The organism is Eubacterium sp. An3 (genome assembly GCF_002159465.1).
Taxonomy (GTDB): domain Bacteria; phylum Bacillota; class Clostridia; order Lachnospirales; family Lachnospiraceae; genus Anaerobutyricum; species Anaerobutyricum stercoris.
The window spans coordinates 287371-345041 of the sequence record NZ_NFIR01000001.1; the positions used below are offsets into that span (position 1 = coordinate 287371).

Sequence of the window (57671 nt, forward strand, 5' to 3'; positions counted from 1 at the left end):
AAGGCGTATAGTCTGGGATATTACGGAAAAGAAGAAAATGTGTCTATTGCCGCTAAATTAAAACAGGCGTTTTCCGAGTGGATTGAAAACGGACACATGGACTTTGATGATGAGAATACCTGTATCTTGTGTATTCGTTTGACAGAAGGGATTCTCTTTTCTGAGGGAGTGCGGTATGAGATTGCATTCTGACAGATGAAAGATATTTATGACAGAAAAAGAAAGAAGCGGGATTACATATACCGCCCCTTATTGTTTTATAAGATAGTCTCAAAAGTTTTTCAGCCGCGCCACTGTTTTCTTACAGTGCCTTTTCCAGCAGTCGAGCCATTTGTTTCTCCATCTGTTCTCCCGGCAGAGTGCAGCCGTGCTGCCGAAGTTCGATGGAAGGCTTTGTTTTTCCGTGAAAATCGCTGCCGCAGGTAACGAATAGTCCGTGCTGCCGGGCGGCAGACAGTGTCTCGTTGATCTGTGTCTGGGAATGGTAGCTGCTGTATGCTTCGATGCCATCAATGCCAAGTCCAATGATTCCTTCGAGGAGCTGTTTTTTTCCTTTCAGGTTGATGTGAGGATGTGCCAGCACCGCCAGACCGTCATTTTCGTGGATGATTTCGATGATCTGTTCCATGTCAGGATAATACATTTCCGCATAGCAGGGTTTTCCCTGTGAATAATAATCCCAGTAAAAGTTCACATATGGATTATCGCTGCGGGCGCCGCCTTCCCGGTACGGAAGTAAAAGAGGATGATTCTTGTACTGCGGTTGAGATAAAAGGAATTCCGCAAACATTTCTCCGGTCCAGGTTTCCGGCCAGTAACTGCCGGCAGCCATTTGCTCCATGTCGGCTTCCGTCACATCGAATCCCAGCTCCCGGGTTTTTTCCAGCATATGCAGGGAGACGGACTGACCCTGCCGGCGGATGCTGTTTTCGATTTCGGCAAAAATGCGGTTTTGCCAGCGGATGCCGTACCCAAGCATGTGAAAGTTTGTGTTTTCATAGGTGCAGTCAATTTCTATGCCGGGAAGAAAGGCGATGCCCGACGCGCGGGCGGCTTCCAGCGCTTCGTCTGTGGCCCGGACTGTGTTATGATCCGCGATGGACATGATAGAAATGTCCTGCTCTGTACATTTCTTCACCAGTTCTGAAGGGGAGAATTCCCCATCGTTGCTGTAATAACTGTGCATATGTAAATCAATCATGATAGCCTCCTGTGGATAACCTGAAAAATGCAGAGAAAAATGTGGCGTAATGTGGCGTTGCCACTGTTTGTCTCTGAGAATATAATTAAGATTTATGATAAGAATATCGCCATATAAGTATTGAAACAAGGCGATTCTGGACATATACTATAACAAAAGCGACCATTACTGTGTTTGAGTGTTTTTTGACGGCCATTAGGGAATATCTGTCAGCAAAAACATTGTGATTGGCCGGAATATGATGAAAAGTGTCATCGCGATTGAGTGGAATATGATAAGGAGTATAAAAATGGGACTGAATACATGTTCGATAAATATTAATCCCAGCCGGAAAGAGCTGAAACCCCACGGGAGCATTGAATTTCCCTGTGCGGGATACTGGGACCGGTATAGTGAACAGACAAGGCGGGAGTTTCCGTGGCACTGGCATGAGGAAATGGAAATCATATACATAAAAAGCGGAGCGCTCACGCTGCTGCTCCCGGCGAAAACGTATCATTTGAATGCGGGAGACTGTTTTATCATAAACTCAAATATTCTCCATTACATTTCAGCGGCGCCGGAATGTGAACTGCAGTCGCTGGTCTACCATCCGAAGCTGGTGGCGGGCGAGAAAGAATCAGCTTTCTCGGTAAAATACATTTTGCCCCTCATCAATCATCCGTCGTTTGACGGATATTATCTGGATGGCGAGACCGGACAGGAACAAATCGGGTGCTTTGCCAGGGCGTTTGAAGCGCTGGCCGGTGATGTTCCGGGCTTTGAATTTACGGTTCGGGAAAATGTATCGAAGATCTGCCTGTTTCTCTGCGGGCAGTTCCCGGAAACCGACGGAAACGGGAAAACAGGAAGCGGAACAGGAAACCGAGCAGGAACCAGGACGGGGCTGAATCAGGATAATCTCCGGATGCAGGAGATGCTGGAATTTATCCATCATCATTATCAGGAGAATATCAGTCTGTCGGACGTTGCCGGAGCGGCGGCCCTTGGAGAGCGGGAATGCCTGCGCTGTTTCAGACGTAATCTTCGGATGTCGCCCATGCAGTACGCGCTCAAATACAGAGTGATGCAGGGAGCGGAGCTTCTGCTCAGAGAACCGTCCAGGAGCATTTCGGAGACGGCGGTGTCCTGCGGTTTTGACAGCCCCAGTCATTTCTCCAAAATGTTTAAACGGTTTTACAGCTGCACACCGCGGGAGTACCGGAAAGAGAAGCTGGCGTACCGGGAGTTTCCGGGAAATACAATGGAAGGATAGAGAATGTATATTTCAACGGAGAATAACTTCCAATAAGATAGAAATATACGCAAGGTATATAGATGAGCCTTGTACAGTATAAGAATAATTTGATATAATGATTATTAAGATAAATACTGTCAGGAATGAGTGACGTCAGGACTCGATGCAGATAGTATAAAAGGAAGTAGTGTTCGGGAATTGTAAAAACAGGTGCTGCATGGACAGGGAAGGAGAGTTGCAGATGGGTCGGTATTTGAATTTGGGAAATGCGGGATTTGCATCCATCCGTAAAGGATTATATGTTGACAAATCAATGTTGATTGATTTTGTAAACAGTACCCTTGGAACAAAAGAAAAGCTGACCTGTGTCAGCAGACCAAGACGTTTTGGCAAGTCATTTGCCACGCAGATGCTGTGTGCCTATTATGATAAAGCTTGTGATTCGTCTGAATTATTCAGGGATTTAAAGATAGCAGATACAGAAAGTTTCGAAAAGTACAGAAATCGCTATAATGTTATTTATCTTGATATTACATGGTTTATATCTACTGCAGAGCATGTGGAAGATACCGTGAAGTATATGCAGCGGGAAGTCATCAAAGAGCTGCAAAATGCCTTTCCTGACAGCACAGTGGAGCAGAAGTCTTTGCCTGTTGCATTAAGTGATATCAGTGACAGGACAGGAGATAAATTTATTGTTATTATCGATGAATGGGATGCTTTGTTCAGAGAGGCAAAAGAAAATGTGGTTCTGCAGAAAGAATATCTTCAGCTGCTGCGTGGAATGTTTAAAAGCAGCGTGACAGATAAGATGATCGAAGCAGCTTATATGACCGGAATCCTTCCTATCAAAAAGTATGGTACGCAGTCGGCGCTGACAGATTTTCAGGAGTACACAATGATACAGCCGGCAAAGCTGGCGGAATATGTTGGATTTACAGAAGAAGAAGTAAAAAGGCTGTGTGAAGACTATCAACTGGATTTTGACGAAGCAAAAAGATGGTATGACGGATATTCTTTCAGCAGGATACCATCGGTATACAGTCCGAATTCTATCATTCAGGCAATAAAAAACGGAGAATTTGGCGATTATTGGACAGAAACAGAGACGTATGAATCTTTAAAATATTATATAGATATGAACCTGGATGGTTTAAAAGAGGCTATTATTTCCATGCTGGGAGGGCTTCAATGCAAAATTAATACAAGAACCTTCCAGAATGATATGTCAAATATAAAAAACAAGGATGATGTTTTGACATTGTTAATCCATCTGGGATATCTGGCCTATGATTCGAAAAGCAAAGAAGTTTTTATTCCTAATCAGGAGATTTCTGATGAATTTAAAAATGCGGTGGAGTACAGCGGATGGGAAGGAATCTCGGCGGCGCTGCAGGCATCGGAGGAATTATTGGAGGCTACCATTCGGATGGATGCCGAAACCGTAGCTGCTGAACTGGACAAGGCTATGCCGATATGGTATTTATCCCACGGAAACATGTAAGTAAGCCGGCTTTGATAGTTGAACTGAAATGGAACCATTCTGTACAGGGAGCCATTAAACAGATAAAAGAAAAGCAATATGCCGGTGCGTTGGAAGATTACATGGATAATCTGCTTTTGGTTGGAATTGCCTATGATAAGGAAAGTAAAAAACATGAATGTATGATTGAAAAATATGTACAATAAAATGAACTGAAAACATCACAATAAAACAGAAAAATATTACCATAAGTCGACAACAAAAACGGACTGCCGCAAAGCATATTCTCAGGAATCAAAATATCGTATGTCACAGTACACACGATATTTTGAGAGGGCATATGCTGTTGCAGCAGTCCTTGTTGTTTTAAGACGTTTCTATAATACAAAAGCTCTCCGAGAAGGATGCGCCTCATGCGAAATAGAATTCTGTCGTTAAAGCGACCGCGTTCGGCGCGAGAGTTTTTTCTGGTTCGCTATTTCGTGTCCATTCGCGTCACGATCATATGGATCACATACGGAATCAGGATCACAGGAATGGCGAGATAGGCGATGATGCTGTACGCCCGCTGAATCAGCGTCAGCAGCCCGAACTGGGCGATGCCGAAGTCCACGATGCAGCAGATGAGGGCGGCGAGGATTTCTTTGCGGGAAATGCGCAGGCCGGTTTTGTCTGCATTGTTTTTGTCAGCGGCAGCTTTACCCTGCGGCTGCGGCGCTGCTGTTTTCTCTCCGGATCCGCAGATTCGTTTTACCATGGCGGCGACCATGTTGACTGCCGTTGATACGGCGCCAAGGATGATCAGGATGGAAATGAGCGGCGTCATGAAGGAAGCGCCCACGCCGTTTTGTACCATGAAAAGGGTCGGCACGTCCTGGGTGGCTGCTTCCGGGTTGGTGTATACAGTCATCAGACCGAGAACTACCATGACCATCATCAGGGCGTTGACCACGAAGCCGACGCCCATGCTCTTTACGGCGTCGCCCGGATTCTCAAAGGATTTGGCGTGCTGGACGAAGACCGCGATGTTGGAGAGCTGGAAGGTTCCGTAGATAAACGCGGAGTAAAGGGCGCTGGACAGCGGCAGCTTCTGGGCGGTCATAGCGTCCATGGCGTCGGCAATCTGCGGCAGGCCGGCGATGATATTTGGAATGTACACAATCAGCAGGCCGGCAATGATGCAGATGGACAGCACGGATGCCACCTTGCGCACCAGGTCGGTGCCGAAAATGGCAACCACAAAGATAAAGACGCCGATGATAAGGGTACAAAGCAGGTACGGCAGTCCCGTCAGAGCGCTCAGTGTCGCGCCGCCGGTGGCGAAGGCCACGGCGGGAGCCACGCACATGACGCAAATGTACAGAACCTCAAAGAGGTTGGAAAAAACGGGAGCGAATCTGCCGTAAAAGGCGTTGTTGTAGGAACGGTAATCGTAAACTTCATGTTTTCTGGCAAAACGCAGGCTGTAGGCGAAGAAGATCGCATTGTACAGCATGGCAAAGACCGGCATCAGCAGACAGTAGATACCGTAGCGCACATAATAACTGTAAATCTGTGCGCCGGAGGCGAAGCCGCCCCCGAAATGTGTGGTAAACCACACGAAGGATACGCCAAGGATAATGGCGGCTGATTTTTTATTTTTCATTGTTTTCTTCCCTTTTCTTTTTTATTTCATTGCTCTTTCTTTCAGACGCTCCATGGCATCGCTGAGCATTTCCACAGTAACTTTATACGGATAATGTGCCACATCGGACATATCCGGAATCCGGTTCATACATTCCGTCCACTGTTCTTCGGTAATCTCAATTTCTTCCAGAGAAACTGGCAGACCCACCGCCCGGTTCAGCTCATAAACCTTCTCAAATTCATCGTACTGTCCGTCCACAAGGAGAGCCAGCAGTACGCCGAAGCCCACCACTTCTCCGTGGAGGTGCCGTTCCTCGATGACCGGATAGGAAGTCATGGCATAGAAAATGGCGTGGGCAAGACCGCTGTTGTAATCCGGCGTGAAGTCCTTTGTCAGGAAAATGGAAGCAATTCCTGTGGTCACCACGATGGCGAGGATGACCTGCTCCACATCGTAGGTACAAAGCCCTTTCTGATGGTCGGCGAAAGCCTTCGGGCCGTAATCCATGAGCGGATCCCGGCACATGCGGCTCACAGCCACGCCCAGGGAGGTAAAGTGCTCCAGGCGCTCATTCCGGGAAGAAATGGTCGCCTCATAATATTTGGCGTAAGTGTCTCCGATGCCCGCCCACATGTACTGGCTCGGAGCTTTGGCGATGATTTCCGTGTCGATAAACGAATGCATCACCGGACGCACGAAGAAATGAGGCTTTAAAAATGTGCCGTCATCGTTGTACATGATGGAGACCGACGTGCAGGCGGAGCAGTTGGAGGCGATAGTCGGGAAAGCAAACACCGGTTTATCATCGGTGATGCAAAGACATTTCACCGTGTCAAGGGCTTTGCCGCCGCCCACGCCGAAGACCATATCGGCCTCCTGATACACCGGCAGAGCGCGGAACTTTTCCACCGTGGCGTAGGTACAGTCCTTGCCGAACAGCTCTTTGCCGATAATCTCAAGATTTGTTTGTTCCACATAGGAGGCGATCTTATTATAGGCGGCAGCCAGCGCTTTCTCGCCGCCAATCACAAGAACCTTCTTTCCATAGGACTCGCAGACCGGTCCGATTTTGTCATAAATGGTACTGCCGATGGAATAATTCGGCAGATGCACTTCATAATTTTCCAGCTTCATATATATTCTCCTTTCCTAATGAGGAACAATCAGAGTTCCGCAGGCGGAACTCTGGCGCCGAGCGCGGTCGCTTTTGCGACAAATTTCTGCTTCGCGCGAGTGCGCATCCTGCCCGGCGGGCTTTTTTGTTTCAAAGAATTTCCAACGGAATATTTTTTGAAATAAAAAAAGCCCTTGTCCCTCGCAAAATATTGCAGGGACAAGAGCGATACATTTCATAATTACTCCTGCGGTGCCACCCGGCTTGATGCACTTACCGTGCACCCACTCATGCATACTGACATATGCTTGTTTTGATAACGGAGTGAAATCTCCGGCCCGCCTACTCATTTGCTAATGTGTCAGTCATGCGCCATGATACAGTCCGCTCAATCTGCGGCGCCATCCGGCGGCATAATGATTATCAGCACATTTTCAGCTCGCCCTCAGAAGTCCATTCTCTCCGGTTTTGACATGCCGCAATTCCACCGCCTGCGGCTCTCTGAAAAGCATCCGCCAGAGGTACTTACTCTTCTTCACAGGTTTAATAAGACTTTAGCACGAAAAAGAGGAAATGTCAATTTAAGACCACAAATTAATACTTCAGAAATGCCGCAAATTAATACTTCAGAAACATTTGGCAAACAAACCGGAAACAGAAGGAGCGTAATCTTACAGTCAGAAACGGAAAACAAAAACAGCAGAGAGTCGAAACAGAGATTACTGATAAGGAAATGTCCGAAAAGGTGGCTTGGAAGGGAAGGAGAGTAAAACTTGGCAAAATCAAAATTAGTAAAGGCAAATGAAAAGATCGCAGAGCATGTGGTGGCCGGCTACAAAAAAATCGAAAACGGAGTGGTCGGCGGCTTCGGAAAGATCTCAGACGCATTTGTGGATGAGTTCCTCACGAAGGATGGAGAGTCCGTGGAGGAAGCGAAGGAACGTCTGGCGCGGGAGCAACAGGCGAGAAGGAAGGCTCCGGAAGAAGTTGAGGCAGAAGAAACATTTGCAGAGAAATAAAATCAACAAAAAAGAAAGGAATGGAAAAATGAAAAAAAGTAATTTTGTAGCAATGATTCTTGGAACAATCGGAGGCATTTTATTTGCGCTCGGCATGTGCATGACGCTGATTCCGGAGTGGAACGCGTCACGGCCGGGCGTCGTCATGGGTGTGATTGGAGCTGTTGTGCTTCTCGTCATGGTGCTGGTATGGAGAAAGATGGAAAATAAAGCGCCGATTAAAGTATCGGGCAAGACCATCGGGGCTGTTCTCATTGGAATTATCGGCGCGCTGGGACTTGGCGTCGGCATGTGCATGACCATGGTTTGGAGCAACATGGTGCCGGGAATCGTCATCGGACTGGCGGGCATTGTGGTTCTCCTCTGCCTGATTCCATTTGTGAAAGGATTAAAATAAGCCGTATGACAGGAAATGTCCGGAAAGACGGACGGCCATTGGAAGAAAACAACGGCAGAAGCCCGGGACGCCTATGATGAAATGTATAACCAGATTTATGATCTGATTATTTCAGATATTATGATGCCGGAGATCGATGGATTTGAATTTGCGCAGACCGTGCGGAAGGTCAATAAAAGAATTCCGATTCTTTTCATGTCCGCCAAGGATGATCTGCCGTCCAAGCAGAAGGGATTCCGGCTGGGAATCGACGACTACATGGTAAAACCGGTGGAGCTGGACGAGCTGGTGCTCCGGGTCCGCGCGCTTTTGCGGCGGGCTAACATTGAAATGGAAAGAAAGATCGCCATCGGCAATCTGGAACTGGACGCCGACGCTATGAGTGCGGAGGTGGACGGCGAGGAGATCAGTTTGACCATCCGGGAATTCAACATCATTTACAAGCTGCTCTCCTATCCGAAGAAAACATTTTCCAGGGCGCAGCTCATGGACGAATTCTGGGACGTGGACAGCGACACCAGTCTCCGGGCGGTGGATGTCTATATGACAAAACTGCGCAATAAATTATCCGATTGCGACGGATTTAAAATCGTCACAGTCCGGGGCGTGGGCTATAAGGCGGTGCTGCAATGATGGCGGAGAAGAATGCCGGGCGGAACGAAGGGCAGGAAAGGGCGCTGATGAGGAAACGCCCGGCGGAGTCAGCGGTCAACGGCAGCAAAAACGAGAGAGTCATAAAAGACAGCCTCTTTCCGGTCTCCCTTTTCGGAATCTTTCTTGGGGTCTTGTTTCTCATGTCCGGAATCCATGTGGGACTGATTGTGATGATGAATGAGCGGGGATGGAACGAACTGGTTCAGACCATTGTTCCTATGATATATTGGGCGGTCATCGCTGTGGGATTGACGCTTTTTACAAGAAAGAAAATGAAAAACACCTACGAGGAGCCGCTTCACCGCCTGGCGGAAGCCACAAAGCAGGTGGCGGAGGGAGATTTCTCCGTGTATGTGCCGACAACTCATACGGCCAATAATCTGGATTATCTGGATGTGATGATTCTGGATTTCAACAAGATGGTGGAGGAGCTTGGCAGCGTGGAAACGCTGAAAACGGATTTTGTGTCCAACGTTTCCCACGAAATGAAAACACCCATCGCCATCATCAAGAACTTTGCCGAACTTCTGCAGACCGGAAAAGGAACAGAAGAAGAAAAAATGGAATTTGCCAGAGGGATTGAGGAAGCGGCTAACCGTCTTTCCAATCTGATCAGCAATATATTAAAGCTCAATAAACTGGAAAATCAGACCATCGATGCGGAGATGGAGCAGTACGACCTGTGCGGACAGCTGGAAGAATGCATCCTGAACTTTGAGAGCCTTTGGGATGAAAAGAAGCTGGAACTGGAGGCGGACATGGAGGGGCGAGCCTTTGTGCGGGCAGACAGAAGTCTTCTGGAGCTGGTGTGGAACAATCTCATATCCAACGCCATTAAATTTACAGAGCCGGGCGGTCAGGTGACCATCCGCCAGACAAAGACAGGAGAATATGTGGAAGTGTCGGTGGAGGACACCGGCTGCGGCATGAGCCGGGAAAGTCTCCGGCACATTTTTGATAAATTCTATCAGGGCGATACTTCCCACTCCGGGGAAGGAAACGGTCTGGGACTGGCGCTGGTGAAACGGATTCTGGTACTCATGGGCGGAGAGATCACCGTGGACAGCGAAGAAGGAAAAGGAAGTACATTTATGGTGCGTCTGCCTGCGGCGGACAAAACGGGCCGGGGCAGGTAGTGTCTCTGCAGAAGGTTTCAGAGGAATGGCCCTGGGTAACAGATCGGAACAGGGAAGTTACTGAAAGGTTGTCAAAAAACAGGAGGTGTGAATGTGGAAAGAGAAACGAGAAAATATAAAGAATTTATGTCCTATGAGTATAAAGAAGTGACCGTCGATATCGGGCAGGCTTCCTTCCTCATGGACGGCTACGCCAACTTCGGCTGGGAGGCGGACGAAAATGTGATGCCGACCAACTTGGACACGAGCCTCCGGAAACGGGGCGCATCTCAGCTTGGAAAAATTACGATCCGGCTCAAAAGAGACCGCCGGATTATCAATAAAACGGAACTTACCAGACTCCAGAGAAACTTCGAGGCTTATGTGACCGAAATCGAGCATCTGGAAAAGGAGAAAACATCGTTCCCGACCATTCGGGCAATCACCATGGGGATTGTGGGAACCGCCTTCATGGCAGGCTCCACATTTGCAGTGACGGCGGAGCCGCCGCAGATTCTCCTGTGTATTATTCTGGCGATTCCCGGATTCCTGGGATGGATTTTCCCGTATTTCTTCTATAAAAGAGATGTGAGAAAACAGACCGCCAGGATCAGTCCGCTCATCGAAGAAAAATACGATGAAATTTACAAGATCTGTGAGAAGGGGAATAAATTGCTTAACGGGAAATGATATCTTGTACACAGAATAAGAAATGGTATAATACAGAAAGAAAAATGAGGTTGTACGATATAAGTATAAAAAGAAGGACGGATACCAATGATAAAAATGTGTATAGTATGCATTGCGGCGGGGCTGGCGTCGGGAGTCGGGGTCGGCTTCGTGGGAATGTCCGCAGCGACTGTGCTATCGCCCATGCTCATTGCATTTCTTGGCTGCCCTTGGTACGAGGCTGTGGGCATCGGACTGATGGCAGACGTGCCGGCCGCCGCCATTGCGGCGAGAACCTACAAAAAACACGGCTATGTGGATTTGAAAAACGGCAGATTCATGCTGGCGGCTGTTCTGGTCATGGTCATCATCGGCAGCTATCTCTCCCAGTATATGCCGGACACCGAGATGGGGTTGTTTTCTGTGGTCATGACCCTCTTCATGGGGGCGAAATTCGTACTGCAGCCGGGCGGCAGCGACAGCCGGCGCAGCTTCCTGCGGGAAGGGCAGAGGGGTAAGATACTTTCTCTGCTTGCGGGCGCTTACATCGGACTGTACTGCGGATTTGTCGGCCTTGGCGGCGGCCTCATGATGCTTTTTGTCCTCAATGTGATTCTTGGCTATGAGCTGAAAATGGCGGTGGGAACCAGCGTCTTTGTGATGACCTTCACTGCATTTATCGGTGCCGTATCCCATTTTGCCTTCGGAGACGTGACAGGATACATTATCCCGATGATTATTTGCACCGTCGTCACATTTATCTGTTCGGCCGTATCCTCCTCCATTGCCAACAGAATTTCTGCGGAGCGGGCGCACAGGATTACGGGCGTGGTACTGCTGGTTCTGGGAGCCATCATGATCGTTGCCGAATGGGAAAATGTGGTGAGTACGTTTTATATAGTTATGAAAATGCTCGGAGCATAAGACTGATGATAAGGCAACTATATTTGTCAGGACTCAAGATGCAGATAGTTATCTTTGCCAGGCAGCACTGTGCGGCTCTCACAGCGACAGCGCGCACTGCACGATTGGCTGGATACTTTCCTTGCTGGTGAAATCAACGCAGGAGCCGTAAGTATCCAGCAGCTGCCGGTCTTCCTCCCGAAGAGAATCCCTGTCCTTTCTGGCGAGAGACTTGCGCAGCATAGCCATCATGGACTTATGTACAAAGCTCAGTTTGTCATAGTCGATGCCGCCGCGAAGATGAAACAGATGAAGGTGTTCAAACATTTCCGGGGAAAGAACTTTGGACAAAGATTTTCTGATATGAGCGGTATTGTCCGGATCTTCCGGATCAGCCAGACCGCAGGTAAAAAGAATCACCTCCCGGTCGCGGAGCAGCTCCCAGTTTTTGGTGAGCAGCTTGATACCGCTGACTCCTCCGGCGTAAAGGCCGCCGCCGTAAATGACCACATCGTAGTTGGTGAAATCTTCCGGCTTGAAAATATCTTTCTCATAAAAGGAGCAGGACAGCGCTTCCGCGATCCATTCTGCATATCTTCTTGTTGAGCCGTATCTGGATTCGTAAATTACAACAATTCTTTTCATGAAATTCTCCATTCCGCCGTTTATAAGAACGGCATTTTGTAAAATTATAGTCAAAATATTGTCGCGTCAGACCCATTTCCTCCTATATAATATATTGTTATGATAGGAAAATCAAGGCAGGCAGTGTTATGATGTTTTACTGAAAATATCAGTATATTTGTTGCATTCATATAAGAAGAATAGTATAGTTAATTTATAAAAAATGTATAAAAGCTGATGATTTTCTGTGTCAGAATTTGTCATTATGATAAGTTTCTGTGTATAGTCAGCCTACCAAAAACATATGTTGCGAGGAGAAAAAATATGACAAAAGAAACGAAAAAAATACAGGAGATTCACCGTCTCCGCCCGGAGTGCATTACCTGCGCCTGCGACAAATATCTGAGAAAGTATCCGGAGGATGTCCCGGAAGAAGCTAAGATTGATTATATGCAGAGAGTTATGGCTCTGATTGCTGAAGCGCCAAAAACCGATGCGATACCGGTCATTGTCAGGGATATTGATAAAGTGCGCAGGGAAATGTTCGGGGAGGCCGATAATTATACCAGAATCAAAATACATTTCAATCAGATCATGATGGAGAAGGAGGAGGAATTCAGGCGGCAGATTGCCGAAGCGGCGGATCCGCTGAAAATGGCGCTGCAGTTGTCCATGATTGGCAATTATATTGATTTTGGAGCTATGAAGAATGTGGACGAAAAAAAGCTGAATCAACTTCTGGGGACAGCAAAGGAGCAAAAGGTGGATGAAGATACATATTCTCGTCTGCAGCAGGATTTGAGTAAAGCGGAACGTTTTGTATTTTTCACGGACAACTGCGGGGAAGTGGTTCTTGATAAGCTTCTTATTGAGGAAATAAAAAAACGGTATCCACAGATTTCTGTGTCTATCGTAGTCCGAGGAGCGGAAACATTAAATGATGTTACCCGCATGGACGCCGCGCAGGTGGGGCTGGGAGAAATCGCCTATGTGGTAGATAACGGCAATGATGTGGCAGGTACCTGGCTGCCGGAATTATCGGAAGAAGCATTGGCGCGGATGGAGTCCGCAGATGTGATGATGGCAAAGGGACAGGCGAATTTTGAGACGCTGCGCTGCTGCGGCAAAAACATTTATTATCTGTTTTTATGTAAATGTCACATTTTCTCGGATATGTTTGGTGTCGAGCCATTTTCGGGGATGCTGGTTCATGAGCGTGATACAAGGAACAGCTGAGGAGGAGAGTTATGAGAACAATATTAGGAATCGATCTGGGCACATCCAGCGTAAAAGCAATGTTGCTGGATGTGGACGGGGGAGTGGTCGGAGTAAAGGCAAAAGACTACGGTGTGGATATTCCCTATCCTGGCTGGGCGGAACAGAGTCCGGAAATGTGGTGGGACTCCCTTGTGGAAGTTCTTGGCTGTCTGCGGGAAATGTACCGCGATGCCTTTGAGGCCGTCTGCGCCGTGGGATATTCCGGTCAGATGCATGGTCTTGTGCTGACAGGGGATGACGGATATCCGGTGCGTCCCGCCATCATCTGGCTTGACCAGCGGGCGGGCAGGCAGCTGGAGCAGATCAGCGCTGTCCTGCCGGAAGAAGAGATGGGACGGACATTCTGCAACCGCGTCAGCAGCGGATTTGCCTTTCCGTCACTGCTGTGGGTGAAAGAAAATGAACCGGATGCCTTTGCCCGTGCGGCTCATGTGCTGAGTCCGAAGGATTATCTGCGCTATAAAATGACGGGAGAGATCGGCGCGGAAGTGGTAGACGCCTCTTCTACGACCATGTTTGACACGGCAAAACGGGACTGGGCCTGGGATGTTCTGGAACGTTTCGGCCTGCCTGCCCGGCTGTTCCCGGAGGTAAAAGAGTCGGCGGACATTGCCGGAACCATCAGTCCGTCCTGCGCCGCGAAAACAGGTCTTCCGGCAGGGATTCCTGTCATATACGGCAGCGGTGATCAGCCGGCCCAGAGCATTGGAAACGGCGTTATCAAAAGTGGTCAGATTATCTGCAACATCGGAACCGGCGGCCAGATTTCCGCATTTTCGGAGAAGCCGTCTTTTGATAAAAAACTGCGCACTAACACTTTCTGTCATGCGGTCCGCGGCGGTTACACCATCTTTGGCGCCACCCTGTGCAGCGGTATGTCCTTAAACTGGGCCAAGAACAAAGTGCTGCATGTGGACAGCTATGAGGAAGTCAACGCACTGGTATCGGCAGTCCGCCCGGGAGCGGAAGGGCTCATTTATCTGCCGTACCTGTCCGGAGAGCGGACGCCCCACATGAATCCGAACGCCAAAGGCGTGTTCTTCGGCATGACCCTCGGGCAGGAACGGGGACATTTCCTCCGGGCGGTCATGGAAGGCGTGGCTTACAGCCTGAAAGACTGCCTCGGTATCATACAGGAACTGGGCATCGACGCCCCGGAAATCATCGCCTCCGGCGGAGCCGCAGCCTCCCCACAGTGGCTTCAGATCCAGGCGGACATCTTAGGCAAACCCGTCCGGGCAAGCCGGGTAAAAGAACAGGCCTGCCTCGGAAGCTGCCTGCTGGCAGCCGTAGGCGCTGGCATCCTTCCTTCCCTGGAAGAAGCCTGCGGAAGATTTGTCTCCATGGACGAGCGGATATATCTCCCGGATCAGCGAAACGCGGACGTCTACCAAGAAGGCTACAAGAAATACCGGAAGCTGTATGAGCGGCTGTGGGATGTGATGGAGGAGTGAACATAACACGTCGGAGTCGTGTGTTCAATAAATAATTTACTCACTGAGCGCGCACACAGCCATCCCCGGTATCATATAGAGAAGCGGAAAACGCACTGCTACAAAAATACGCACTGGTTCCAGGACGAATACGCAGACTTCCAGAATGACCAGCAGAATGAGAACGACGGCTAGCCAGCGGGAGCGCTTCTCGCGGGACAGCAGCGCCAAACGTTCCTTTACCCGGGAGAAATACCGGATAATCATGTTGGCAAAGGCTATTCCGCAGATAAAGTAGAGAACCGGGAATGCCACATACATTCTGAGGTTCAGGTATACAGGATGCCTGCTCCAGTCAAGAATCGGGAAGAAGGCCGCAGCCACAAAGAGAAGCCCGATGATCATAATGATACAGCTTATCGTTAATAATTTGTCTCGGTTGATACTCATGATAATCCCTCCATTTCATGGTAAGTATCGTTCTGGAAATAAAACATAACAGAAAATATATTTTCAACAATAATAATATCATAAAAATATAGAAAAGAAAATCTTTATTTTTGTTTTTTAAAAAAATATGAAAAAACGTATGGGGGTGTTGTTGTTATGAAAGAAAATTCTATGAAAGTAATGCTGGAAATGAGCCAGGGCAGTAAGCTGTCCATCTGCCAGGGCGACATCACGAAGCTGGATGTGGATTGTATCGTTAATGCGGCCAACCGCTCCCTTCTGGGAGGAGGAGGCGTGGACGGCGCCATCCACCGGGCGGCGGGGCCGGGACTGCTGCAGGAGTGCCGGACGCTTCACGGCTGCGAGACAGGACAGGCGAAGATCACGAAAGGGTATAATCTGAAGGCGGCCTACGTCATTCATACGGTGGGGCCGATCTATTCCGGCAAACCGAAGGACGCGGAGCTTCTGGCGGATTGTTACTGGAATTCTCTGGAGCTGGCGAAGGAGCACGGCGTCAGAAGCATTGCGTTCCCGGCTATCTCTACGGGAGTGTACGGGTATCCGCTTAAGGAAGCGGTTCCCATAGCGGCGGAGACCGTGTGGCAATGGATGAAAGAGCATGAGGGTTATGCCATAGAAGTGATTTTGTGCGGATTTGACCGGCAGACCTGCGAATTGTATGAGGAGTTTCTGTCCTGACTGATGTGTGAGTGAAGAATATCCCATGATCAGGAAAAAGATTTCTGATTGTGGGATTTTTTCTGTCATTTATTCTGTCATTCCTGCTCTGTTTCTGTTCTTTGGAAATCCGAATAATGTTGCTAAAATGGCACAGTATAACCAAAAGCTGAAAATGTACAGATGTACAGGAGCATACATTAAAGAGTACAGGAGGACAGAGATGAAAGAAATAAAAGAACGAAATGCCGGGACAGGGCGGAAAAATACGCCGGGACAGAAGGAGAATCCTACGCTCAATGAACTTATGGCCATAAATCCTGATTTGGTGGGATGACTTACGGTCGATGAAACTCACATCGACTATCCGATGGTGCAGGGCGGGGACGACATGGAGTACATCAACAAAAATGTGTACGGCGAATTTGCGTTTTCCGGTTCCATTTTCTTATCCTGCGTCAACAACCGGGTCATTGTATTTGGAAGATTAGATGACACAAGCAAGACAGAAGAAGGAGGTGTCTTAACAGAAAATGAATAGAAGAAGACGCAGATGGGAGACCCGATTCCGCCGTTACGGAAGCTGGCAGGGTATCCTCCAGGCCGGAAAACGGAAAATGTCCTACCGCAGCGCGCTGGAATTTCTGCACTATATAATGGGATACATCAAAGAATAATATGAGATCGTCATTATTGAAGTGCCCCTTTTGTTAGACAAAATAGAGGTCTGATGAAAGGGGTTTTTTCATTTAAATACAATTGCAATTGTGATAATATAATATATGAGGTGAAGGTGTTGAATCATAAACATTCGAAGGAGAATGAACCAGAACGAAAAAAATCCCAAAACACCACACCGATAAAGATTGAAGATAACGAAAAACCAAAGCGAACAATCAAAGACAGCGTTTTCCGCAATCTGTTTTCATAAAGAATATGGAAGAACAAAAGAAGCGGCGGAAAAACTGGTGGAATACTGCATTGCGCATAATATTTTAACAGAGTATCTGAACAGGAAGAAGGAAGAGGTGACGAGTATGATTGGAGTAATTTTTGATGATACCATTCACAGACAGAGGATGCAGGAAGAGGCAGAGGCCCGCGGGGAAGCTAGAGGAGAAGCTCGAGGGGAAGCCAGAGGAGAGGCCCGAGGAGAAGCACGCGGGATTGCCATAGGAACAATCAAAGGAGAAAAGCAGGGGCAGATAAAAAAGGCCAGAGAGACAGCACTGCGTTTGTGCCGGATGGAATATGATGCGGAAGCTATCGCTGAGATTGTGGATATGCCGGAGGAGCAGGTGAAGGAGTGGCTGGCAGAGAGTTACGAGGATAGTATTGACAAATGATATTTTTTCAGCGCAGCAGTTTTGTGATTGCTGCGCTACTTTTCTGTTTAAAATGTGAAGAGCATACCTAATCTGTATTTCTGATAATTCTCCAGGAAATCCTTGTTTTTGAGCACAAAAGAAGATATAATTATTTTATAAAAAGTTGGAGATAAATATAAAAGAAAACTGTGAAGTAGATAAGGAGAGAACAATATGAAAAAAAGAGGGATTTTTCTGTTGCTGGCTGTATTTCTGGTCTGCATTACATTTACGGCGACTGGTCATGCGGCGGGAACTTTTACGGAGTCAGGATCAACGAAGATTGCTGATTATGGGTATGCGGTTAAATGTCATACCGTACCGAACGGCGATGGAAGTACGACGGTGATGTATTCGGTGTGGAACGGTACGCAGCTTTCTTTGTATGTGGACCGTTTTTCTGCCTCGGGAAGCAGGCTCAGCCACAGAAGTGTTCCGCTTCCGGGAAAGAGCTGGGGCGGCACGGTGTACCATGGGCCGGACGGATGCTATTATGTGGCTACCGGCAATGGCTCAGACATTGCATTTTATATTTCAAAATACAGCGCCGACTGGAGGCAGATGGGAGTGGCGAGCATTAGTAAGAAAGACGTTTACACTTCCCTGGCTTTTGAGGCCGGAAACAGTGATATGACACTGGTTGGCAATACCCTGATCGTCCACACGTCCAGGCAGATGATGAGCGGACATCAGGCCAACGCCACATTTTATATTGACAAAAATACAATGCGCCCTATTACGGTGGAGACCGGATTTAACTATGTCAGTCACAGCCTGACGCAGTTTGTCAGAAGCGATGGTAATCAGGTGATGATGGTCGATCTGGGAGACGGCAGTCCGAGGGATGTTCTTTTTCAGACGTATACGCTGCGGACGGATGCCGTGTACAATAAGGATGCCCAGAATTACCGACGCTTTTCGCTAATTGATATTAAGGGTGGCAACGGCAATTCGCACACGGGTGTAACTGTGGATGGATTTGAGCTGGGAAGCAGTAACCATGTGGTTGTGGGAACATCCATTCCGCACGATACTTTTGCTTCCGACAGTGCATTTTCGGCTTACCAGGGAGGTAATAATATTTATGTGAGCCTCATTGATAAGAATCTGCAGGGATCAACGTTCAAATGGCTCACTTCCTACAGCAATACACAGGTCAGAAATCTGGAATGTATCAGAATAAATGGCGACCGGTTCCTTCTTCTTTATGGTACGGAAGATGTGTCCGGGAATCAGAAGACCTGCTATATGATGATAGATTCGAGAGGAAATGTACAGCGCACCGGCAGCATAGCGAGAACGTTTTTCTGCAGCTCCGAGCCGTCTCTCAATGGAAATGTACTGACCTGGTGCCATTACGTGGAATCAAAGCTGGGACATTTCCTTATTATGAATCGCTGGAATATCGCGACGGGAGAGTTTTCGGTTTGTAATCTGGATACGGGGATAAAGTCCAACATCAGGAAATTGGACAGCAAAAAGAAACATACTATTACCTCCAGGAAAGTAACTTCGCTGCTGATGACTGTGTATTCGGATGTTCTGAAAGATGGCCCTGCCATTACCCCTGCTGTGTGGACGTCTTCGAATCCGAAGGTGCTGGAGATTCTTGATGAGGAGAAGATGCTCAATGATTCTGTTCTAAGATATGGCGAACCAGCGCAGATTGTCTCCACAAGAGTGAAGGCGAGAAAGTCCGGGAAGGTAACGGTTACCTGTCAGATTGGCGATAAAACAAGAAAAATCAAGGTAAAGGTCAAGGTAAAAGCTTCAAAGAAAAATAAGGCAGCCAAAAAACCGGCTAAAACCGCCATTACCAGGCTAAGTCCAAAAGGCAAAAAGGCAATGAAGGTCACCTGGAAGAAGAAAAAAGGTGTGACAGGATATCAGATCTGCTATGCGGCGAACAAAAACTTCAGGAAGTCCAAAAAGATCACCATCAAAAAGTCAGCAACTACTGCCAGGGTAATCAAGGGTCTGAAAAGAAAGAAAACCTATTACGTGAAGATCCGAACTTATAAAAAGGGGAAGAAAAACGGAAAGCAGACAAAGGTATATTCAAAATGGTCTGCGAAAAAGAAGATCAGACTGAAGTAAGCTAAGACTGAAATAAGGGAGCAGGGATTTGTGCTCCACAAGATAATATACCCAATCCGCATTTCTGACAATCGAAAACAGGCATTAGACGGTGCTCGTGAACCGTGCTATATTGAAGTCATCTGTAAAAAGTATTCAAATATAAAACGGAGGCGAGAGAATGACGATTGACGAGGTCAGTGAAAGATATCAGATACCAGCAGAGATTTTGCGAGAGTATGAGGGATGGGGATTGTGCGGCGCTGATTCTGTTTCGTGGCAGTGCGGAAAGCAGGATCTGGAGCGTCTGAGCCTGATCATGACTCTCCATGATATTGGATTCTGTAAGGATGAGGTGGAGGAGTATATGCGCCTTGTTTTGGAAGGAGAGTCTACCAGAGAAAAGAGACTGCGGATACTTGATGATAGAAGGGGTGCGGCTCTCGATGACATTCACCGGAGGGAGCAGAAGCTTGAGCAGCTCGATTACCTGCGGTTCCGGATGCAGAAAGAGCAGAAGGAGCAGTCGGAGCGGCGGCCCGGTGACCCCAAATAAAAACAGCCTGCCGGTTTATGGAAGAAGCAGGACGCTCTCCATGAACCGGCAGGCATTTGTTTTATATTTTTTATTTTAAGTACATTCTCGCCTCATACGGACGCAGTACATTGGCGTCTGTCACATCTGCATAGTTTGAGATGAGCAGCTTGCTGCCTTCCGGAATCAGGGAAGCGGCGTCGATGCTGCGCTCGTTGCCGTAGAAGTTGCAGATGACGGTCAGAGTCTGGCTGTCATTAGTTCTGCGGTAAGCGAAGATCTCCTTGTCGTCCGGCAGGAGCATCTCGAATACGCCGTCCACGATGACAGGAGTCTCTTTGCGGAGCCGGATGAGCTTCTTATAATAGGAGAAGACGGAGTCTTCATCGTGAATCTGAGAAGCGGCGTTGATCGTCGGGTAATTCGGATTAACCGGCAGCCACGGTGTTCCGGTGGTGAAACCGGCCTGTGCGGCGTCGTCCCAATGCATCGGGGTACGGGCGTTGTCGCGGCTCTTGGCGTAGAGGGATTCCATGACTTCCTCCTCCGGATGGCCGGCGGCAATCCGCTCTTTATAGGCGTTCAGAGTCTCCAGATCGTTATACTCGTCGAGGGACAGGCGGGTGTTGGTCATACCAAGCTCTTCGCCCTGGTAAATGTACGGAGTGCCCTCCATACCGTGCAGCAGGGTGGCGAGCATTTTGGCGGAGATTACGCGGTATTCTTCACTGTCGTTGCCCCAGCGGGAGACGATTCGCGGCAGGTCGTGGTTGTCCCAGAAAAGGCTGTTCCAGCCTACACCGTGAAGGCTCGTCTGCCATTTGTTCATGACATCCTTGAACTGAAGGAATGGCAGCGGCATCAGATCCCATTTGTCTCCGTCCGGCTGCTGGTCGAGGGAGATATGTTCAAACTGGAATACCATGGACAACTCGCTTCCGTCCGGATTGCTGTAGAGGAGGGCGTTCTCCGGTGTTGCGCTCCAAGCCTCTCCGACGCTGACCAGACCGGCTTTGCCGAAGGTATTCTGGCTTAATTCGCGGATAAATTTATGAAGATCAGGACCGTTCACCATAATCTTCTCATCCGGAAGTTTGCCGACATGGTCGATAACGTCAAGGCGGAAGCCTTCTATGCCGCGGTCAATCCACCAGTTGATCATTTTATAAAGTTCCTGGCGGACTTTCGGATTCTGCCAGTTGAGATCCGGCTGTTTTTTGGAGAACTGATGCATATAGAACTGATTAAGCTCCGGAACCCACTGCCAGATGGAGCCGCCGAAACCGGAAGTCAGGTCGTTCGGAGGGCATCCTTCCTCGCCGTCCCGCCATACATAGTAATCATGATAAGGATTATCTTTGCCTTTCAGAGCTTCCTGGAACCAGTAATGTTCATCGGAGGTGTGATTCAGTACCAGATCCATGATGATACGGATGCGATGCTTTTTGGCTTCAGAGATCAGGCGGTCCATATCTTCCAGACTTCCGAAGATCGGGTCAATATCCTGGTAGTCGGAGATGTCGTAGCCGTTATCATCCTGTGGAGAACGATAAACCGGGGAGAGCCAGATGGCGTCAATGCCCAGATCTTCCAGGTAATCCAGGCGGCTGATGATTCCCGGGATATCGCCGATACCGTCTCCGTTGGTATCCTGAAAACTCTTCGGATAAATCTGATAGATGACTGCTTTTTTCCACCATTTGTTGTCCATATGTATAATCCTTTCTGCTGTTCATATTTTTTTATTTCAACATTTTTATACTACCGTCGGGAGGATATGTAAAGCCCCTTTTCCTATCCTTTTTTTGTATTTCTTTCCTGAAAAAAAGAACAAAAAATTATCATAAAAAAAGCTGCGTTGCGCAGCTTTATTCCCTCGGTTTCCCGCAGCTCTCCCGGATGCAGAGTGTACATGGCAGGGTGATGCGCACCGGAAGCGCCTCCTGCTGTGTGAAGCTGTCGGTCATCTGGGTCACGTAATGGGCGGCGTACTGCCCCATCTGGAAAGCGGGCGCATGGATGGTGGTCAGCGGAGGATTTAAGAATCCCGCAGCGCTGATGTCGTCGAAGCCGACGATGGAAATGTCGTCGGGCACCCGGTAGTCGTATTTGTAAAAGGCGCGCATGGCGCCGATGGCGATGGGGTCGCTGGCGGCAAATACCGCTGTGGGCAGTGGTTCGGCGCCCTGTTTATGGGTCTGGATCAGTTCCAGCGCCATGTGGTAGCCGGACTCCACGGAGAATTCTTCTTCTTTCATATAAGGTTCCCAGCAGAGATCGTGCTGGGTGCAGTAGCGGATAAAAGCGTCCTTGCGTTCCTCAAAATAGATGGTGGAATCGGTGAGCTGCTCTTTGCCGCCCAAGTAGGCGATGCGACGGTGGCCGAGGCCGGTCAGATAGTCCATGGCGTCGTAGACCGCCTGTCCGAAATCCAGGGTGATGGTGTTGCAGTTGATCTGAGGAGTGCGCATGTCAAGGAAGAGAACATGGGAGGAGAGACTCTGCAGCTCTTTTTTCTGGCGGTCGCCGTATTTGCCGATGCATATGAGGGCCGGGACGTCCCGCAGCGTGTCCATATAGTTGTGATCGCTTTCAAATGCACGGATTACTTCGATTTTTTTCTCTGCGCAGTATTGCTCAATGCCGCTTCGGATATCCTGATAATAGGGATCCTCCGTCTCGTCCAGCAGCGAAATCCACTGGAAGATACCGATGGTCATGGATGGAGTGCTGGTTTTCTTCTTATTATAATGTAATTCCTGCGCGATGCGCAGAACATTTCTTCTTGTGGTGTCGGTGACGCTTAATGTTTCATCCTCATTGAGAATCCGTGATACGGTCGCCGTAGATACGCCTGCCCGTTCCGCGATATCCTTTAATGTTGCCATGGGCTCCTCCTATTACTTTATTTTGACTGTATGGTACGCTTATATTAAATGGTCGGATTTTTACTATAAAACATTATAACAAAATCAGTAAAAAAGGGAAGGGTTTTTTACTAAAAAATAAGTAAATTTTATAGTAAAACAAGAGTAAAAATGATTGACAAATTTACTAAAATAATTTACTATAGAGCCATAAGAAACCGTGAGAACAGAGTGCTGCTCCGGAGAGCGGAACGGCGCAGCAGCCGGGAAAGAAACTTAAGGCCGGCAATCAATCATAAAACGAAAAGGAGAAGACGACAATGGCGAAGAAAACAGGGGTATTAAAGGAAGAGTTCAGAAACGGAGTACATAAGGATCTGCTGATGGACATTTATCTGGATGAAAATGTTCTGGAATATCAGACAGAACGTTATATCAAGGCGCTGGAGAGCTACGAGGAGCTGTACGGCGAGCAGGAAGTAGAGATTTACAGCGCACCGGGACGAAGCGAAGTGGGCGGCAACCACACAGATCATCAGCACGGCAAGGTGCTGGCAGCCTCTATCAACCTGGATATCATCGCTGTGGTTTCCCCTAGAGAGGACGGCGTGATCGAGGTAAAATCCGAGGGATATCCGAAGACCGTAGTGGAGCTTTCTTCTCTGGAAGTGGACAAGAAGGAAGAGGGAACTTCTACAGCATTGATCCGCGGCGTGGCTGCAAGAATCAAAGAGATGGGACATAAGATCGGCGGTTTTCAGGCATACGCCACCAGCGATGTGCTGAGCGGTTCCGGTATGTCCTCCTCCGCAGCTTATGAGGTTATGATCGGAACAGTTCTTTCCGGTTTATACAATGACATGCAGCTTGATGCGGTGGATATCGCCAAGTTTGGACAGTATGCAGAAAATGTATATTTTGGTAAACCATGCGGCCTGATGGATCAGACAGCTTCTTCCGTGGGCGGTCTCATTCACATCGACTTTGCAGATCCGGCCCACACCTATGTAAAGAAAATTGACGTGGACTTTGAAGCTTACGGACACTGCCTGTGTATCACAGATACCAAGGGTTCCCATGCGGATCTGACCGACGACTACGCAGCAATTCCGGCCGATATGAAGAAGGCAGCGTCATATTTTGGCAAAGAGGTGCTTCGTGAGGTGGATGAGAAAGAATTCTACGGCAGACTGGCAGAGCTTCGCGAGAAACTGGGCGACCGTTCCGTTCTCCGTGCCATCCATTTCTTTGAGGAAGAGAAGAGAGTGGACGAGGAGATCGCAGCTCTGGAAAGAGGCGACTTCGATGCATTTAAGAAATGGGTGAAAGCATCCGGCGCTTCTTCCTTCCAGTACCTGCAGAATGTATTTACTGTAAAAGATCTGGACGGCCAGGGACTTTCCGTGGGACTTGCTGTCAGCGACGCGGTGCTCGGAGAAAGAGGAGTCAGCCGTGTACACGGCGGCGGATTTGCCGGAACCATCCAGGCGTTTGTGCCGGGCGACGTGGTAGAGGAGTACAGAGAAGCGCTGGATAAAGTATTCGGCGAGGGCAGCTGCCACGTCCTGAAAGTAAGAAAATACGGCGGAATGAAGGTACTGTAATTGTAATAAACAGAGGAAAGGGAGTAAGCGATCTATGGGCTTATACAGAGAAATTGCGAAACTGGTAGAATACGGACTGCAGACAGGACTTGTGGTGTCGGCAGATATAAGATATACCATCAATCAGCTTCTGGAGATATTTAAAGAGGATGAATACGAGGAGCAGGAGGTCTCCGGTGAGGAGATCGCGCTGCCGGAAGTACTTGACGCTCTGACAGATATTGCCTTTGAGCGTGGAATCATCGACAGCAATGATATCGTCACGAGAGATTTGTTCGATACAAAGCTCATGGGTGTTTTGACGCCGCCTCCATCTAAAATCATTGAAGAATTTGAAGATATATATGGCGAGAATCCGCAGAAGGCTACGGATGCTTTCTACAAGTTCAGCCAGGATAATAACTATATCCGCAGAGACCGGATTAAGAAAGATATCCGCTGGAAGGTGGACAGCCCGTACGGAAAGATTGATATCACCATCAACCTGTCCAAGCCGGAAAAGGACCCGAAGGCCATTGCTGCGGCAAAGAATGCGCCGCAGAGCGCTTATCCGAAGTGTCAGCTCTGCATGGAAAATGAAGGCTATGCAGGCAGGATGAATCATCCGGCAAGACAGAATCACCGAATTATCCCGATTCAGATTAACGGGAGCCGCTGGGGATTCCAGTATTCGCCGTATGTGTACTACAATGAGCACTGTATCGTATTTAACGGACAGCACGTTCCGATGAAGATCGATCACAATGCATTTGTGAAGCTGTTTGACTTTATCAAACAGTTCCCGCATTATTTCCTGGGCTCCAACGCCGACCTTCCGATCGTGGGCGGTTCCATTCTGAGTCATGATCATTTCCAGGGCGGACGGTATCGTTTTGCCATGGCAGATGCGGATATGGAGAAAACAGTGACGATTCCGGGTTATGAAGATGTGCAGGTGGGTATCCTTCACTGGCCGCTGTCTGTCATCCGAATCCGTCACCAGGATGAGAAACGGCTCATTGAGCTGGCAGATCATATTCTCGAAAAATGGAGAGGCTATACCGACGAGGATGCATACATTTTTGCGGAAACTGATGGCGAACCGCATAATACGATTACGCCGATTGCCAGAAAGAACGGCGAGGTGTTCGAATTGGATCTGACCCTGCGTAATAATATCACCACAGAAGAATGCCCGCTGGGACTTTATCATCCGCACAGTGAATATCATCATATCAAGAAGGAAAATATCGGTCTCATTGAGGTGATGGGACTGGCCGTGCTGCCGTCAAGACTGAAAGGCGAGATGGAGCTGCTGGCTGATTGTCTGGTGAAGAAGACGCCGATCGAAGATCACGAGGAGCTCATCAAGCATAAAGAGTGGGCGGAGAAGATTCAGGCGAAATATCCGGACATCAACGATTCCAATGTGATGGATATTCTGAAAGAAGAAATCGGACAGGTATTCGTGGGAGTGCTGGAGGACGCCGGCGTGTATAAATGTACAGAAGAGGGCAGAGCGGCCTTCGACCGGTTCATCGCCGTACTGTAACATCAGAGATTTTTCATATAATTTATAACAAAAAGGACCGTTTTGAGTGTCATGGCGTCGTGGAACTGCCGGATATCCAGACCGGTCTCTTTTTGTATCTGCTCCAGGCGGTAGATGAGCGTGTTACGGTGCATGTGCAGCCGGCGGGTGGTCTCGGCGATATTGAGATTGTTGTCCAGAAAACAGTTGATGACGTGGACTGTTTCCGGCTGGAAAAAGTCAGGAGAGTCTGTGCCCAGCACTTCTTTCAGATACGCGCTGCACCGTTCCCGGGAGAGACCGTAGATGAGGCGGCCGATGCCCAGCTTATTATATGGATAGACATACTGGCCGGGATAGAAGATCTTGCCGACGTTCAGGGCGAGGCCGGCTTCCTGATAAGCACCCGGAAGCTGGTTGAGGTGCTCTGTGACAGCGCTGTAGGAAACGTTGACCCGGATGAGCGCTTCAGTGTTTAAGAGATCCATCACCAGGTATGCTGTTGAGTGCAGCTCTTCTTCCGTGACCTCTTCTGCAAATGTGCAGACTATGGCAAGCTGGCAGGAGGACATGGGAACCAGCCATGTGTAAGCGGTATCAGGAAAAGCGTGTTTTAAAATTGTCATGACAGAGTTGTCCATGGTTTCGTTCGTCTCTGCCAGAAATACGGAGCGGTATGCAGCCAAAGGAATATGGAACCGTTTGGCAGTATGGATGAGCTCATGGGTCTCGATGTCGCCGGTAATCCACCGTTTGTAGATAGCTTCCTTGCTGTTTGTTTCTTTATAGGAAGAAATCAGGGCGTCAAGCTGATGCAGCACGTAGGAGGCAGCTTCTTCCGCCTCGGAGTCCGACAGTCCTTCCGTGTCCGGCAGATCCATATGAAAGGACAGCCCGGTAATCCGTTTCAGTTCATCAAGTTTTCTCTTAACATTTTTCTGCTCTGCGTTGCCCATGGGATATCCTCCTGTTCCGTTAGTGATTCTATGGTAAATTGTACACTTTTATGGAAGAAAAACCAAGAGACGAAATGTAAAATTTTGCGGAAAAACAAAAGTGAGAATTTGCAAAATTGTATGGAAAAAGAAAAAAAGAACGAGCAGAGCCCTGGGTGAAATGAGGAGGACCCAGGGCATGCGTTCTTTAGAAAAAGAGAAAAACTGTTAATGCCGCATTGTCATGCCAACAGACCCGCCGCTTTGGCGGAACGCCTGCCGCATGCCGTCTGCAGGCGTCTAATTGGTGATGGTAACTTCTGTTTCTTTATCGAATAAATGAATTTTTTCCATGTCTAATGTAAACTTAGCATCCATGCCGGATTTCAGCTTGGTGCTGGAGCTTACACGTGCTGTCATCTGTGTGCCTTCCATATCGAAGTACAGATAAACCTCTGCACCCAGCAGCTCGTAGAACTTAATCTTGGAGTTAATGTTAAGGCCAACCGGAGCGCCGGCGTCATCTGCCTCGTAGATATCTTCCGGACGGATACCAAGGATAACGGTCTTGCCGTTGTAGTTTCCATCGATCAGAGCCTGTTTCTTGGAATCAGGAACTTTCATTTCGCTGTGTCCAACCTTCAGGGTTACATCGTTGCCGGAAACCTTAACCTGTGCATCCATGAAGTTCATCTGAGGAGATCCGATAAATCCTGCTACGAACAGGTTGCATGGCTTATCATACAGGTTCTGAGGCGTATCTACCTGCTGCATGATACCGTCTTTCATAACGACGATTCTTGTACCAAGAGTCATAGCCTCTGTCTGGTCATGGGTTACGTAGATGATGGTAGCGCCCAGGTTCTGATGAAGCTTGGAGATCTCAATACGCATCTGCACACGAAGCTTTGCATCCAGGTTGGAAAGAGGCTCGTCCATCAGGAATACTTTCGGGTTACGCACGATGGCACGTCCCATGGCAACACGCTGTCTCTGACCACCGGAAAGAGCGTTTGGCTTACGGTCAAGAAGTTTGTCAAGGTCAAGAATCTTGGCAGCTTCACGAACCTTCTTGTCAATCTCATCCTTTGGCACCTTGCGGAGCTTTAAGCTGAATGCCATGTTGTCATATACGGTCATATGCGGATACAGAGCGTAGTTCTGGAAAACCATGGCGATGTCACGGTCCTTTGGTTCGATGTTGTTCATCAGCTTGCCGTCGATACGGAACTCACCGTCGGAAATGTCTTCCAGACCGGCAATCATACGAAGTGTGGTGGACTTACCACATCCGGATGGTCCAACGAAGATGATAAACTCTTTATCTGCAATCTCCAGATTGAAGTCTGTTACGGCATGGTAACCGTTCGGGTAAACTTTCTGAATTCCCTTTAAAGATAATGTTGCCATAGAAATGTATCCTCCTTAAAAAATGAATGTCTGTACGACTATGTGAATATATGAATAGATACCGCCTGGTACGTGTGCTGATAGAAAATGCTGTATGTATTCATATATGAGTAACCGTTTTTGCTGTCTTCCTTAGTGTAAACTAAACGAATAAAATGAGCAATGACACAAATAACTAAAAATTCTCCGGATTTATGGTTAAAGACAACACTTTGTCGGAATTGCCGGGCAACGCCGCCCTACTTTCCGGCTGTGCCGCCGCCATATTCAAAAATACAGTATTCGTAAGCGTTGATGATTTCCGTATCTTTGTATTTATCATAACGGTGAAAATCACAGCCATAATTTTTGTGCACATGCCCGTGGATGAAATAACGGGGCTGGTAGCGGTCCAGCAGGTGGCAGAAGGTCTCAAAGCCCCGGTGGGGCAGGTCTTCCCCGTCGTTGATATTGCGGGCGGGAGCGTGGGTCAGCAGAATGTCCATGCCGCCGTGGCGCATGAGGGACAGCGTACGTTTTTTGGCGCGGCGCTGCATTTCCTTCTCCTCGTACTGATATTCTCCGTCGTTGTAATTCATGGAGCCGCCAAGACCCAGAATCCGGATGCCCTCGTGAACGTAGAGCTTGTCGTCCACGCAGATGCAGCCCTCCGGCGGTTTGCGTTTGTACTGTGTATCATGGTTGCCGTGGACGTAGAGTACCGGGGCGCTGGACATGGTGACCAGGAAAGAGAGATACTCGGACCGCAGGTCACCCGCGGACAGGATGAGGTCGATGTCTGCCAGCTTCTTTTTCTCATAATAATCCCAGAAGTAGGGAGATTCGATGTCTGATATTGCTAGAATCTTCATGGCAGGCGGTCCTCCTCCTTCACGCCCTGAATGGCGGTCAGGTCCCGTGCGGGTTCGTCCAGATCGTCTTTGGATGGAATGGAGCCAACGATATTGCTTGTCAGCCAGTCCATGGTAATGATCTCCTCCGGCGTCAGCGTGTCGGAAGAGTTGTCCTTGATCACGCCGTTCTGGGAATACATGATGCCGGAAAATGGATTGAAACCTCCGCGGCAGATGGTATCTTTCAGCAGAGCAATCAGGCGGGAAGTACCGATTGGAAGCCGGTGGGAGCAGATGACGTCGACGATGCCGGAGGACATGCCCCACCAGTAGTTCAGTCCCTTTGTGGTGTCTTTTTCATCATCCAGTTTCCAGCTTCCGTTCATAACATTCCGGATCATATGTTCATAAAAACGTCCCCAGTTCCGGACGGGCATTGCCATATTCCAGATAGCATCACCATCGCGCCGGTAAAGACCGAACTGCTGGTCATACATACCCGGAGCGGTGGAATCTTTGCCGCAGATAATGGAGATTCCGTGCTCAGTAAAAAAAGACTGCGGTATCGGGTGAGTGCGCCTGGACCATTCCAGATAAACAGTCGCCCGGGGATTTACCATCTGCGCGCCCAGGGCGAAGGCGTTGATGCCTGCGATGTTGCCGTAAATAGGATAATCGGCGACATAGCCGATGCGGTCATTGTCGGCCATGGCGCCAGCCACCGCGCCCATGAGAAACTTGGCTTCGTGCATCCGCGCGTAGTAGGTGCGGATGTGTTTGTAGGACGTGTTCAGCGAACAGTTTAATATCTTGACTTCCGGATGATCGATGGCGGCTTTCAGACTCTCCCGCAGAAAAATCGGCGAGGTGGTAAAGATAAGATCATTACCGGCGTCGATGGCCTTCTGTAAATATTCTGCGATATTTTCCTGCGTGACATTTTCGTAGTAGGAAGTGATCACCTGATCGGAGAAGGTCTGCTGCAGATGCGCCCGGCCCAGATCATGGGAGTAAGACCAGCCGGATTTATCAATGGTTCTGGCATAGATAAAGCAGACGCGGACTTTTTTGGTGCCTGCCGGAATCAGCCGCAGCAGAAGATTCTTCTTCTTGCCTTCGCCCGGATCCATCTGCAGGGCCACGGACTGCTCAGACTGCAGCAGCTGAAACTCGTCTCTCGTTTTCTTAAGTTTCCTCTTGAGCTCTGCAGTGCTGTCCGTCTGCAGAGAGTCGTATCCGTACAGGTCAATATAATAGAGAAAGGCGTCTCCCGGAAGAACGGAAGGCTTCTTTTTATCTGCGGCGTCCTCCAGAGAATTCAGCACGGTGCTGCCCGGAATGAGAGGCGTTTTCTTTTCGTTCAGGGAGTCAAAGGCTTCCTGAAAAAGAGCGTAGGAGGAGTGGAAAGTCTTCCGGTCCTCGTTGCTCCAGGACTCGTTGGGCAGTTTTCCGACCAGACGCTGCAGGCGCGCAAAGCTGCCTGTGCGGGAAAACCAGATGTCGTTGATCTGTGACAGACTGTAAAAATCCATGAATTCGTAATAAATGCGCGTTTCCTTGTCGTCATTCTGCGGCGGAATGATGCGGATGACATTGGCAGGGATAGAAACCGCACCAAAATATTTCAGCACGCTGACCCTTTTGTTGCCTTCCTCCACATAAAATTGATTCATGAATTCGTATGCCTTGATGGGGTCGCGGATACCTTCATTGAGATGGGCGCTGCACAGAGAGATCCATTTGGAAGCAAACTCGGTATTCTCTTTCAGGACAGGATAAAAGTTCTTGCTGAAAGACTGACTTCGCCCCTTGCTTTTGGTTCCGACAATACGCTCGACAGGTATGGATACGAGGCCGAGAGAGACTTCTGCCGGAGCGGTTATGTGTCGTTCCTGAAGAATGGCGTCCAGAACAGCAGGCGAGCCGCCCTCTTTTTTGCCGAGGTGACAGGCTTTTTCATAATTCATTTTTGCATCTGCTTTTGTTGTGATCATTGTAAATTCTCCTCAATCATTCTGGCGACAAATATGTCAAAGGTTTAACCTGTTTTCCTGAGCCTATGATACTCGCGCAGGGAAAACTTTGTCAATGAGAAGTTGGTTATTTTTGTATGGATTTCGGGGGTAATTCGCCGGGAAATTTCTACTTGTATAACAGATAGGTTTTTGTTATAATGAACAAAATGTATCAATCGAATGACATATAAGGATAGGGCAGATGTTCTTTTTATGAAAGAATGGAAAAAAACAAGTAATTTTTTAGTGTTTTTACATAAACCGAACAGAAACTGTGGTAAAAATATAAGAATAAGAAATAGAGGAGATAATGGAAATGATGGAAAAAGATTTTCTGGTCGATAAAAAATATTTAAATATTCCGATCTGTGCACAGAAAGAAGAGAGACTTTTGAAAATTTTTCTTCTGGATCGAGAGAACGGGACACAGGAAAAAATGACAGAAGTTATGGTACCGGTGGACGAAGAACAGGACGGGAAGTATACTGCTGATTTTTGCGCGCAGATTCCGGTGGAGGCGTACAGGGGAAAAGAAATAAGAGTGTCTTTGGAAGAAGCGCCGGATATCTTTTCGGAAAGCGTCTGCCTTTCCGATGAACGGGAGGAGGCTGCCGATACTCATCCGGTCATCCATTTTGCCGCTGACAGCGGCTGGACCAATGATCCCAACGGTATGATATATGATAATGGGGTCTATCATTTGTATTTCCAGTATAATCCCTTTGGCATCCAGTGGAACAATATGAGTTGGGGACATGCGGTGAGCCGTGACCTTCTGCACTGGGAGCAGGTGGATTCCGTGATGTTTCCGGATGAGAATGGTACGATATACTCCGGATGCGCCATCAAGAATGAGCGGGGACTTCTGGATTTGCCGGAAGATGCGCTTTTGTTTTTCTATACGGCAGCCGGAGGCAATGACGAGTGGAGCAAGGGACAGCAGTTTACCCAGAAGATCGCCTACAGTCTGGATGGCGGCATGACTCTCCGGAAGATAAAGGAACCGTGTGTTCCGGTGATTTACAGGGATAGCCGTGATCCTAAGGTGTACTGGCATGAGGAGTCCGGCGCCTATATTATGGCGCTCTGGCTCAGAGGCAACGATTTTGGCATCCTTCGTTCAGAGAATCTGAAAGACTGGGAACTGATGGAAGAGTTTACTCTGAAGGATGGCTGGGAATGCCCGGATATTTTTGAACTGACTTCAGATCAGGGGGAAAAATGCTGGTTCTTCTGGTCTGCAGATGGTTTTTATTACGAGGGACAGTTTGACGGCAGGGATTTTAAGACGGACGGAGAGAAAAAATGGGCGTATCTGACGGGGGTTCCGTATGCCGCTCAGACTTTCTCCGGCGTGGAAGGGCGCGTCATCTCCATTCCGTGGCTGCGGCTGAAAAACGATGGAAGAAACTATACGGGAGCATATGGCATTCCGGTGGAATTATCCTGCAAACGTACCGACGACGGCTTTATTATTGTGCAGAAGCCGGTGCGTGAGCTCTGGGAGCAGGCGGAGCGGATTACGGACAAGGTGCAGCCTGACGAGAATCACACGATTTTTTATCAGCAGGAAGAAAAGAAAAAGGCAGTTCTTATTCGTATGAACGTGGAGGAGAATCTGCTGGATGATCTTCGCTGGAAGATAAACGGAAGCTGGATTGAGTACAGCCCGGAGGTGGGCAGCTTCACTGTGGACCGTGATGCTTTCCAGGTAAAGGCATGGCGCCATGAGCTGCTGTTTGTCATTGACGACAGGATTCTGGAAGTATTTTTTGACAACGGTGAGCAGATGGGAACCTTCGAGCTGCGCAACCCGGAAATATCTCTGGAGATGCCGCTTGACCATGTGAAAGAGTATGATATTTTTGAGATCGATTAGCGGATATTTTTTGTTGAATAATGATAAGCTGGGAATGTAAGGAAGAAATATATGGGCAGGTTGAATGAACAGAGGAGGTATCTGCGAGTCAGAAACGGACGAAGGAGAAATAAAATGGCAACTTTGAAGGACGTTGCGAGGGAAGCCGGTTTGACGGTGACGACGGTATCCCGGGTACTGAATAACAGAGGATATATCAGCGATAATGCCCGCGAGCGGGTGGCGCAGGCAATGAAAAAGCTGAACTATCGGCCCAATGAGCTGGCGCGTTCTTTGCAGAATAAAAGTTCGAATACATTAGGAGTGATCGTTCCTCATATCAGGCATCCGTATTTCGCCGAGATGATCAGTAATCTTGAAAATGAGGGACATAAAAAGGGGTATAAGATTCTGCTCTGTAATTCTCAGGGCAGAGATGAGAAAATGCTTGAATATGTGGAAATGTGCTACAGCAACCGGGTAGCGGGAGTTATCTTGTTCAGTGGAACTGTGGATGCCTCTGTTTTTGAAAAAATGGATATACCAATCGTCACTGTAGAGAGGTATGTGGATGCTGCCACAGCTTCCGTGGAATGTGATAACATACAGGGAGGAGCCCTGGTGGCGAAGAAGCTCATCTCGTTAGGATGTAAACACCTGCTTCACATCGGAAGTTTTACAGATACGCCGATGCCAGCGGACAGCCGCGTGGTAGGTTTCCGTCAGGTGTGCGCCGAATATGGGATTCCATTTCTGGAGATCATGACAGAGGTAGTACAGTTCGATTCTATGAATTACAGTGAGATGATTGAGAAGACGCTGCGGGAGCACCCGGATATCGACGGCCTCTTCGCCAACAGCGACGTCATTGCCGCACAGGCCCTTCAGGTATGCCGGAAGCTGGGAATCAGCGTGCCGGATCAGATCAAGATCATAGGATTTGACGATTCCATGATAGCGCCGATCACAGCCCCGCAGCTTACCAGTGTACATCAGCCTATCAAGGAGATGGCGACCATCGCCGTGGATCTGCTGGATAAAGCAGCGGCTGGACAGCTGGTGGCAAAACGCACCGTTCTGCCTGTGTATCTGGTGGAGCGGGAGAGTACGTGATATCAGGCAAAGATAAATAATATTAAAAATAAAAAGCTGTCATACAAAATTGACGTCCGGGAAAGATTTTTCAATCTGGTTCCGGACGATTCAATCAGTATGACAGCTTTTTTATGATTCACAGAAAAAGGTATTACTCCGGAAGAAAATCCTCCTGGGTCAGTGCCCGGATGAAAGAAATGCTGTCATCCAGATGTTCCGTGTTGGAAATGATAACGGCGTAAAGAGGTTCGTCTCCTTCGGTGTTGACCTGGTCTTCAGGCTTGTTGTAACGTTTTTCGAATTCTGTGCCTTCCAGATTAACAGCATAATACCCGTCAATACCGGCAGATTCATCGATTTCTCCATTTTCGTCTATCTGAAGATTGGCGGTGTTGGCGTCAATCATGCCGCGGTTGGACAAATCTGTGTAGAGATCTTCCGGCAGCGCTGTATCAAGGGGCATGCAGGCGTTGATGGCAAGAAGGTAGTCATACATGTCGGCGTTACAGATGGCCACATCCATACGCTGAGAAGAAACTGTAGTCATGACCTCGATCTCCTGCAGATAATAATAAGGGCTGTCGTAATCAAAAGGCTGATCTTCATTCATTTCCACCAGTCCCGGTTTGCCATCGGCGGTCAATTCCTGTTCAAACTGCCGGAACCAGTATACACAGCTGTCCTCGGTATTCAGAACGGCGTAAACCTGCAGGCGGCGCGGTTTTTGTCCCTCCCAGAGCATGTTGGCGAAAACACAGACCACGACTACAAGGGTCACGATGATCGTGGCGGGAAGCTTGTAATAATCCCAGAGGAATCCCAGCTTTTTAGTGCCTTTCAGACTTTTAAATGTATTCCAGTCCCTCTTAAGTTCCTGTCGGAAGATGGAGGGCTCTTTGTCTTTTTTCGGCTTTTTGTTTTTTGTCATAATGAAGATAATTCCTTTCTGTTCTAAGTTTACCTCAAAATTGCGGCGGCTGTTTTTTCATATTTATACGGTACTTCAAGTCTCGCTGCATTTACAGCAGCCATTTCATATCGTCATCTGGTGGAACGATTTTATCCTCTGCGTCATGTTCGCTGCCGCCGTTATCCTCCGTCTCATCATCCTCGAAAGGCTTTGGAAGATAAGGATCGAGAACTGTGAGCAGGATGGCGGTATGGTTTTCCGCAATAAAAGCCGGCGCGATGAAAAGCAGGCCCGGCAGCAGGTGGCAGAGCCATAAACCGAGAGCAAGTGAGAAAAACATGTAAAGTGTACGCGGAAAATTCTTAATACACAGGGTAAAAGCCCAGATCAGGATTTGTTTGTTAGTTCGTTCGAATTTGGCGAGCAGGGGGAAAGTATATAAAGTGACCGCCAGCCAGACAATAAACAAAACTGCAAAGAAAAACAGGAAAAATGTGTATATTCCCCGTCCGGACTGGTAGCACAGATAAATGTCCAGCGCCAGGAAAGCACCGATCAGGGTGAGGGGGATGCCCAGTTGCAGCCCCTGCTTAAAATTCAATTTGAAGGATTTGAAAAAATCTCTGGAGGGATAACCGCCGTCGCCGCGCAGGATTCCGAACATACCATAATAAAGTCCTGTGGTGGCAGGTCCTATGGTAAAAACCGGAAGACAACACAGAAGCCACAGACAGTTCAGAACAAAGATGTCAAAAACTCTGCCCATGGCCACCCAGAAGGGATTGTCCATATTAAATATTTTTTTCATGTAAATGTACTCCTTTCCTGTTGAAATCACCGAATTAATGTTGAAAAAGATTGTATCAAATCTACCATGATATTTCAACCCTAAAATATTAAGGGTTTGACATGAATATTATGAGAAAAAGAAGGGGGTTTTCACTAATTAAACACAGGTTTTTCAATAAAAAGTAAAACAAATGACAGATTTTATGAAGATTTCGTAAAGAAAAATGATAAAATTTATGATAAACGATTGACATAACGGCTTTTAGGTGATATATTTTCATTAACTGATGTGTATGTTGTTTTTCACGGAGAATTAAGATTGCTAGCATCCTTAATTTCGGTACAAGAGGGACACATAGTACGGACGTTAAAAAAGGCGGAAAAGGAGAAGGAATTTCCGGCTTGACATTTTATTCTAAGAGGAGGAAAAAAACATGAGATTAAAAAAAGTGGCAGCTCTTTCATTAGCAGCACTGATGACATTATCTCTTGCTGCATGTGGCGGCTCAGGAGATGAGGGGGGAGCAGAGAGTACAGGTACTTCCATTACTGTCTTTAACTCTAAGATGGAGATTCAGGATCAGTTTGAGCAGGCGGCTGAAGAGTACAGCGAAGCAACAGGCGTGGACGTAGAGGTTTACTACTCCAGCGATACTGTAGCAGCTCATATGGCTACCAAATATTCTTCCAATGATCCGTATACTCTTTCCATGGTAGATGCGAAGGATGTTTACAATCTGGCAGAAGAACATGCAGTTGATCTGAGCGACCAGGAATGGGTTAGCCAGACTCCATATGCAATTTCTATAAATGATAAGGTTGTCGGCTTCCCTGTTTGTGTAGAAGCCCGTGGCGTTATCTACAATGCAGATGCCATTGAAGCAATCACCGGCGAAACATTCGATCCGGCAAATTATCAGACACTGGATGCATTCAAAGGACTCCTTGAACAGTTAGTAGCAGGCGGTATGGAATCTCCTGTAGGTATCATGAAGGAAGACTGGTCTCTGGCAGGTCATTATCTGCCACAGGTATATGAAGAGCAGGCTGATCCGGAAGCATTCGTTACCGGACTGACAGAAGGAACTGTAGATCTTGCTAACGATGCAAAATACAATTCCTTAATGGATACTTTCGAGACTCTGACGCAGTACAACTACGCAAAAGAATCTCCGATTTCTGCAGAGCGTGAAGTGACAGAGCAGAAACTGGCAGAAGGCGAGATCGCGTTTATGTTCGGCGGCAACTGGGATTGGGCAGTGCTTTCCGCATATGACTACAGCGAGAACATGGGTATCATGCCTGTTCCTCAGAACACAGATGACGGAACAAACACCAAGTTAGTTGGCGGCGGTTCCAAGTATTTCTTCATTGATTCTTCCGAGAATACATCTGACGAGCAGCGTCAGGCAGCAAAAGATTTCCTGAACTGGTTAGTAAACGATGAAGCAGGTAACGCATTCCTGACAGAAGATTGTCAGCTTGTACCGGCATTCAGCAACATTTCTGCTGATAACCTTGACCCGCTGGGCGCATCTGTTAAGGCTTACGCAGACGCAGGTAACCTGATTCCTAACTACAACTTCCTGCCGGATGATCACTATTCCGTTCTCGGCGCAAACATGCAGGAATATCTGGCTGGACAGACTGACCGTACGCAGTTCGCTCAGGATGTTGCAGATTACTGGAAGACAGCACAGGTAATCGCTCACTAATTTTTGAACCAAGTATTCCGGCGGACGCTTTCTATTTGTTGTCCGGTATGCCGTGGCGGCGAACCTTTAACTGACTGGGGAGTTTGGTATAAGTACTGCATCTGCCGGGATGCGCACAAAAGAAGGGAGAGTTAAAACAGTATGAATACAAACAGTATGTCTTATAAAACAAAACAGTACATAATGTTTGCCGGAGTTACTACCCTGATTTTTGCCGCAGTAGTTATCGTACCTTTCATTTACGGTCTGTATCTGACTTTTACAAGTTGGGATGGCGTATCCAGGAGCAAGCCGTTCGTAGGTTTTGCCAATTATATTGCAACCTTCCAGGATTCTGCATTCTGGGCGGCGCTGGGCAGAACATTTATTTATTCCTTCGTTGCCGTTATTCTCGTAAACGTTGTGGCGTTTATTCTGGCGTATCTGGTAACGAGAGGAGTAAAAGGACAGAACTTCTTCCGTGCAGGATTTTTCGTACCGAACCTGATCGGCGGTATCGTTCTTGGTTATGTTTGGAAGTTCGTATTTAACCGTGCATTAGTTGCACTTGGAGAATCTTTCTCCATTGGCGCGTTATCTACATCATGGCTGGCTACCTCAGGGGGGGCTATGTTATGTTTGATCATCGTTGCCGTATGGCAGTATGCAGGATATATGATGTTAATTTACGTGGCAGGATTCATGAGCGTATCAAATGACGTTCTGGAAGCAGCGAAGATTGATGGCTGTACCGATTTCCAGACCATCGTACACATCTCTGTACCATTGATGGTATCCTCATTTGTACAGTGTCTGTTCCTGACCATCACCAGATGTTTCATGGTTTACGATGTGAACCTGTCCTTGACAAAGGGAGAACCGTTCAACAGCTCCGTTATGGCCGCCATGCATGTGTATAATCAGGCATTTACCTATAAGAATTATGGTACCGGCCAGGCTGAGGCGCTCGTTCTGTTTGTTGTCTGCGCGGTAATTGGTGTTCTTCAGGTTTACATTGGTAAGAAAGCGGAGGTATCAGCATAATGGATAAAAATGCACAGGCGGCTCGTAATAAGAAGATCCGGCATGCACTGATGCTGGTTCTCTTAGTAATCTTATTCTTGTTATTCATCTTTCCGTTTATCCTTGTTATCATCAATGTGTTCAAGGTAAAAGCGGATATTACGGTAGACCCGCTGGCTCTTGTGGGAGCCCACGGATTCACCCTTGAGAACTTCCCGGAAGCCATGGAGAAGATGGAGTTCTGGAAGGTATTCGCTAACTCAGCGATTGTTACAATTTTCTCAACAATATTTACACTGCTTTTGTCTTCCATGGCAGCTTTTGTTATCGTCCGGAATAATTGGAAGCTCACAGCATTATTATTCTCTTTGATGATTGCATCCATGGTTATCCCGTTCCAGGTATTGATGATTCCGTTGGTATCTCTGTACGGTGGTATCCTTGGTATCCTGAATCACAGAGCAACGTTGATATTCATGCACGTAGGTTTTTCGTTATCCATGGCGACGTTCATGTTCCACGGAGCGATCAAGACCAACGTTCCTGTTTCCCTTGAGGAAGCGGCGACTATTGATGGATGTACCCGTTGGCAGACTTATTGGAAGGTTGTATTTCCTCTGTTAAAGCCAACCATCGCAACGGTAGCGATCATTGACGCTATGGCGTTCTGGAACGACTACCTGCTGCCGAGTCTGGTTCTGGCCAAGAAGGAATTGTATACTATTCCAATTGCCACACAGATGTTCTACGGTACATTCTCCACAGATATCGGTCTGATCATGGCGGCTCTGCTGCTGGCTATGCTGCCTATTCTGATTCTGTATCTGTTCCTGCAGCGTTTTATCGTGGAAGGTGTTACTTCCGGCGCTGTCAAATAATTTAATAGCTTTTATTCCTGTATCAGATGCTAGCAACAGGGTGCGGGAATATTGCAAGATATAGTATCAACCGGCAATTACTGTCTTCCCTGTATTCGGAAGGCAGTAATTTGCATATAACTGGGAAATGCTGACGGAGGAGCCTCCGGGAGAGATTCGTCCGTCCGGCAACATTTTATTAAATTTGTACCGCAATTGTGAAGGTCGAGGAAAAGAAATATGAGTATAATTTTTGACAAAAATAACAAAACATTTACATTACACACCAATAGTTCTTCCTATCAGATGCAGATTGACCCGTATGGATTTCTCCTTCATTTATATTACGGACGGAGAACAGAAGGGTGTATGGACTATCTTTTGACATACGCAGACCGGGGTTTTTCCGGTAACCCTTATGATACCGGAGTGGACCGGACCTATTCCATGGACGCTCTGCCGCAGGAATTTCCGCACACCGGACTTGGCGATTATCGAAATGTGGCCTGCACCGTAGTAAATGCAGACCAGTCCCGCTGCTGTGACCTTCGCTATGCAGGGCACGAGATTCGGAAGGGCAAGTACGCCCTTGACCGTCTGCCGGCTGTTTACGCCGATGAGGCGGAGGCCGAGACTCTGGAGATCGTACTGAAAGACGCCGTGAACCAGGTGGAAGCCAGACTGCTGTACGGCGTGCTTCCGGAAGCGGATGTGATCACCCGCAGCGTGCTCATTAAAAATGGCGGCAGTGACCGGATTTATCTTGACAAAGTCATGAGCGCCTGCCTGGATTTTGTGGCCGGCGATTATGATCTGATCTCTTTCCATGGAAGACACTGTATGGACCGGATGTATCAGAGACAGTCTCTGTCCCATGGAACCATGAAATTTGGAAGCCGCAGAGGAACTTCCAGTCACCAGTATAATCCGATGATGATTCTGGCGGACACGAAGACCACGGAGGAAACAGGAAGCTGCTGGAGTATGACATTTATGTACAGCGGAAGCTTTCAGGCAGAGGTGGAGAAGGACCAGTTTAATCAGGTCCGCGCGCTCATCGGCCTGCAGCAGGACGGATTCTATTATCCGATGGAGCCGGGCGATACATTTACTGCTCCGGAGGTGATTCTGTCCTTCAGCGCCAATGGCCTTAACCGCCTTTCTCAGAATCTTCATGCCTGCATCCGGAATCACGTATGCAAAGGGAAATATAAAAATGCCATCCGCCCGATCCTTGTCAACAGCTGGGAAGGGGCTTATTTTGATTTTAATGGCGAGACCATCTATCAGCTTGCCGTCCATGCCAAAGAGCTGGGCATCGACATGGTCGTTATGGATGACGGCTGGTTTGGAAAAAGGGATGACGACTTCAGCGGACTGGGCGACTGGTATGTCAACGAAGAGAAGCTGGGCGAGTCTCTGGGACATCTCATTGAGCGGATCAACGCTCTGGGCGTGAAGTTCGGTATCTGGATCGAGCCGGAATGTGTCAATGAGGACAGTCAGCTTTACAGAGAGCATCCGGACTGGGCGCTCACCGTTCCGGGACGGAATCCGATTCGGGCGAGAAGCCAGCTTGTGCTTGACTTCTCCCGGAAAGAAGTGGTGGACACCATCTTCGATATGATATGCAAGGTTCTTGATCAGGGCAATATCGAGTATGTCAAATGGGATATGAACCGCAGCCTGGACGTGGCATTTTCCCGCGCGGCAAAAGAGCAGGGAGCCGTTGCCTACGATTATGTGCTGGGACTTTATGATTTTCTGGAGCGTCTCATTCAGAGATATCCGAATATTCTCATCGAGGGTTGCAGCGGCGGCGGTGGACGTTTTGACGCAGGCATGTTATACTATACGCCGCAGATTTGGTGCAGTGATAACACCGATGCTCTGGACAGAATCAAGATTCAGTACAGCACTTCCTTCGGTTATCCGGTATCCGCCATGGGTTCCCATGTATCCGCGGTGCCGAACCACCAGACTGGAAGGAGCACGACCCTTCAGGTGAGAAGCGTGGTCGCCATGGCCGGAACCTTCGGCTATGAGCTTGATCTGGGCACGCTGTCCGATGAGGCGAAAGACATCGTGCGGAAGCAGATTAAGGAGTACCGCAAATACGCGCAGCTCATCAATTACGGAGTATATTATCGCCTGACCAATCCATTTGAGGAGGAAGCGGCAGCCTGGGAGTTCGTCGCCGAGGACGGCAGCGAGGCGCTTCTCAATGTGGTCATGCAGGATATTCACGGAAACATGACCGTGGATTATGTCCGCTTACAAGGTTTGATTCCGGGCCGCATGTACCGGTCGGAAGAGAGCGGAAGACTGTACCCGGCTGATGCCCTGATGGAGACCGGAATGCCGATTCCGGTAGAGTACAAAGCGTACCGGGCATACCAGATTCATCTTATCGCAGAGTAGCCGGCGGCCGTACCACTCATTTTATCACTGACAGCAATTTGTTGACGCATACTAACATTTAAAATAAAAAGGGAGATAGCAATGAAACGTACGAATACAAGCAAAAAGAAAAGCCGTAAAAAGAAAGTAACAGCCGCGACAGCGACACCGACGACACCGGCACCGGCCGCGGCAGGCGAAGCAGCATCCGAACCGGCCGCAGCTAAGGCAGCGGCAACTGCATCTGTGACTGAGGCACCGGCAGTCGAGGCGGAAGTTAAGGAAGCGGCAACCAAAGCTGAGACAGCAGCGTCCCCGGCGGCAGAAGCGGAAGTTAAGATGGCGGCAACTAAAACTGAGGCGGCAGCGTCCCCGGCAGTAGAGACGAAAGTTAAAGCGGTTGCAAAAGAAGTGGCAACTGCCGCGAAAAAACCAGTAGCAGCTACAGAGGCGCCTGTGAAAGAAACCGCAGCGGCAAAACCGGCTGCAACCGCAGTGAAAGAAGAACCTGCCAAGGCAGAGCCAGCTAAGAAAGTTGAAACCGCAGCGGACAAGCCGGCCGCATCTGAAACCAAAGCGCCTGCGAAGAAAACCACCACAAAGAAGACGGCAGCGAAGAAAGCAACGGAAGCGGTTGCTAAAACGGCTGCGGCAGCCAAGAAAGCTGCGGCAGAAACAGCAAAAAAGGCAGCGGAAGCGGCTGCCAAAGCAGCCAGAGCAGCGGTAGATGAAGAGTTTTATTACAGAATGGAGAAGAGAAATGATGAGCTCCGCTGGCTTTACATGGAAATGTACGGCAATGATTCCATGTACGCTGAGCTTTGTGATAATCTTCACCGGTTCTATATGGAAAGAAATAAAGACCTGAAGGCCATGGATCTTGAGCGGGAGAAAGATCCGGAATGGTACAAATCCAACGATATGCTGGGCATGATGCTTTATATAGATAATTTTGCCGGCAATATCAAAGGAGTGGAATCTAAACTTGATTATATTGAGAAGAGCAATGTCAATTACATCCATCTGATGCCGTTTCTGGATACTGTACCGGGCAAATCCGACGGCGGTTACGCAGTGAAGGATTTCCGCAAGGTAAGAGAAGATCTGGGAACTATGGAAGATCTGGAGCATTTGACGGCAGCCTGCCACAAGAAGAAAATGAACGTGTGTATGGACTTTGTCATGAACCATACTTCCGAAGATCATGAATGGGCAAGACGCGCACGTGCAGGAGAAGGCGAGTACATGAGCCGCTACTTCTTCTTTGATAATCCGGAGATTCCAAACCAGTTTGAACAGACTGTACCGCAGGTATTTCCGAGAACCGCGCCGGGTAATTTTACATGGCTGCCGGACTGCGGTCATTATGTAATGACTACATTTTACCCATATCAGTGGGATTTAAATTATCTGAATCCGCGGGTATTTAACGAAATGATGTACAATTTCCTTTTCCTGGCCAACAAAGGTATCGACGTCATCCGTATCGACGCAGTGCCGTATATCTGGAAAGAGCTCGGAACTCCTTGCCGGAACCTGCGCCGGGTTCACACCATCGTCCGAATGATGCGGATTATCGGAGAGATTGTATGTCCGTCTGTTCTTCTGCTTGGCGAAGTGGTCATGGAGCCGGAGAAAGTAGTTCCGTATTTTGGCACTGTGGAAAAGCCGGAATGTCATATGCTTTATAACGTAACGACGATGGCGACAACCTGGCATACTGTGGCTACGAGAGATGTAAGTCTCCTTAAGAGACAGCTTGATATTGTTGCCGGACTTCCGAAGGAATATGTATTCCTCAACTATCTGCGCTGCCATGATGATATCGGCTGGGGACTGGATTACGATTTCCTGCGCGCACGCGGACAGGAAGAAGTGCCGCATAAGAAGTTCTTAAATGATTATTTCCAGGGATATACAGAAAACAGTGTCAGCAGGGGCGAGCTGTACGAATACGATCCGAATACACAGGATGCCCGGTTCTGTGCGACAACTGCCTCGATGTGCGGTGTGGAAAAAGCTGGCTTCGAGCAGGACGCCGCAGCTATGGACAAGGCCATTCAGCTTGATGTGATGCTTCATGCTTACATGTTTACGCAGTCTGGTATTCCTGTGATCTACAGCGGTGATGAGATTGGTCAGGTTAATGATTATACTTACAAAAACGATCCGACCAAAGCTCATGATTCCCGTTACATCCATCGTGGGGCAATGCGCTGGGATCTGGCGGCAAACGCAGACGATGCAGATACAGTAGAGGGCAAAATCTTTCAGCGTCTGTCTGAACTGGAGAAAATACGCAGATCGGAGAAAGTGTTCATGACCAATGCGGACATGTGGACTGTGGAGACTTACGATCCGTCTGTTCTGTGTATCGGACGTTACTATGAAGGCGAAAAAATGTTTGGATTGTTTAATTTCAGCGAGTACGACAAGACCGCATGGATCAATGAGACAGACGGCATGTACAAAAATATGCTGACCGGCGAAGTGCGTAAGGCCGCCGGCGTGGATATTCCGGGTTACGGTTTCTGCTGGCTGAAGAAGCTTTGATTTAAAAGGAGAAGAAATTATGAGCAAATATGATGTAACTGCCCTGGGAGAATTATTGATTGATTTTACAGAAAATGGAACCAGTGCACAGGGGAACCCGGTTCTGGAAGCAAATCCGGGCGGAGCGCCATGCAACGTATTGTCCATGCTGAACCGCCTGGGACATAAAACGAATTTTATCGGCAAAATCGGAAAGGATATGTTCGGAGATCAGCTGGAGGCTGCGCTGAAAGAAGTGGGGATCGGAACAGAAGGACTGATGAGAGACGACGAGGTACATACGACGCTCGCGTTCGTTCATACCGCTCCGGATGGAGACCGTGAATTTTCGTTCTACCGGAACCCGGGTGCAGATATGATGCTCTCTGAGAATGATGTGGATGCGGAGCAGATCAAAAACAGCACGATTTTCCACTTCGGTTCCCTGTCCATGACAGACGAGGTGTGCCGCAAAGCCACAAGAAAGGCCATCGCCATTGCTGAGGAAGCCGGCATCCTCATGTCCTATGACCCGAACCTGCGTGAGCCGTTGTGGAAGTCCATGGATCTGGCAAAAGAGCAGATTTCCTATGGACTGGAGCACTGCAATATTTTGAAGATTTCCGATAACGAGATTCAGTGGCTCACAGGCAGGGAAGACTATGACGAAGGTATCGCCATGGTACAGGAAAAATACAATATCCCGTTAATTCTTCTCTCCCTCGGCAAGACAGGCAGCCGTGCCTACACCAAAAACTGCCGCGTGGAAGTTCCGGCGTTCATTCAGGAGAATACCATCGAGACTACCGGAGCTGGCGACACTTTCGGCGCATGTATCTTACATTATGTACTGGAGCACGGATGGAAAGAATACAGCGAGGAAGAACTGAAAGAAATGCTTACCTTTGCAAATGCAGCGGCTTCTATTGTGACCACAAGAAAAGGCGCGCTTCGCGTAATGCCGACCAAAGAAGAAGTACAGGCAATGCTGTAATATTTGACAAACCCGGACCCAGAGGGTACTCCCCATGGGGCCGGGTTTTTAAATCAGGATGAAAGGACTTATAAAAGCATGGATAAATGGAGAAGAATCCAGTATCAGCCTAACCAGCCGCTCTATCCCGACAGGGAACGTGTCACCGGGAGCAGGGAGCACATTGAATTGTCACGGAAGGCAGCAGGAGAGGGAATGGTTCTGCTGAAAAATGAAAATGGAGTCCTGCCTTTTGCCCGGGGGACGAAAGTCGCCCTCTTTGGAAAGGCAGGCGTGGATTATGTAAAAGGAGGAGGCGGCAGCGGGGACGTCACTACTGCCTATGTGAGAAATCTCTGGGACGGCATGAAGGAGAAAGAAAAAGAAGGCCGGGTTTTTCTGATGCCGGAGCTTGAAGAGTTTTATAGAAAAAATGTGGAAAAACAGTACGGGGAAGGTTTTGTTCCAGGCATGACTGAAGAGCCGGAGCTTCCGGAAGAGCTGCTTCGTGAAGCCAGAAGCTTTACGGATACGGCAGTTATTTCCATCTGTCGCTTTTCCGGTGAAGGATGGGATCGGAAAGCGGTTTTCCATGAGGAACTTGATAATTTCCCGGAGGAGGAAAGACGGCAGATCGAACGCAGCAGCACTCTTTTTGAGAGGGGCGACTTCTATCTGAGCAGAGCGGAAGAAGCATTAGTCAACACAGTGAAAGAGAACTTTGCAAAAGTCGTTGTTGTTTTGAATGTGGGAGGCGTAGTGGACAGTTCCTGGTTTAAGAGCGACGAGAGAATCGACAGTGTTCTCATGGCATGGCAGGCAGGCATGGAAGGCGGACTGGCGGAAGCCGACATTCTCTGCGGCGATGTGAATCCGTCCGGCAAACTTGCTGATACATTTGCGGCGTCTCTGGAGAACTACCCGTCTTCGGAAGGCTTCCATGATTCCGTTGATTATGTAGATTATACGGAAGATATTTATGTGGGTTACCGTTATTTTGAGACCATAACGGGAGCAAAAGAAAAAGTAAATTATCCGTTTGGCTTCGGTTTATCTTACACGGACTTTATTCTGGAGAACAGAAAAGTTGTTTATGGCAGCAAAATGGCGCTGCTTTCCGTGCAGGTGACTAATGTGGGAAAATTTGCAGGCAAGGAAGTGGTGCAGGTTTATTACAGCGCTCCGCAGGGATGCCTGGGTAAACCGTCGAAGGAACTGGCGGCTTTTGAGAAGACAAGGCTGCTTCAGCCGGGAGAATCTCAGAGCATTTTTTTCAAGATTCCATATACTGCTATGGCCTCCTTTGACGATCTTGGAAAAATCAGGAAATCTGCCTGGGTGCTGGAAGCGGGAGAGTATGATTTTTATATTGGAACCTCCGTGGAAAACGCCCGTAAACTGGAGGAAGCTTATATCCTGAGCAAAGATATGGTAACTGAGCAGTTAAGCAGCCAGTGCGCGCCGGAATCTCTTCGGACTCGCCTGCTGGCGGATGGCAGCTATGAAGAGCTGCCGGTGAAAGAGACAGCTTTGCCGGCAGACAGGAATCATCCAAAGCAGCTGCCGGATGAGCAGATGAACAGCGTCACAGATTACAACGCTTTCGAGGGGCTTATTCCCCGCGCTTATGTGCCGGACGAGCGTACGTTTTCCGGAAAAGAGGGAAAAGTTATTTTGCTGGAAAACGTGGCGAAAGGAACAGAAAAACTTTCAGAGCTCCTGGCGCAGCTCAATGAAGACGAGCTGGCCGCTCTTCTTGGAGGGCAGCCGAATACCGGAGTGGCAAATACTTTCGGTATGGGTAATCTTTCTCACCATGGGATTCCGAATGTTATGACGGCAGACGGACCTGCGGGCCTTCGTATCCGTCCGGAGTGCGGCGTGACTACCACGGCATGGCCGTGTGCTACCTTGCTTGCCTGTACCTGGAACACAGAACTGGTGGAGCAGACTGGGCGCGCAGGGGCAGAGGAAGTGAAGGAAAACAATCTGGGCATCTGGCTGACTCCGGCCATGAACATCCACAGAAGTCCTCTGTGCGGACGGAACTTCGAATATTATTCTGAGGATCCCCTGCTGTCCGGCAAAACCGGCGCAGCTCTGGTGCGGGGCATCCAGTCCATGCATATCGGCGCCACAGTGAAACATTTCGCCTGCAATAATAAAGAGACAAACCGGAAAGAAAGTGATTCCCGGGTATCTGAGCGCGCGCTGCGGGAAATTTATCTGAAAGGCTTTGAAATAGTAGTGAAAGAGGCCGGGCCATATCTTATCATGTCATCCTATAATCTGATCAATGGCGTTCGTGCTTCTGAGAATCCTGAATTGCTGACAAACATTTTGAGAGAAGAATGGGGATTTGACGGTGTTGTGACCTCCGATTGGTACAGTCACGGCAGCCATGTGATGGAAGCAAAAGCCGGCAACGACATTAAAATGGGCTGCGGTTTCCCAAAAGAACTGAAAAAAGCTTTTGAGGAAGGACTGCTTTCCAGAGAAGAGATGGAACGTGATGCACGCCGGATTCTTGAGATGATTCTGAAAATAGACTGACAGGAAATGTATGAAAAATGAATTGCTCTCCTCGCATCAGCTTTTTTTGATAGGAGGAGAGCAGTTTAAGATGCAGGCGGGAGCTGATCCTGCCGTGCTTAATTTTTAGAAATTTGTATTGCGCAGGGATTGAAAAGTCCGGAGGATTTTCTGTATCTTTTTATTTCCTTTCTTAAAAGAGATAGACTTGCCGTTGCAGGTATATCCTCTTGTCCTGAACTTACCGTTATAATATTTAAGTTTCATTTTTTTCTTTAATTTTTTCCCTTTATACTGCCAGATTGTGTAGGATCCTCCTCCGGTATCCGCCTGAATGAAACAGACTTGATGCTTTTTGACAGAATAATACATGCCGGGAGCGGCCTTTCCGAGAGTGCTCCCTTTAAGTTTTTTAACTTTGTCGCCGGAAACGTCATAAGTGTACATATAAGATTTGCCGCCGATCATCTGTGATAAAAGAAGTTCCGGCACCTGGTCGCCGTTAATATCCACAATGTCATAGCCATAGCGGTTATAAGAAGAAGCAACAAGTTTTCGGTTTAAAAAGGCGGAATAGCAGGCTCTGGCGCGGTCTGCCTTCGTACTGGCATCTGCAGCGGAGCTGCTACCCGCCGCCAGCATCATACTCAGGCACAGAGCGGCTGATAAAGGAATCGCATACCATTTCTTTTTCATATTTTTCTCCTTTCGCTGTCGTGGAGTCATATCAGATCCTCGACAAAATATCTGCAAGTTACTTTGCGGTTGTCAATAGTTTACCATATACCGGGCAGAAAGAAAATGCAGAATAGGGAGGCGGAGTAGTTTCCCCTGCTTTTTATGAACAAACAAAAACCACAAAAAACAACATATATATAAAAATAAATGTGGTATTTTGTTGAAATAAGATTGACAGAGTGATAGTATTAAACAAAACGTAACATGAAAATACAAGAATTCACTTTCATGAAAGGAGAAGGTCAAGTGAAAAAGTACATAATGGTTATTGATGAGGGGACAACAGGAACACGGGCATTATTGTTTGACAAGGATTTTAATATCGTATCGCAGAGCTATGAAGAGTTCACACAGTATACGCCGTCGGAAGACAAGGTCGAGCACGATGCCATGGAGATCTATGATAAGACTATAGACATGTGTAAGAAGGCCATGGCGCAGGCGGGGGCTGCTCCGGAGGAGATCTCCGGTATCGGTATCACCAACCAGAGAGCAACGACAGTTATCTGGGATAAAGAGACGGGCGTTCCGCTGTGCAAGGCTATCGTATGGCAGGATAACCGTACCGCAGACCGCTGTGCACAGATCAATGACAGTGAGTGGGGTAAGAAATGTAAACAGGCGACAGGCTGGACGGTGGCTCCGGTATATTCTTCCCTGATGGTAGAGTGGCTGATGAAGAATAACGAGGAAGTCAACCGCGAGCTGCGGGACGGAAGCGCTCTGTTCGGAACCATTGATACCTGGCTGGTATGGAAGCTGACCGGAGGAAAACGTCATACAATCAGCTATTCCAACGCGTCTGTGAACGGAGCCCTGAACAACCTGCTTGTCAATACAGAAGAAGAACCCCTTTTAAGCGCACCGGAATTTCTGCCGGAACTTTGCGCCGACAAACGCCGGAACGTGGTGGGCATCTGGACGCCGCCGCTGTGCGCGGAATACAACACCCTCGCCCACAGCACCGACAGCCAGAAAGCAGCCGACCAGAAAGCATTACAAGAACGGATCTACGCCAACAGCCTCGCTGCCATCAAGGAAGCATCCTTCGGGACACTTCTGGTCTGCGACCCGTTTGCCTATAAAGCATTACAGGAACATGGATATCCAAAAGGAAAGATGGTTTATTATCTGGATGTGATCCGGTAGAGGCGGAATCCGTCGATTGAAACTGTGGACATTGAGAAAATCAGAGGAGATATGAGCAGACGAGATTTGCGATGCTGTATACATTATAGAAAAACGCAGTCGGGAAGCTCTTCTCCTCCACCTCGGCAGGCTGATTGTGGAAATATTTATTATAACATCTACATGACGCCTGCAAACCGACGAAATCTGTACCAGAGCGGCTGGCTTACCGGGGTCATCAACTTCCCTCCTGACTTTTTAATGCTATGTACAAAAATCATGGCGATTGATTAGAGAGCATGAGAGAGTTGCTATCATAAAAAACAAAAATTGCGGTTAAAATCACAATAGTCTATAAAATAACTGTTTTAATATAGGCTAATCATAGTAAAGTCACGGTTGAAATCACAACAATTTGTAAAATAACCGTTTTACCAAGCGAAAAGTACCGCTGAAATTTTAATTTCCTATGACAGAACCGTTCAACAGTCAAAGATTGCCACAACCGTCTGTTTTGCCACAGTAGCCAGCCTTCTATGTGCTGCACAGAGATTTACGAATTTCCATTTTGCGAAGGAATACTCTCAAAACGCCGGCTCCTCCCCAAAGAACGTTTCATAGATCTGACGAGAAATATCTTCGTCTGTCTCATATCGTTTATTGCAGATGCTCAGCTGGTGGCTGGAAACCGAGAAGGAAATCATCCTGTTTTTTGTGGTCAGTTCCAGAAGATAGCCTCCTTCCGGCGGTTCTTCGCTGCTTTTCCGTACATTTAATGACTGCAGCAATGTGAAAACAGAATGGATAATTTCTTTGTCGGTGCTGGTGTAACATCTGTCGCCCAGCCAGAAATTAAGCTCTGTTGAGTTGTCCTGTAATTTGTCAGTGAAAATGGTTTTAGCGCTGATGTAATCGTTCTGACCTTCCTCTGCGAAATGGTGCAGGGTAAAACCGGTCGCACATACAGCGATTATGGCAATAAAAAGAAGCATGATAAAAAAATGTTTTCTGGTTGTTCTCATGGCAGCCTCATTTCTGCTGATATCGTATCCGGCGTATCAGCTTTAAAAAGATGTCTGTGTGTTCCCGGCAGTTTTGGACTGCCAGATCAGGCGTTTTAGTCCCTTCATGGTAAAGGTGACATTCATCTCTCCGGAAGTTTCAGCGGCTACCTGTTCATCGGTGCTGTGAAAAACGATGTATCCGATTCGTTCTCCATTTGGAAGATGATCCTCAGAATTCCAGTATTCCTTATGCCAGGCTGTTAAACCCTGATAAGGATAGCTGATTTTTACCCGCCAGTCTTTGGACTTCTCTTTTTTAGATAACTCCTGTACCTCTGCGATTCCGGATGTTTTAACAGAAGCCGATTCGTTGCCGGATGTATTTTCTGTGCCGGAAGTCTCTTCTGATACGGATACATCGGTGCCGTTTTCCGCACTCATCGGTTCTTCTTCCTGTTCGCGCAGATAACGGTCGTCCACGTCCAGAGATAAGAGAGAAAATGTCTCGCCTGTTTTTTTACCGGTAAAATCAAAATATATCCACCATTGGTAACCATTCAAAATAATATCGCCCACAGAGATGACGCCATAGTCATCTTCATACAATACTTTTCCAATATCCGGAGAATCCGATGCGATATGCACTGTGAATGAAAGCTTCTGATTCCAGGGAACGCTGGTGAGTGAGTAACGGTTCCGGTGTTCCCGGATATTCTGCATGTAAGACGCTCCTTCTCCGGCGGTTACCTCTCCGTTCTCCGCAGAAAAGGCAGGATTCCATGCATTGCTGCCGTTCTGCTTCAAGGCAATGACGATATATATTGCCGAAACCAGCAACGTCAGAACAATCAAAATATAAAAAGGTACATGATTTGTTTGTCTGTTTTTCATGACAACACCTCCCCCTGTTCATGAAAACATGTCTTTTGTACTAGTATATTGTAATATATAATATCAGTTGGTAAATGGACAGTCAATGATTTTTGGTCATAATTCTTTCACATATTTTTCAGGAAAAAGATAAAAACCCCTTTATTATATAAACGTTTAAAAAAGGGGTTTTGTGACAAAAAAATTCAAATTTTTTAAAGTTTAAATCACCGCTATCCCGTGAAGCTCCATATATTCCCGATATTCTTCAGGAAAATGAGTGTCCACGATGAAGCCGCCCACATCGGAGAGGTCGATCATCTTGAAAGGGGCGTTCTGGTTCATCTTGCTGGAGTCGGAGACGATGTAGCGCTGCCGGGAGGCGGCGACCATGGCCTTGTTGCCGGCGATTTCCTCGAAGTTCGGGTGGCAGATGCCTTTGCTTAAATTGACGGCGGAAACGCCGCAGAAACATTTGTCAATAGTGAAGGAGCGGATGAATTCCGCTGCCTCGGTACCGATGACGGAACCGGATTTGGAGCGGAGTTTGCCGCCGGGAATGTAGACGTCCACGCCATCCAGAAGCAGCGCTTTGGAGGCGATGTGTACATTTAGGGTGATGATATTCAGTGGCTTTTTGTCTCCGATATAATCGAGGATGTATTCCACAGTGCTGCCGGAGTTTAAGCCTATGGTTTCGCCGGGCTCGATGAGAGCGGAGGCTTTTTTGGCTACCAGCTGCTTTTCTTCGTAGTTTTTGCTGCGCTTGATCTGCATGTTGATCTCCGGCACCGCCGGGGTGGTGATCTGGTGTTTCAGGACGGCGCCGCCGTAGACGATATCGATGCTCCATTTCTGCGCCAGAGCCTTTAAGTCCCGGCGGATGGTCTCCTCATGGACGCCCAGTTCCTGACTCAGTTCCGATACTTTGACGGAGCCTTTCTCATATAGCTGATCTAAAATAATTCTTTGTCTGTCTGCGCTTAACACAATAATCCTCCATTATTTATAAATCCACAGTGCATGGATGAAATGTTTATAGTATTTTTTCTATCATATCATAAAAAGCAGAGAAACTGTATCATAAAATACTTATAACTTTCGGGTTTCAACCTCCAAAGAAACGGAGACTTCTGCGCGGCGCATATTTTCCGTATACTTAGAAAAGAACAGGAAATCTGCCCTGTACAGCAACGAACAGGCAGACTGCCGCGCAGCCGTAATAAACGCAGGAAGCGCAGCAGTGTGCCGGAAGATATAAAATCGCTTTGCAGCGGCATCGACACTATATCAGGAGGAAAATATGAAATACAGAACATTGGGAAATGATTTAACAGTATCGGCCGTAGGCCTTGGATGTATGGGCATGAGCCACGCTTACGGTGCTCCGGCGGACAAAAAAGAGATGACGGAGCTGCTGGCGCAGGCAGTGGATATGGGCTACACATTTTTTGATACGGCGGAAGTATACGGCACGCCGGAACATCCTCATGACAATGAGGAACTGGTGGGCGCTGCGCTGGCGCCTTACAGAAATCAGGTAAAGATTGCCACCAAATTCGGGATTCATTTTGATATGGAAAGTCCGCAGGTCAATAAGCCGTTGGTGCCGGATTCCCGGCCGGAGGTTATCCGGGCGTCGGTGGAGGCGTCTTTGAAGAGACTGGGCACGGATCACATTGACCTGTATTACCAGCACCGCCCGGACCCGGATGTGCCGGTGGAGGAAGTGGCAGGCGTCATGACGGAGCTGATACAGGAGGGAAAAATTACCCACTGGGGATTGTCAGAGGCTGATGAAGAAATGATTCGTCGCGCCCATAAAGTCTGCCCGGTGACGGCCATTCAGAATCGTTATTCCATGATGGCAAGATGGTATGAAGAGCTATTTCCGATGCTGGAAGAGCTGAACATCGGTTATGTGGCCTTTTCGCCGCTGGCCAACGGATTTCTTTCCGGAAAATATGGAAAAGATTCCGTTTTTGAGGCGGGAACCGATTACCGCAGCGTGATGCCGCAGTTTACGACGGAGGGCATTGATAAAAATGCATCGCTGCTGGCGCTGCTGCAAGGCATGGCGGAAGAAAAACAGGCCACTCCGGCGCAGATTTCTCTGGCGTGGATGCTTTGCAAGAAGCCGTACATTGTGCCGATTCCGGGCACCAGAAAACTAAACCGATTGGAAGAAAATGCAGGCGCTTCGGAGATTTTTCTTACGAAAGAAGAAGTGGAAGCGCTGGATCAGGCTCTTTCTTCCATGGAGATGTCCGACGTATTTGGAGGAACGCCGACAAAAAAATAACGGGGGACATAGACGAAAAATAAGAAAGCAGTAAGAAAATGTAGAAGAATCGTAGAAATATCGACAGACACATTTTGACAGCGAAGCGGTACAATAAGAAGGTGATAAGACAACAGACTGTGGTTTGAAGAAAGTGAGGTAGGGCTTATGAAATTACTGTTGAAACTGGTGGCGGGCGCTTCGATTATAGGATTGATTGCTTACTGCGTGAAAACATTAATAAAGGAAGACAAGCAGGAAATCTACTATTGATAAAATGGCACGTCGTTCGAAATACAATGGAAATGTGTTCCCGGCATCCGAATATTTTTTATCGGATGCCTTTTTTAGGTGCGCCTGGCGGCGCACGTTTCTAACGGGTGAAAGTCCCCAATCCGCCCTGGTAGTGGGAAGGATATAGCTGAACACCAAGGGTGTCCTATTCATAACAAAGATTATGATTAACGTGAGGGGAATCTGAAGGAAGGTGTAGGCAAATCTCTGATCTGACGAACAGAAATCACATCAGGCTACAGTTAAGGATAAGGTTGCCTAACAAACTAAAGTCCAATAACTACTCGGAATTAACTGTGGTAAATGTGGCAGATGGATGGAGAGAAAGAAACGTGTGGTACCCGGGGAGGTCTCGTCAGCGGATGGAAACAGAGTAAGAAATCCGTCAGTAACAACGAATGGCGAGAAGTCAGCAGAGGTCATAGTGTATCTGCAAATGGTATCTGCGGAACAGAAAGAGTATGCAGAAGTGTCCGCCCATCAGAGGATTGCTGAAAACAACCACATCATCATAGATTTTCAAACGGACAAACTGATGGAAAAGATTTTATCGAATGATAACCTGAATCAAGCGTATAAAAAGGTAAAGTCTAACAAAGGAGCAGGAGGAGTCGACGGGATGAACGTGGATGAACTTCTATCGTTTCTCAGAGATAACGGAATGCAACTGAAACAACAGTTAATGGATGGGAAATATAAACCCAATCCCGTCCGAAGGGTAGAAATACCCAAAGAAACCAAAGGAGAATACAGAAAACTTGGAGTGCCAACAGTAGTTGACCGTGTATTCCAACAGGCAATTACACAGGTGCTTTCTCCGGTATATGAGGAGCAGTTTTCAGAAAACAGTTTTGGTTTTCGTCCATGCAGGGGTGCACACGATGCACTAAAGCAATGCCAGACAAATGTAAATGATGGATATGCATATGTGGTAGATATGGATTTGGAGAAATTCTTTGACACAGTGTGTCAAAGCAAACTCATAGAAATACTATCACGAAACATCAAGGATGGAAGAGTTATTTCACTCATTCATAAATATCTTAATGCAGGAGTAATAAGCAGAGGGATATTTGAGAAGACAGAAATAGGTATGCCGCAAGGCGGCCCATTAAGCCCATTACTAGTAACATCATGCTGAATGAACTAGACAAGGAACTAACACGCAGAGGGCACAGATTTGTGCGCTATGCAGATGATTGTATGATATTCTGCAAAAGCAAGAAAAGTGCAGAAAGAACCTTGAAAAACATCACACCATATATTGAGGGAAAACTTTTCCTAAAAGTAAATCGAGAAAAGACTTGTGTGTCACATATCAGCAAAGTCAAATACCTGGGATACAGCTTCTATAACTATCGAGGCAAATGCAGATTCAGAGTACATCCAAAGTCGGTTAGAAAGATGAAGAATAGAATCAGAGAACTGACAAATAGAAGCAATGGATGGGGAAATGAATATCGGGCACTGAAACTGACACAGTTTATAAGAGGTTGGGTAAACTACTTTGGAATGGCAGATATGAAGAAACTCTTAAAAGAAACAGATGAATGGCTACGACATAAGATAAGGGCAATCTATTGGAAAGAATGGAAGAAAGCCAAAACGAAATATAAGGAACTCAAGGCGTTAGGTGTAGAACAAGAAAAGGCGTGGATATGCGCAAACATGCGAAATGGAAACTGGTATTGTAGTGGATATTTTGTATTGCAGACTGCATTTAACAACAAGAAACTCCGTGAATTAGGATACCCGACATTCACAGAGTTCTATTTGAAAATATGTGAAAACTAGAGAAGCGCCGTATACGGAACCGTACGTACGGTGCTGTGGGAGGTCGGTAGATAAAATAATTATCTACCTCCTACCCGATTGAACGAATACATAAAAATGTAAAGAATCTCCGCAAATAAAAAAGGAAAAGGAAAGGTTTACAAAAAACATACTAAAATGGTAGAATATAAAAAATGGAAATCCGTAAATCTCCGGATGGTTCTGTTTGGGGGAAGGGTGAGTGCTCTTACGCTGAATCCCGCAGGTTTCCTGGATGTCCGGGACATCCGGTAAAAAGTAGTAGAAAGGAGGAAGGCAGACCTCTGTTATGAATGAAAAGTTAAAAGAAAAAATAAGGGAATCGTTATCAAGTGTATTGCCGATAACAATCATTGTACTCGTATTGAGTATTACGCTTGTTCCCATGGAGATCGGAACGCTGGCATTGTTTCTTGCGGGAGCGGTACTGCTGATCGTGGGTATGGGTTTCTTCCAGCTGGGAGCTGAAATGTCAATGACCCCGCTGGGACAGGGCGTCGGCGGCAGACTGGTGAAAGGTAAACGGCTGCCAGTGATTGTTGTGGTATGTTTTCTGATGGGAGCGATCATCACGATTTCAGAGCCGGATCTGCAGGTGCTTGCTAATCAGGTGGCTTCCATCCCCAATAATGTGCTAATTTGGACAGTTGCCGTGGGTGTGGGTATTTTTCTTGCCGCGGCGGTGCTTCGTATCTTGTTCCGGGTCAGTCTTTCGAGACTGCTGATGGTTCTGTATATTCTGTTATTTATTTTATCTTTTTTTTCTCCATCTGAATTTACATCGGTTGCCTTTGATGCCGGGGGCGTTACCACAGGTCCCATGACTGTTCCTTTTATCATGGCTGTTGGTATCGGTTTATCGGCGGCGAGAAGCGATAAAGAGGGAGAAGGCGACAGTTTCGGACTGATCGCGCTGTGCAGCATCGGGCCAATCATGATGGTGCTTCTTCTGGGAATTTTTTATCATCCCACTGAGGCAGTGTATACCGCGGTGGAGATCACTCCTGTTGTAACAACGAGAGATGTGGTCTACCAGTTTGTGGAAGCATTTCCGGACTATACAAAAGAAGTGATTTATAGTATGCTTCCTGTGATAGGTGTGCTTGTAGTATTTCAGATATTGACAGATAATTACAGAAAAAGGCAATTAATTCGTATGAGTATCGGATTTGTATATACGATCATCGGGCTTATTTTGTTTTTGACCGGCGTCAATGTAGGCTTTGCGCCAGTGGGCAATCTGCTGGGAACCGGATTGGCGGAAAGTACATTTCAGTGGCTGCTGGTGCCCATTGGAATTGTCATCGGCTATTATATTGTAAAAGCGGAGCCGGCGGTGCAGGTGCTGAACGAGCAGGTAGAAGATCTTACGGGAGGCGCTGTTTCCCGGGGAATAATGAACGTAGCGCTGTCTGTGGGCGTGGCTGGAGCGGTGGCTCTTGCCATGGTGAGAGTGCTTACGGGAATCAATATTTACTGGGTCGTTATCCCCGGTTATATTATCGCCCTTGCGCTCAGCCGTTTTGTGCCGAAGGTCTTCGTGGGTATTGCTTTTGACTCCGGCGGAGTTGCCAGCGGCCCTATGACCTCCACCTTTTTGCTGCCCCTGGCCATGGGAGCCAGCACCGCCATCGGAGGAAACGTAGTGACGGACGCTTTTGGTATCGTTGCTTTGGTAGCGCTGGCGCCGTTAATTGCCGTTCAGCTTATGGGAGTAATGTATGAACACAGGTCGGGAACAGTGCCGCAGCTAGCAGAAGAGCTGTCGGATGATATTGTCGTTGAGTTTGAGGAGGAGAAGGAATGAAAATAATACAGGAAGATAAACAATTTTTTCCACGTAT

At 47.8% G+C, this 57671-nt stretch carries 52 protein-coding genes and 1 pseudogene (2 of these 53 only partly in view); 35 read left to right on the forward strand and 18 right to left on the reverse strand.

Annotated features, from left to right (window positions below; genetic code table 11):
• Positions 1 to 192, forward strand: the 3' portion of a protein-coding gene (locus B5F87_RS01375) for a pyridoxamine 5'-phosphate oxidase family protein (protein ID WP_087275583.1). The gene continues 231 nt to the left of window position 1, outside the view; the window shows 192 of its 423 coding nt (coding positions 232–423); its start codon lies off the left edge, out of view; it ends in the stop codon at positions 190 to 192.
• A gap of 109 nt (positions 193 to 301) precedes the next feature.
• Here B5F87_RS01375 and B5F87_RS01380 read toward each other — a convergent pair whose 3' ends face one another.
• The gene (locus B5F87_RS01380; RefSeq protein ID WP_087275586.1) at positions 302 to 1201 is read right to left on the reverse strand and encodes a PHP domain-containing protein; all 900 of its coding nucleotides are present in this window, start codon (positions 1199 to 1201) and stop codon (positions 302 to 304) included.
• Between the two features lie 289 nt (positions 1202 to 1490).
• Here B5F87_RS01380 and B5F87_RS01385 point away from each other — a divergent pair, with 289 nt between their 5' ends.
• The 3 genes from B5F87_RS01385 to B5F87_RS21615 all read left to right on the forward strand — a co-directional run bounded on the left by B5F87_RS01385 (position 1491) and on the right by B5F87_RS21615 (position 4127).
• Positions 1491 to 2456, forward strand: a complete 966-nt coding sequence (locus B5F87_RS01385; protein ID WP_087275589.1) for an AraC family transcriptional regulator — start codon at positions 1491 to 1493, stop codon at positions 2454 to 2456.
• A 223-nt stretch (positions 2457 to 2679) separates the two neighbouring features.
• A complete protein-coding gene (locus tag B5F87_RS01390) occupies positions 2680 to 3942 on the forward strand; it encodes an AAA family ATPase (RefSeq protein ID WP_343215701.1) in 1263 nt (420 codons plus the stop codon).
• Between the two features lie 11 nt (positions 3943 to 3953).
• Positions 3954 to 4127 (forward strand): hypothetical protein, encoded by a 174-nt coding sequence (locus B5F87_RS21615; RefSeq protein ID WP_343215702.1) that lies wholly within the window; start codon positions 3954 to 3956, stop codon positions 4125 to 4127.
• Between the two features lie 269 nt (positions 4128 to 4396).
• Here the strand turns inward: B5F87_RS21615 and B5F87_RS01395 are convergent, their stop codons facing one another.
• From B5F87_RS01395 to B5F87_RS20615, 3 genes are read right to left on the reverse strand one after another with little or no spacing between them, the layout of a single operon-like run.
• Entirely contained in the window at positions 4397 to 5566 is a 1170-nt protein-coding gene (locus B5F87_RS01395; RefSeq protein WP_087275592.1) for a hypothetical protein, read from the reverse strand.
• 21 nt (positions 5567 to 5587) lie between these two features.
• Positions 5588 to 6682, reverse strand: a complete 1095-nt coding sequence (locus tag B5F87_RS01400) for an iron-containing alcohol dehydrogenase family protein (protein ID WP_087275595.1) — start codon at positions 6680 to 6682, stop codon at positions 5588 to 5590.
• 15 nt (positions 6683 to 6697) lie between these two features.
• A complete protein-coding gene (locus B5F87_RS20615; protein ID WP_143405172.1) occupies positions 6698 to 6901 on the reverse strand; it encodes a hypothetical protein in 204 nt (67 codons plus the stop codon).
• Between the two features lie 534 nt (positions 6902 to 7435).
• Here B5F87_RS20615 and B5F87_RS01405 point away from each other — a divergent pair.
• The 6 genes from B5F87_RS01405 to B5F87_RS01430 all read left to right on the forward strand — a co-directional run bounded on the left by B5F87_RS01405 (position 7436) and on the right by B5F87_RS01430 (position 11440).
• Entirely contained in the window at positions 7436 to 7681 is a 246-nt protein-coding gene (locus tag B5F87_RS01405) for a hypothetical protein (RefSeq protein ID WP_087275599.1), read from the forward strand.
• Between the two features lie 28 nt (positions 7682 to 7709).
• Entirely contained in the window at positions 7710 to 8078 is a 369-nt protein-coding gene (locus B5F87_RS01410) for a hypothetical protein (protein ID WP_087276151.1), read from the forward strand.
• A gap of 15 nt (positions 8079 to 8093) precedes the next feature.
• Positions 8094 to 8711, forward strand: coding sequence for a response regulator transcription factor (locus tag B5F87_RS01415; protein ID WP_087275602.1), 618 nt, complete (start codon positions 8094 to 8096; stop codon positions 8709 to 8711).
• Complete coding sequence (locus B5F87_RS01420) at positions 8708 to 9868, forward strand: HAMP domain-containing sensor histidine kinase (RefSeq protein WP_343215703.1); 1161 nt, start codon at positions 8708 to 8710, stop codon at positions 9866 to 9868. Before B5F87_RS01415 ends, B5F87_RS01420 begins: the two co-directional genes overlap by 4 nt.
• Before the next feature lie 93 nt (positions 9869 to 9961).
• Positions 9962 to 10537: a hypothetical protein gene (locus tag B5F87_RS01425; RefSeq protein WP_087275605.1), complete on the forward strand. Its 576-nt coding sequence runs from the start codon at positions 9962 to 9964 to the stop codon at positions 10535 to 10537.
• Between the two features lie 87 nt (positions 10538 to 10624).
• Positions 10625 to 11440 carry a sulfite exporter TauE/SafE family protein gene (locus tag B5F87_RS01430; RefSeq protein ID WP_087275608.1) on the forward strand — a complete coding sequence of 272 codons (816 nt, stop codon included), beginning with the start codon at positions 10625 to 10627 and terminating at the stop codon, positions 11438 to 11440.
• Between the two features lie 78 nt (positions 11441 to 11518).
• Here B5F87_RS01430 and B5F87_RS01435 read toward each other — a convergent pair whose 3' ends face one another.
• Entirely contained in the window at positions 11519 to 12064 is a 546-nt protein-coding gene (locus B5F87_RS01435) for a flavodoxin domain-containing protein (protein ID WP_087276158.1), read from the reverse strand.
• Between the two features lie 303 nt (positions 12065 to 12367).
• On the opposite strand from B5F87_RS01435, the gene B5F87_RS01440 reads away from it, so the two are divergent.
• Together B5F87_RS01440 and xylB are read left to right on the forward strand one after the other, a co-directional pair.
• Positions 12368 to 13279 (forward strand): ARMT1-like domain-containing protein, encoded by a 912-nt coding sequence (locus B5F87_RS01440; protein WP_158096912.1) that lies wholly within the window; start codon positions 12368 to 12370, stop codon positions 13277 to 13279.
• Positions 13280 to 13290: 11 nt separating this feature from the next.
• Positions 13291 to 14775, forward strand: a complete 1485-nt coding sequence (gene xylB / locus B5F87_RS01445) for a xylulokinase (protein ID WP_087275614.1) — start codon at positions 13291 to 13293, stop codon at positions 14773 to 14775.
• A gap of 36 nt (positions 14776 to 14811) precedes the next feature.
• On the opposite strand, the gene B5F87_RS01450 is transcribed toward xylB, so the two are convergent.
• Positions 14812 to 15204 carry a hypothetical protein gene (locus tag B5F87_RS01450; RefSeq protein WP_087275617.1) on the reverse strand — a complete coding sequence of 131 codons (393 nt, stop codon included), beginning with the start codon at positions 15202 to 15204 and terminating at the stop codon, positions 14812 to 14814.
• 189 nt (positions 15205 to 15393) lie between these two features.
• On the opposite strand from B5F87_RS01450, the gene B5F87_RS01455 reads away from it, so the two are divergent.
• The 6 genes from B5F87_RS01455 to B5F87_RS01475 all read left to right on the forward strand — a co-directional run bounded on the left by B5F87_RS01455 (position 15394) and on the right by B5F87_RS01475 (position 19884).
• Positions 15394 to 15906: an O-acetyl-ADP-ribose deacetylase gene (locus tag B5F87_RS01455; protein ID WP_204246037.1), complete on the forward strand. Its 513-nt coding sequence runs from the start codon at positions 15394 to 15396 to the stop codon at positions 15904 to 15906.
• Positions 15907 to 16276: 370 nt separating this feature from the next.
• Positions 16277 to 16426, forward strand: coding sequence for a hypothetical protein (locus B5F87_RS21620; protein WP_343215704.1), 150 nt, complete (start codon positions 16277 to 16279; stop codon positions 16424 to 16426).
• Positions 16419 to 16562 (forward strand): hypothetical protein, encoded by a 144-nt coding sequence (locus B5F87_RS20870; protein ID WP_158096913.1) that lies wholly within the window; start codon positions 16419 to 16421, stop codon positions 16560 to 16562. Before B5F87_RS21620 ends, B5F87_RS20870 begins: the two co-directional genes overlap by 8 nt.
• Positions 16563 to 16922: 360 nt before the next feature.
• Positions 16923 to 17231 carry a hypothetical protein gene (locus tag B5F87_RS20620; protein WP_143405174.1) on the forward strand — a complete coding sequence of 103 codons (309 nt, stop codon included), beginning with the start codon at positions 16923 to 16925 and terminating at the stop codon, positions 17229 to 17231.
• 195 nt (positions 17232 to 17426) lie between these two features.
• Positions 17427 to 19349, forward strand: coding sequence for a fibronectin type III domain-containing protein (locus B5F87_RS01470; RefSeq protein ID WP_087275623.1), 1923 nt, complete (start codon positions 17427 to 17429; stop codon positions 19347 to 19349).
• Positions 19350 to 19509: 160 nt separating this feature from the next.
• On the forward strand, positions 19510 to 19884 hold the full coding sequence (locus B5F87_RS01475) for a MerR family transcriptional regulator (RefSeq protein ID WP_087275626.1): 375 nt from the start codon (positions 19510 to 19512) through the stop codon (positions 19882 to 19884).
• A 70-nt stretch (positions 19885 to 19954) separates the two neighbouring features.
• Here B5F87_RS01475 and B5F87_RS01480 read toward each other — a convergent pair whose 3' ends face one another.
• Both B5F87_RS01480 and B5F87_RS01485 read right to left on the reverse strand, forming a co-directional pair.
• Positions 19955 to 21574, reverse strand: coding sequence for an alpha-glucosidase (locus B5F87_RS01480; RefSeq protein WP_087275629.1), 1620 nt, complete (start codon positions 21572 to 21574; stop codon positions 19955 to 19957).
• A gap of 157 nt (positions 21575 to 21731) precedes the next feature.
• On the reverse strand, positions 21732 to 22751 hold the full coding sequence (locus B5F87_RS01485) for a LacI family DNA-binding transcriptional regulator (RefSeq protein WP_087275632.1): 1020 nt from the start codon (positions 22749 to 22751) through the stop codon (positions 21732 to 21734).
• Between the two features lie 299 nt (positions 22752 to 23050).
• On the opposite strand from B5F87_RS01485, the gene B5F87_RS01490 reads away from it, so the two are divergent.
• Complete coding sequence (locus B5F87_RS01490; RefSeq protein WP_087275635.1) at positions 23051 to 24334, forward strand: galactokinase family protein; 1284 nt, start codon at positions 23051 to 23053, stop codon at positions 24332 to 24334.
• 34 nt (positions 24335 to 24368) lie between these two features.
• On the forward strand, positions 24369 to 25865 hold the full coding sequence (galT, locus tag B5F87_RS01495) for a UDP-glucose--hexose-1-phosphate uridylyltransferase (RefSeq protein WP_087275637.1): 1497 nt from the start codon (positions 24369 to 24371) through the stop codon (positions 25863 to 25865).
• A gap of 2 nt (positions 25866 to 25867) precedes the next feature.
• Here the strand turns inward: galT and B5F87_RS01500 are convergent, their stop codons facing one another.
• The 4 genes from B5F87_RS01500 to B5F87_RS01515 form a co-directional block, all read right to left on the reverse strand.
• Positions 25868 to 26800, reverse strand: a complete 933-nt coding sequence (locus tag B5F87_RS01500; protein ID WP_087275641.1) for a helix-turn-helix domain-containing protein — start codon at positions 26798 to 26800, stop codon at positions 25868 to 25870.
• Between the two features lie 279 nt (positions 26801 to 27079).
• Positions 27080 to 28189, reverse strand: coding sequence for a sn-glycerol-3-phosphate ABC transporter ATP-binding protein UgpC (ugpC, locus tag B5F87_RS01505; RefSeq protein WP_087275644.1), 1110 nt, complete (start codon positions 28187 to 28189; stop codon positions 27080 to 27082).
• A gap of 239 nt (positions 28190 to 28428) precedes the next feature.
• The gene (locus B5F87_RS01510; protein WP_087275647.1) at positions 28429 to 29040 is read right to left on the reverse strand and encodes a metallophosphoesterase; all 612 of its coding nucleotides are present in this window, start codon (positions 29038 to 29040) and stop codon (positions 28429 to 28431) included.
• Complete coding sequence (locus tag B5F87_RS01515; protein WP_087275650.1) at positions 29037 to 31016, reverse strand: BMP family ABC transporter substrate-binding protein; 1980 nt, start codon at positions 31014 to 31016, stop codon at positions 29037 to 29039. Before B5F87_RS01515 ends, B5F87_RS01510 begins: the two co-directional genes overlap by 4 nt.
• A gap of 337 nt (positions 31017 to 31353) precedes the next feature.
• Here B5F87_RS01515 and B5F87_RS01520 point away from each other — a divergent pair, with 337 nt between their 5' ends.
• Together B5F87_RS01520 and B5F87_RS01525 are read left to right on the forward strand one after the other, a co-directional pair.
• Positions 31354 to 32916, forward strand: a complete 1563-nt coding sequence (locus B5F87_RS01520) for a glycoside hydrolase family 32 protein (RefSeq protein ID WP_158096914.1) — start codon at positions 31354 to 31356, stop codon at positions 32914 to 32916.
• Positions 32917 to 33030: 114 nt separating this feature from the next.
• Positions 33031 to 34008 (forward strand): LacI family DNA-binding transcriptional regulator, encoded by a 978-nt coding sequence (locus B5F87_RS01525; RefSeq protein ID WP_087275655.1) that lies wholly within the window; start codon positions 33031 to 33033, stop codon positions 34006 to 34008.
• A gap of 133 nt (positions 34009 to 34141) precedes the next feature.
• Here B5F87_RS01525 and B5F87_RS01530 read toward each other — a convergent pair whose 3' ends face one another.
• Positions 34142 to 34918: a hypothetical protein gene (locus B5F87_RS01530; protein WP_087275658.1), complete on the reverse strand. Its 777-nt coding sequence runs from the start codon at positions 34916 to 34918 to the stop codon at positions 34142 to 34144.
• A gap of 91 nt (positions 34919 to 35009) precedes the next feature.
• Positions 35010 to 35708, reverse strand: coding sequence for a YesL family protein (locus B5F87_RS01535; RefSeq protein ID WP_087275661.1), 699 nt, complete (start codon positions 35706 to 35708; stop codon positions 35010 to 35012).
• Positions 35709 to 36123: 415 nt separating this feature from the next.
• Here B5F87_RS01535 and B5F87_RS01540 point away from each other — a divergent pair, with 415 nt between their 5' ends.
• The 7 genes from B5F87_RS01540 (at position 36124) to B5F87_RS01570 (ending at position 47721) form a co-directional block, all read left to right on the forward strand.
• Positions 36124 to 37404: an ABC transporter substrate-binding protein gene (locus tag B5F87_RS01540; RefSeq protein WP_087275664.1), complete on the forward strand. Its 1281-nt coding sequence runs from the start codon at positions 36124 to 36126 to the stop codon at positions 37402 to 37404.
• A gap of 141 nt (positions 37405 to 37545) precedes the next feature.
• Positions 37546 to 38427 carry a sugar ABC transporter permease gene (locus tag B5F87_RS01545; RefSeq protein WP_087275667.1) on the forward strand — a complete coding sequence of 294 codons (882 nt, stop codon included), beginning with the start codon at positions 37546 to 37548 and terminating at the stop codon, positions 38425 to 38427.
• The gene (locus tag B5F87_RS01550) at positions 38427 to 39284 is read left to right on the forward strand and encodes a carbohydrate ABC transporter permease (RefSeq protein ID WP_087275670.1); all 858 of its coding nucleotides are present in this window, start codon (positions 38427 to 38429) and stop codon (positions 39282 to 39284) included. The genes B5F87_RS01545 and B5F87_RS01550 overlap by 1 nt, the downstream gene beginning before the upstream one ends.
• Positions 39285 to 39503: 219 nt before the next feature.
• Positions 39504 to 41684, forward strand: a complete 2181-nt coding sequence (locus tag B5F87_RS01555) for an alpha-galactosidase (protein WP_087275673.1) — start codon at positions 39504 to 39506, stop codon at positions 41682 to 41684.
• 726 nt (positions 41685 to 42410) lie between these two features.
• A complete protein-coding gene (locus B5F87_RS01560) occupies positions 42411 to 44216 on the forward strand; it encodes an amylosucrase (RefSeq protein ID WP_242964223.1) in 1806 nt (601 codons plus the stop codon).
• A gap of 19 nt (positions 44217 to 44235) precedes the next feature.
• Positions 44236 to 45189, forward strand: a complete 954-nt coding sequence (locus tag B5F87_RS01565; protein WP_204246027.1) for a carbohydrate kinase — start codon at positions 44236 to 44238, stop codon at positions 45187 to 45189.
• Between the two features lie 78 nt (positions 45190 to 45267).
• Positions 45268 to 47721, forward strand: coding sequence for a glycoside hydrolase family 3 C-terminal domain-containing protein (locus B5F87_RS01570; RefSeq protein ID WP_087275679.1), 2454 nt, complete (start codon positions 45268 to 45270; stop codon positions 47719 to 47721).
• Between the two features lie 105 nt (positions 47722 to 47826).
• Here B5F87_RS01570 and B5F87_RS01575 read toward each other — a convergent pair whose 3' ends face one another.
• Positions 47827 to 48396: a hypothetical protein gene (locus B5F87_RS01575; protein ID WP_087275682.1), complete on the reverse strand. Its 570-nt coding sequence runs from the start codon at positions 48394 to 48396 to the stop codon at positions 47827 to 47829.
• A 288-nt stretch (positions 48397 to 48684) separates the two neighbouring features.
• On the opposite strand from B5F87_RS01575, the gene B5F87_RS01580 reads away from it, so the two are divergent.
• The gene (locus B5F87_RS01580) at positions 48685 to 49587 is read left to right on the forward strand and encodes an FGGY family carbohydrate kinase (protein ID WP_087275685.1); all 903 of its coding nucleotides are present in this window, start codon (positions 48685 to 48687) and stop codon (positions 49585 to 49587) included.
• A gap of 563 nt (positions 49588 to 50150) precedes the next feature.
• On the opposite strand, the gene B5F87_RS01585 is transcribed toward B5F87_RS01580, so the two are convergent.
• The 3 genes from B5F87_RS01585 to B5F87_RS01595 all read right to left on the reverse strand — a co-directional run bounded on the left by B5F87_RS01585 (position 50151) and on the right by B5F87_RS01595 (position 52430).
• Positions 50151 to 50588, reverse strand: a complete 438-nt coding sequence (locus B5F87_RS01585; RefSeq protein WP_087275687.1) for a hypothetical protein — start codon at positions 50586 to 50588, stop codon at positions 50151 to 50153.
• Positions 50589 to 50630: 42 nt separating this feature from the next.
• Positions 50631 to 51461 carry a hypothetical protein gene (locus B5F87_RS01590; protein ID WP_087275690.1) on the reverse strand — a complete coding sequence of 277 codons (831 nt, stop codon included), beginning with the start codon at positions 51459 to 51461 and terminating at the stop codon, positions 50631 to 50633.
• Between the two features lie 201 nt (positions 51462 to 51662).
• Entirely contained in the window at positions 51663 to 52430 is a 768-nt protein-coding gene (locus tag B5F87_RS01595) for a DeoR/GlpR family DNA-binding transcription regulator (protein WP_087275693.1), read from the reverse strand.
• Positions 52431 to 52743: 313 nt separating this feature from the next.
• Here B5F87_RS01595 and B5F87_RS01600 point away from each other — a divergent pair, with 313 nt between their 5' ends.
• The 5 genes and pseudogenes from B5F87_RS01600 to B5F87_RS01620 form a co-directional block, all read left to right on the forward strand.
• Positions 52744 to 53742: an aldo/keto reductase gene (locus B5F87_RS01600; protein WP_087275696.1), complete on the forward strand. Its 999-nt coding sequence runs from the start codon at positions 52744 to 52746 to the stop codon at positions 53740 to 53742.
• 955 nt (positions 53743 to 54697) lie between these two features.
• Positions 54698 to 55302, forward strand: a pseudogene (locus B5F87_RS21625) (reverse transcriptase domain-containing protein); the annotation flags it as partial.
• 117 nt (positions 55303 to 55419) lie between these two features.
• A complete protein-coding gene (locus B5F87_RS21630; protein WP_343215716.1) occupies positions 55420 to 55809 on the forward strand; it encodes a group II intron maturase-specific domain-containing protein in 390 nt (129 codons plus the stop codon).
• A 307-nt stretch (positions 55810 to 56116) separates the two neighbouring features.
• Positions 56117 to 57634: a DUF1538 domain-containing protein gene (locus tag B5F87_RS01615; protein ID WP_087275701.1), complete on the forward strand. Its 1518-nt coding sequence runs from the start codon at positions 56117 to 56119 to the stop codon at positions 57632 to 57634.
• Positions 57631 to 57671: the 5' end (the start) of a hypothetical protein gene (locus B5F87_RS01620; RefSeq protein ID WP_087275704.1), read on the forward strand. 691 nt of this gene lie beyond the right edge of the window; only the first 41 of its 732 coding nucleotides appear in the window; it begins with the start codon at positions 57631 to 57633; its stop codon lies off the right edge, out of view. The genes B5F87_RS01615 and B5F87_RS01620 overlap by 4 nt, the downstream gene beginning before the upstream one ends.

Excerpts from the sequence above, each read along its gene's own strand:
- B5F87_RS01380 (WP_087275586.1), bottom strand. The coding sequence starts at position 1,201 with ATGATTGATTTACATATGCACAGTTATTACAGCAACGATGGGGAATTC.
- B5F87_RS01385 (WP_087275589.1), top strand. The coding sequence starts at position 1,491 with ATGGGACTGAATACATGTTCGATAAATATTAATCCCAGCCGGAAAGAG.
- B5F87_RS01390 (WP_343215701.1), top strand. The coding sequence starts at position 2,680 with ATGGGTCGGTATTTGAATTTGGGAAATGCGGGATTTGCATCCATCCGT.
- B5F87_RS01395 (WP_087275592.1), bottom strand. The coding sequence starts at position 5,566 with ATGAAAAATAAAAAATCAGCCGCCATTATCCTTGGCGTATCCTTCGTG.
- B5F87_RS01400 (WP_087275595.1), bottom strand. The coding sequence starts at position 6,682 with ATGAAGCTGGAAAATTATGAAGTGCATCTGCCGAATTATTCCATCGGC.
- B5F87_RS20615 (WP_143405172.1), bottom strand. The coding sequence starts at position 6,901 with ATGAAATGTATCGCTCTTGTCCCTGCAATATTTTGCGAGGGACAAGGG.
- B5F87_RS01410 (WP_087276151.1), top strand. The coding sequence starts at position 7,710 with ATGAAAAAAAGTAATTTTGTAGCAATGATTCTTGGAACAATCGGAGGC.
- B5F87_RS01415 (WP_087275602.1), top strand. The coding sequence starts at position 8,094 with ATGTCCGGAAAGACGGACGGCCATTGGAAGAAAACAACGGCAGAAGCC.
- B5F87_RS01420 (WP_343215703.1), top strand. The coding sequence starts at position 8,708 with ATGATGGCGGAGAAGAATGCCGGGCGGAACGAAGGGCAGGAAAGGGCG.
- B5F87_RS01430 (WP_087275608.1), top strand. The coding sequence starts at position 10,625 with ATGATAAAAATGTGTATAGTATGCATTGCGGCGGGGCTGGCGTCGGGA.
- B5F87_RS01435 (WP_087276158.1), bottom strand. The coding sequence starts at position 12,064 with ATGAAAAGAATTGTTGTAATTTACGAATCCAGATACGGCTCAACAAGA.
- B5F87_RS01440 (WP_158096912.1), top strand. The coding sequence starts at position 12,368 with ATGACAAAAGAAACGAAAAAAATACAGGAGATTCACCGTCTCCGCCCG.
- xylB (WP_087275614.1), top strand. The coding sequence starts at position 13,291 with ATGAGAACAATATTAGGAATCGATCTGGGCACATCCAGCGTAAAAGCA.
- B5F87_RS01450 (WP_087275617.1), bottom strand. The coding sequence starts at position 15,204 with ATGAGTATCAACCGAGACAAATTATTAACGATAAGCTGTATCATTATG.
- B5F87_RS01455 (WP_204246037.1), top strand. The coding sequence starts at position 15,394 with ATGAGCCAGGGCAGTAAGCTGTCCATCTGCCAGGGCGACATCACGAAG.
- B5F87_RS21620 (WP_343215704.1), top strand. The coding sequence starts at position 16,277 with ATGGAGTACATCAACAAAAATGTGTACGGCGAATTTGCGTTTTCCGGT.
- B5F87_RS20870 (WP_158096913.1), top strand. The coding sequence starts at position 16,419 with ATGAATAGAAGAAGACGCAGATGGGAGACCCGATTCCGCCGTTACGGA.
- B5F87_RS20620 (WP_143405174.1), top strand. The coding sequence starts at position 16,923 with ATGATTGGAGTAATTTTTGATGATACCATTCACAGACAGAGGATGCAG.
- B5F87_RS01470 (WP_087275623.1), top strand. The coding sequence starts at position 17,427 with ATGAAAAAAAGAGGGATTTTTCTGTTGCTGGCTGTATTTCTGGTCTGC.
- B5F87_RS01475 (WP_087275626.1), top strand. The coding sequence starts at position 19,510 with ATGACGATTGACGAGGTCAGTGAAAGATATCAGATACCAGCAGAGATT.
- B5F87_RS01480 (WP_087275629.1), bottom strand. The coding sequence starts at position 21,574 with ATGGACAACAAATGGTGGAAAAAAGCAGTCATCTATCAGATTTATCCG.
- B5F87_RS01485 (WP_087275632.1), bottom strand. The coding sequence starts at position 22,751 with ATGGCAACATTAAAGGATATCGCGGAACGGGCAGGCGTATCTACGGCG.
- B5F87_RS01490 (WP_087275635.1), top strand. The coding sequence starts at position 23,051 with ATGGCGAAGAAAACAGGGGTATTAAAGGAAGAGTTCAGAAACGGAGTA.
- galT (WP_087275637.1), top strand. The coding sequence starts at position 24,369 with ATGGGCTTATACAGAGAAATTGCGAAACTGGTAGAATACGGACTGCAG.
- B5F87_RS01500 (WP_087275641.1), bottom strand. The coding sequence starts at position 26,800 with ATGGGCAACGCAGAGCAGAAAAATGTTAAGAGAAAACTTGATGAACTG.
- ugpC (WP_087275644.1), bottom strand. The coding sequence starts at position 28,189 with ATGGCAACATTATCTTTAAAGGGAATTCAGAAAGTTTACCCGAACGGT.
- B5F87_RS01510 (WP_087275647.1), bottom strand. The coding sequence starts at position 29,040 with ATGAAGATTCTAGCAATATCAGACATCGAATCTCCCTACTTCTGGGAT.
- B5F87_RS01515 (WP_087275650.1), bottom strand. The coding sequence starts at position 31,016 with ATGATCACAACAAAAGCAGATGCAAAAATGAATTATGAAAAAGCCTGT.
- B5F87_RS01520 (WP_158096914.1), top strand. The coding sequence starts at position 31,354 with ATGATGGAAAAAGATTTTCTGGTCGATAAAAAATATTTAAATATTCCG.
- B5F87_RS01525 (WP_087275655.1), top strand. The coding sequence starts at position 33,031 with ATGGCAACTTTGAAGGACGTTGCGAGGGAAGCCGGTTTGACGGTGACG.
- B5F87_RS01530 (WP_087275658.1), bottom strand. The coding sequence starts at position 34,918 with ATGACAAAAAACAAAAAGCCGAAAAAAGACAAAGAGCCCTCCATCTTC.
- B5F87_RS01535 (WP_087275661.1), bottom strand. The coding sequence starts at position 35,708 with ATGAAAAAAATATTTAATATGGACAATCCCTTCTGGGTGGCCATGGGC.
- B5F87_RS01540 (WP_087275664.1), top strand. The coding sequence starts at position 36,124 with ATGAGATTAAAAAAAGTGGCAGCTCTTTCATTAGCAGCACTGATGACA.
- B5F87_RS01545 (WP_087275667.1), top strand. The coding sequence starts at position 37,546 with ATGAATACAAACAGTATGTCTTATAAAACAAAACAGTACATAATGTTT.
- B5F87_RS01550 (WP_087275670.1), top strand. The coding sequence starts at position 38,427 with ATGGATAAAAATGCACAGGCGGCTCGTAATAAGAAGATCCGGCATGCA.
- B5F87_RS01555 (WP_087275673.1), top strand. The coding sequence starts at position 39,504 with ATGAGTATAATTTTTGACAAAAATAACAAAACATTTACATTACACACC.
- B5F87_RS01560 (WP_242964223.1), top strand. The coding sequence starts at position 42,411 with ATGGAGAAGAGAAATGATGAGCTCCGCTGGCTTTACATGGAAATGTAC.
- B5F87_RS01565 (WP_204246027.1), top strand. The coding sequence starts at position 44,236 with ATGAGCAAATATGATGTAACTGCCCTGGGAGAATTATTGATTGATTTT.
- B5F87_RS01570 (WP_087275679.1), top strand. The coding sequence starts at position 45,268 with ATGGATAAATGGAGAAGAATCCAGTATCAGCCTAACCAGCCGCTCTAT.
- B5F87_RS01575 (WP_087275682.1), bottom strand. The coding sequence starts at position 48,396 with ATGAAAAAGAAATGGTATGCGATTCCTTTATCAGCCGCTCTGTGCCTG.
- B5F87_RS01585 (WP_087275687.1), bottom strand. The coding sequence starts at position 50,588 with ATGAGAACAACCAGAAAACATTTTTTTATCATGCTTCTTTTTATTGCC.
- B5F87_RS01590 (WP_087275690.1), bottom strand. The coding sequence starts at position 51,461 with ATGAAAAACAGACAAACAAATCATGTACCTTTTTATATTTTGATTGTT.
- B5F87_RS01600 (WP_087275696.1), top strand. The coding sequence starts at position 52,744 with ATGAAATACAGAACATTGGGAAATGATTTAACAGTATCGGCCGTAGGC.
- B5F87_RS21630 (WP_343215716.1), top strand. The coding sequence starts at position 55,420 with ATGAAGAATAGAATCAGAGAACTGACAAATAGAAGCAATGGATGGGGA.
- B5F87_RS01615 (WP_087275701.1), top strand. The coding sequence starts at position 56,117 with ATGAATGAAAAGTTAAAAGAAAAAATAAGGGAATCGTTATCAAGTGTA.